This is a genomic window from Bacillus sp. 2CMS4F (assembly GCF_023161785.1).
Taxonomy (GTDB): domain Bacteria; phylum Bacillota; class Bacilli; order Bacillales; family Bacillaceae; genus Bacillus; species Bacillus halotolerans.
Genome location: NZ_JALNTO010000007.1, coordinates 55367 through 113037 on the forward strand (window position 1 = coordinate 55367; position 57671 = coordinate 113037).

Sequence of the window (57671 nt, forward strand, 5' to 3'; positions counted from 1 at the left end):
GACTGCTTTACTTTTAACAGCAGTTCTTCCATCTCATCAAGTTTTTCCTCAAACATTTTGCACGCAGCTTCAATCGGTTCTGGAGACGTCATATCAACGCCCGCTTTTTTCAAGATGTCGATCGGATATTGTGAGCTGCCCGCTTTCAGGAAGTCAATATAACGGTCAACCGCAGGCTTGCCTTCCTTCAAAATTTGGCTGCTTAACGCCTGGGCCGCACTGTACCCTGTCGCATACTGATATACATAGTAGTTGTAATAGAAATGCGGAATCCGTGACCATTCGAGTCCGATTTCTTTATCAATCACCATGTCGTTTCCGAAATACTTTTTATTCAGATCATAATATACATTGGTCAAGAGCTCAGGTGTGAGCGGCTCTCCTTCTTGCGCTTTTATATGGATAAGATGTTCAAATTCTGCAAACATCGTTTGTCTGAAGACAGTTCCTCTAAAGCCCTCAAGCATATGGTTGAGAATATATAAACGCTGTTTTTCGTCCTCTAAATTGTTCAGCAAATATTCACCAAGCAGCGCTTCATTTGTCGTGGAGGCAACTTCCGCGACAAAGATGCTGTAATTGCCGTAAGGATATGGCTGATGTTTTCTCGTATAGTAGCTGTGAACAGAGTGGCCGAACTCATGGACTAGCGTAAAGAGATTATTGACGTTATCATGCCAGTTCATTAAAATATACGGATTTGTGCCGTATGTTCCAGAAGAGTAAGCGCCGTTGCGTTTCCCTTTATTTTCATAAACATCAACCCAGCGGTTTTCAAGCCCCTCTTTTAAGATAGAGCGGTATTCTTCTCCTAAAGGTGCAAGCCCCTTTAGCATATAATCTTTAGCTTGTTCGTACGTAACCTTCATTCCCGCATCCTTCACAAGCGGTGTATACAGATCATAGATATGCACTTCATCCAGCTCAAGCACTTTCTTTCTCAGTGCAATATAACGATGCAGCAGCGGAAGATGCTTGTTAATCGTTTTGACGAGATTGTCGTATACCTCTTCAGGGATACTGTTGTTAGAAAGCGCAGCTTCGCGTGCTGATTTGTACTTTTTCATTCTTGCGTAGAAGTTGTCTTTTTTCACAGTCCCACTCAAGGTAGTCGCCATTGTGTTTTTATATTGGCCGTATGTTTTATATACAGCGTCAAACGCATTTTTGCGGACTTCGCGGTTTTCGCTTTCTAAGAAATTAATAAAATTGCCGTGAGTGATCTGTTTTTCTTTTCCCTCTTCATCTTTAATTGATGGGAATGTAATATCGGCATTATTCAACACGCTGAACGTATTTGATGACGAAGACAGCACCTCAGAAGCTTCAGCCAGCAGCGCTTCTTCCTTCTCGCTAAGCACGTGCGGGCGTTCCTTTGTGATTTCCTCAATCGCGTGTGAGTAAAGCTTCAGCTCTTCTTTTTCAAGAATAAACTGCTGCAGTTTGTCTTCCTCTATGGATAAAATCTCCGGAACAAGATAGGCTGTTGCACTTGCGGCCTGTGTATACAGATTTCCAGCCTTATCATTAAGCCCCTGATAAAAGGAGTTCCCGGTATCTTGGTCTGAGCGCATATGCGCGTATGTGTAAAGTTTGCCCAAACGCTGCATCACCTTATCTTGGTAAGTAAGGGCTTCGTATAAATGATCAGCTGAATCAGCCAGCTTGCCTTTATACTTAGATAAATCCGGTATTAATTCTTTGACAGCTTGAAATTCTTTATTCCAGGCCTCATCACTAGGAAAAATATCCTCTAGTCTCCATGTGTCCTCTACCTTTACCTCGCTTCGGTCAGGCAGTTGATTAGCTTTTTTTTCCTCAGCCATGGTGATCCCCCTCGTTTTCTTTGATTCAAGCCAATTGAAAAAACGGTTGTTTCTCAATAAACTTGTGTTGTGAATATCTTCCGGTTTTTCACTGCCATTTGTCAAATCATATGCAGTTATGAAGAGAACGAATGCCAAAAAAGCAGTAAAAACACGAAAAACCTTTCCTTTTGTGCTTCTCACAACCAGCCCACCACCTTTGTCTTAGGGTGAGCCAAATCATGAAAACTCATTCGATAAAACAGCTTCTGTCTTTTTCAATGAGATCCTGTAATGATTGGCTGCGCTTTGCGGGCTGATTCAGCACATATACTTCTTTCTGAGTCTCCCTCAAAAATCCCTTCTTGCACAAAAACTCAATGTACTGTTTAACCGCCTCAATGAAATCCTGATCCCTGTATACGCCTCTTAGCAGAATGTTCTTTTTATGAATGTGTATTTTGCAGTGCTGCAAAACGGCTGAAAAGCGAATGGGCGCATGTTTATATCCAAGATCCGTAATAAACAGATAAAGATAGCCCTGCCATACAAAAACGGGACTCTTAAAAACAGCTCCTTTCTTTACAGGAACAAACACCTCTGTCGGAAGAAAAGAGAGAGGTGTTTGCCGTTTTTCATAAAACAGAAGCCTGATCCGATTCATATCTTTAGAGAGAAACCGATGAGTTTTGCGGCGAAAACGGAGAATGGCCCCTGTCCAATCTGAGTGCTTAAACGACGAATTTGGTTCAGTGAAAAATAAATCTTCAGCCGCTGCCTGGCGGATTGGAATCGTTTGAACGGAGCAGTAAAAATGGGTTGTGTAAAACGGGATCATGTGGCTGAGCCTCAGGAAAGAATGTGTTTCGGGGCAGTAACATAACAGATCACTGTTCGGACTGGCATTGATAAACTGCCAATGGAAAGCGGACAGCTGGTAAAAGGATGATGATGTCCGTTTTAAGCGGCTGCCCCCAAGAATCCACTGCGGTATCATTCCTGCTTGTTTGAAACCGGCTGTTCTTTTTTGAAAGACATCTGGAGCGAGAGTCGCGCATTGGTATTCAACTGCAAGCGTATCCCCCTTTACTTTTGCCAAGATGTCGGGCCTTTGTTTAATCTCTTTCACGTACGGCTCTAAGAGCGGGGAAGCCTTTTGCGTTTTCAGCCATACATAAAGCTGCCGTTTTCCTTCTAAGTGATAGGCGCTCTCAGGTTCTATGTCTATCGTGCAGGACTTGTTCTGTTTATGGGCAAAATGCGGCGCTTTCTGAGACCCTAGCTTCACATCGAGCTCCTCTGCACACACCGGGCAGAAAAACCTGGTCTGCTTTAATTGTTCTCTCCTCTGCCTGCCTATGAGGTGAAACACTTGGCCGTCTTCTGTCACAGCACTAAACAATTGTCATCTCTCCTTTCCAGATTCATAACTCTTTCTGGAAATAACCGATGAACTCCTGTTCGCTGATGTTTTGCCTATATGTATGTTTTTGATTTTCCAGCTTCAATATGTTGTTTTGAAATAGAAAAAAACCGATTTCCGGCAAGAAATCGGTCTGCTATGATGCAAAGTGTTTTTTTATCGTTTCAAGAGCGTGCTCTGATACAACCAGCTTGCCGTATTCTTCAAGACGGTGTATGCTGATTGAGGATTCAGACGCGTACTCCAACAGGATGCTTAGCTGATTTTCAACCTCTTCATCAGTCAAATTGTAAAAATCCACATATAAATAATATCGGTTCTCAAACGAATATAAAGTCGTTTTACTTCCGTTAACGTTTAATTTAGATAGAGAAATTACATCTTCGAAGTCATCAAACCGCAAGACAAATTGAAGCTTTTGCTCCTTCTCTTCCTGATTGACTTCTTGCTCTTCTTTTTGAAAATCATCCAGCAAGGCGTCAAGATCCTCAGATGCTGGTTCTTGCTTTTTATCCTCAGGAATCGGCAGTTCGAGCTTTTGTCCGTCTTTGGAAAGCTGGGCTTTGGTGACGATAATTTCTAAGCCTTTGTCCAGTGCCTGAACTTGAATCCAAAGAGGACCTTCAACAGCGAATTCCTCTTCCTCATGAACTTCATCCATAACTTCCCAGAATAGTTCTTCACTGCGCTCACGGTTATACCAAATTTCTTCTCTGTCAAAACCGCGATCTTCAATATCTCCATAAGACATATAAAATTTTACTGTATGCTCGTTAATTCTTTCAATTTCCATTTGCCAACCTTCCCTTCTATATAAGATGTTGAAGGGACATCTAAGCTCCCGATTAATAGTACTTTACTACACTTTACCCATTCCGTCCACATCTTAACCTTGAACCAAGGCAAGTGTGAATTCCTTTGTATTTCTATTTTATGATAAATCAGTCACAAAAGAAATAAAAATGCATCTTCGGCCAAAAAATGGCTTGTCTTCCGCACCGCTATCATAAATTGCCTCCCGCTTCATATATTAGTGGTACAAGCGATGGAACGAAAGCGAGGTGCCGATTCATGGAGCATGACTATCTGATATCGCTGCTGCTTATCGTCGGAATTGATCTGATTCTCGGCGGCGATAATGCAGTCGTGATCGCCATGGCCAGCCGAAATTTACCGGACAAGCAAAGACAGCAAGCCATTATTCTCGGAACATTTATCGCCGTTGCGATGAGAATCGGATTAACAAGCGCAGCGGTTTATCTTTTGAATATTCCTTTCCTGCAATGCGCCGGCGGAATTTTCCTTCTATATTTGGGATACCAGCTATTAATTGAAAAAAAAGACGCCCAGCACGTCAAAAGCAGCACCTCTCTGTGGAAAGCCATACGAACAATTGTACTCGCAGACCTGTTTATGTCGCTGGACAATGTTATTGCTGTCGCAGGAGCGTCGCACGGTGAGCTTTCTCTCGTTATGATTGGTCTGTGTGTATCGGTGCCGGTAATTATTTGGGGCAGCAAACTTATCCACATCGCGCTTGAGAAAATACCTTTATTGATTTATGCGGGAAGCGGATTATTGGCTTATACAGGCGGAGAAATGATTGTCCGGGATAAAAAGCTGTCTTTTTTTATGGCTCAGCACGGCGCCGTTGAAGCGCTTCTCCCCATTTTAACCGTCGTCTTTGTCATCCTTGCCAGCATTTATTATCAGCAGGTTGAAAAATAAAAGAAGGCTGATGTCTCAGCCTTCTTTTTAACGTGCGATCTATTAGTTTGCCAAACGCTGTGCTTCTCTTAATTGGAAAGAGCGGACTTTTCTTGGCAGGAAACGTCTGATTTCGTCTTCATTGTATCCGACCTGCAAACGTTTTTCATCGATGATGATCGGACGGCGAAGCAAACCTGGGTGCTCGTTGATCAAGCGGTACAAGTCTTGCAGCGGCATTGATTCAACGTTCACATTCAATTTTTGGAATACTTTTGAACGGGTTGAGATGATCTCATCTGTTCCGTCCTCAGTCATTCTTAAGATTTGTTTTATTTCATCAATTGATAAAGGTTCAGAGAAAATGTTTCTTTCTACATAAGGAATCTCATGCTCCTCGAGCCACGCTCTCGCCTTTCTGCATGAAGTACAGCTTGGTGATGTGTATAATGTAACCATTCATCTTCACTCCTCTAATTAGTAGGATGAACATCTATTTTATTCTTAAATTGAAATTACTCTAAAAAAGGAATCTTTATAGGTATTATACTATAAAAAAGTAAGTGTGAACAGTGTCCTAAGAAAAAAATGTGTCAATCCAGCAAATTTTTATTTTATTCATGTGTTTGCATTCTCAATTAGCTTAACTCATCGAAAATATTTTTTTGCTTTTCTTCATCAATGAGTGTCAGGACTTCATCCGTTTTTTCGTATGATTCCCCGTACCATTTCTCATCTTTATAAGTATGAATGTTTTCATATGTCTGTTTCATGGCTTCAAGAATTTCTTCTTCTGATTCTGTTTTCGGTGACCAGTACAGAATCTCCATCTTGTTGACTTCATTCGTAGCCAATGACCGGCGCCGGTACCCAATTGACTGAGCATGCTTAAAATGCTCTCTTTGATAAAATCTCAGGCGTTTTTCTGTATCAGCATCATCTTCATCCACAGGCTCCACCTCAAGCAATATCGGCTTATTTTTCTTTTTCAGCTTGGCAATCAGTTTGCCGCCAAGCCCCTGCCCTCTTGCGTCTTTTGACACATACAGATAATCAACGAAGATAAAAGATTCAAATTCCGCAAACATTAAAATATGATGCTTGCCTTCGTCTTTATGATAAATATCGCTTCGCTCTTTCAAAAGAGCTTCCATATGCGCTTTTGATTTCAATTCTTCAATTGGAAAGTACTCGCTAAGCTTTTCGTACCAGTTCATTGATTTGCTCCTTATGAGTTCGTTGTCTTCATACTTTTAGATATACCCCATTTCTTCTTGTTTAAACAGCCTTACATCTATAAAGACGTACGAACTTTCCGCATGGTTTCATTTTTTTTCGGCAAGTAAGACGATTCGTCGTTCCACCGGAGATGTTTGATCATGCTAATTCGCGTGTTTTTCCCGTTTGTAATGACTCAGGCCGGGCTGCGCCAACGCAATCAAAAAAGTCATGACGTATAATACAGCCGCCGAAATAAAAGCTGTTTTTGCACCAGCAGTATCAGCCAGCAGTCCCATGATGGAATAAGTAACACCAGACCAAGGAGTCAACAGCGCGTTTTTGGCAGCCATGATCCCGATGCGTTTATGTGCCGGAATGACCTCCTGCAATACGGTTTCTTGACAAATATCTCTGACCTGATAAAAAGGCCCCATTGCCGCGCAAGCCAGAGCGCATAAAAACGGCAAGGGAGAAACCGCAAAGAAAAATGTCAGCACTGACATCACAAGTGAGCTGAATATAATCGCGCACCCCATGTTTCGCTCAAAAAATGCAGAAAAATGGATGGCGATGACACTGCCGATCATAGCACCTATAAAATAAGAAGCGTTAAAGATTCCCCACCACACTTCTGTTTCATGCAGAACAGCCACTGTAAAAGCCAAAAGAATGGCAGATGACCAAACTGAGCCGGCAAGAGCTTCTATCATGTCCATTGCAGTGATGTCTCTTACAATCGGGGTTGTCATCAAATCCTTCCATACACTTCTGGCAGATGCTGCTTCAGCTGTTCTTTTCATTCCTTCATCGTTCACATGAAGCAGGCTGATGAAAGCTCCGGAAAAGACAAACAGGCAAATGGCACTGCCGACAACGAACTCAAAAGATACAGCATATGTAAGAAGACCTCCAAGTCCCCAGCCAGCTGTTAAAAACAATTGATTAGCGAGTGAAATCACGCCGTTTGCTTTCACGTAATGCTCTTTTGAAACAATGACAGGCAGCAGCGCAAACCTTGCCGGCTGAAAAAAGGCGCCCGAAAATGAAAAACAAAAAACAAACAGCAGCGTTAAGATCAAGGAGGAAATTCCGTTTTGGCTGACACTGTATGCGATTAGCATCGCAAAGACCGCTCTCAGCAGACTTGCACCGGCAAGCACCTTTTTAAAACCAAGCTTATGGAGTGCATCTGAAATGCAAAAGCTTGCCGCAACACTTGCAAACGACATGAATGATAAAATAAGACCCGAAAAAAAGACAGAGTCGGTCATTTGATAGACCCTTACCATTCAAACGATTGTCACCAGTACTCCAGCTAAAGATTGCAGAGATTGCGACAGAAGCAGCGCAAAGACATTTTTCTGATGAATAATTTGAATAGTGTCCGCCTCCGTTTTTCCTCTAATTGTAAAAGATATGACTCTTACTTTCTATCAGCCAAATAAAAAAATCCTTCAAAACATTTGTTTTGAAGGATTTTTAACTTATTATGAATAGGCTTTAAATTCTTCTTCCGTGCACATCACAAAATGACCTGGTTTTACTTCACGGAATTCCATCTTTTCTCCATCCTTTAGCCGATGCACGGACGGATCGTATTTCTGGCGGACACGATTTCTCTCATAATCCGGGTCAGGAAGCGGAATGGCAGAAAGCAATGATTTTGTATACGGGTGTAGCGGGTTTTCGTAAAGTTCATCTGCCGGCGCAAGTTCAACCAGCTTTCCGAAATACATCACTCCGATACGGTCGCTGATGTATTTGACCATTGATAAATCATGGGCGATAAACAAGTAGGTGAGCCCTTTTTCCTTTTGGAGTTCTTTCATTAAGTTCACGACCTGTGCCTGAATAGACACATCCAATGCAGAAATCGGTTCATCCGCGATAATAAATTCAGGATCAACGGCAAGAGCTCTCGCAATCCCGATTCTTTGCCGCTGTCCGCCGGAAAATTCATGCGGATAACGGTTGGCATGCTCCTTGTTTAAACCGACTGTTTGCAGGAGCTCATGAACCCGCTGCATACGCTCTTTCTTCGTTTTCGTCAGCTTATGAATGTCGAGGCCTTCTGCAATAATATCTGCGACTGTCATTCTCGGATTCAGCGATGCATATGGGTCCTGGAAAATCATTTGCATTTTGCGGTTGAATTCGAGCAGCTTTTTGCGGGATTTTTTACCGTGAACATTTTCACCGTTAAACAGCACCTCGCCATCAGTTGCTTCGTACAGCCGAATGATACTTCGGCCTGTTGTCGATTTACCGCAGCCAGATTCACCAACCAGACCTAATGTTTCGCCCCTATAGATATCAAACGACAGGTCATCTACGGCTTTAACCGTTCCTCTCGGCGTAACAAAGTGCTGTTTTAAATGTTTGATTTCTAATAGTTTCTCCGTCAATTTATTCACCTTCTCTCACTAAGACAGGTTTTTGATACGTATTCGCCAGCGTCCGCATTTTCGCTTTTACCGTTTCAGGCGGCTCTGCCTTTGGCGCATCAGGATGAAGCAGCCACGATTTCACATAATGAGTATCGGAAACCTTAAACATTGGCGGCTCCTGTTCAAAATCAATTTTCATCGCATATGAGCTCCGAAGCGCAAAGGCATCTCCTTTTGGAGGATTTGTCAAATCAGGCGGCGTGCCCGGGATTGCCGTCAGCTGTTCGTCTCCTGAGCTGTCAAGTGTCGGCATGGATGCCAGCAGCCCCCAAGTATACGGATGTCTCGGATCGTAAAAAATTTCGTCTACCGTTCCGGTTTCTACAATCTGTCCCGCATACATCACGGCAACTCTGTCGGCTACGTTAGCCACAACACCGAGATCGTGAGTGATAAAGATAATGGACGTGTCGATTTTCTTTTGCAATTCTTTCATCAATTCAAGAATCTGCGCTTGGATGGTCACGTCGAGAGCAGTTGTCGGTTCATCGGCAATTAACAGCTTCGGATTCGCCGCAAGTGCCATCGCAATGACAACACGCTGTCTCATCCCGCCTGAAAACTCGTGCGGAAATTGGTTGACCCGTTTTTCCGGCATTGGGATACCTACTAAATCCAGCAGCTCAACAGCACGTTTTTTCGCAGCTTCCTTTGAAATGTTTTCGTGTTTAAAAAGCACTTCCGTAATTTGTTTGCCGACTTTCATTGTCGGATTTAAAGAGGTCATCGGATCTTGGAATATCATTCCGATCTCTTTCCCCCGTACATTTTGCATCTCTTTTTCGGACAGCGGCACTAAATCCTTGCCGTCAAATAAAATCTCACCGCGTTTAAAATAACCCGGGGGCATCGGTATCAGCTTCATGATCGCTTGAGATGTCACACTTTTTCCGGAGCCTGACTCCCCGACGATTGCCAATGTTTCTCCTTTATTCAGATGGAAATTCACTCCGCGGATCGCCTGGACCTCTCCGCCGTATGTTTTAAATGAAATCGCTAAATCTTTTACTTCTAATAGGCGTGTCACCCGTATCACTCCCTTATTTACGTAACTTAGGATCCAATGCGTCTCTTAATCCGTCGCCGACAACGTTAAAACCAAACATCGTAATGCAGATAAAACCGGCAGGGAAAAACAAACGCCACGGATAATAGGTCAATGCAGGCAATCCGTCAGAAGCCATCGTTCCCCAGCTTGCAAGAGGAGCCGGAACACCAAGTCCTAAATAGCTTAAAAAGGCTTCTGTAAAAATCGCGGTTGGAACAGTTAGTGTCATCGTGACTAAAATAGAGCCCATTGCGTTCGGCACGATATGTTTAAACAGCAGACGGGATGTTTTCGCCCCGAGTGTCTGCGACGCAAGCACGTATTCCTGGTTCTTCAGCTGCAGCACTTGTCCGCGAACGATTCTGGCCATGTTAATCCAGCCCGTAATCGTCATAGCAATAATAATTGTTAACAGCCCTTTCGGAAGAACGACCATCAGCAGGATAACCATTAATAATGAAGGAACAGCCCAAAGGATATCTGCGATACGCATCATAATCTCATCTGTTCTGCCTCCGCGGAACCCTGAAATACTGCCCCAAATAACACCGATCAGCAAGTCAAGAACAGCGGCTGCGACACCGATAAAGATTGAAATTCGCGCACCTACCCATGTACGGACGAAAATGTCCCTTCCTAGATCATCAGTCCCGAACCAGTGATCTTTTGAAGGCGGCTTATCCGCATTTAAGAGATTGGTAGTCGAATAATCATATTTTGAGAAAACAGGCGCAAAAATCGCCATGAGAATAATGAGAACAATAATAACAAGCCCGACCATCGCAAGCTTATTGCTGCGGAAGCGTAACATCGCATCTTTCCAGAGGGAAAGGCTCTTTTTACTTATTTTCTCAGCATCGCCGGCATTCGCTGCGGCTGGTTCAAACATGTTTTTTGGAATGTTCTGCATGGCCTAGGCTCCTTTCTTTGCTTTGGAAAGCTTAATTCTTGGATCAATAATGCCGTATAACACGTCTACGATTAATACACATAAAAGCAGGATGACACTGAAGAACACCGTTACACCCATAATGACTGTATAATCACGGTTTGTAATACTGTTTACGAAGTGTGAACCAAGCCCCGGGATTCCAAAAATGGTTTCAATGATAAAGCTTCCAGTTAAAACTTGAGCGGCCATAGGGCCCATATATGTAACGACTGGCAACAGCGCGTTTCGGATGGCGTGCCGCACTGTAACTGCAGGACGCGACAGCCCTTTTGCTTTCGCTGTGCGAATATAATCACTGTTTAACACTTCGATCATGCTTGAACGGGAAAGTCTGGCAATAAACGCCATCGGCATGGAAGCAAGTGCGATGGAAGGCAAAAAGGTGTATGACCAGGACTCCCACCCCGCGACCGGAAACAGCTCAAGCTTCATGGAGAACACATATTGCAGCACAGCCGCCATGATAAAGCTCGGAACTGAAATACCAAAGATCGTTAAAATCGCGACGGTATAATCCTGCCACTTATTATGGTAAAGGGCTGCAATCACCCCAAACAATACACCAAACGCTAAAGCGAGGAGAATAGCTTCTGCTCCAAGAGTGAATGAAACGGGGAAACCTGAACTGATCAGGTCATTGACACTCTGACCTTTATATTTAAATGACGGTCCGAAATCCCACATTGCAACAGATTTCAAATAGCTCGCGTATTGTACAAACAGCGGCTTGTCCAAACCATAATGCGCATTTAAGTTTGCTTCAATTTCAGGCGGAAGCTTTTTCTCACCCGAAAACGGCCCGCCCGGTGCTGCTTGCATTAAGAAGAATGTCACGGTTACAATCACAAATAATGTGATAATCATATAGACTAAACGTCTTCCAATATATTTTAGCAAGGGGGAACACCTCCATGATTTTTACATTTTTACAATCCATCAGTAAGAAAGGTATATGGGAAATAAGTCCCCATATACCTTGAGGTTTTTGTTTTCACAAATAAGACTTATTGAAAGTACGCGTTTCTGAAATAAATTTCTCCGGTTCCAGTAATGATGGTTCCTTTCAGATTTTCGTCTTGCACCCAAGGAATCGTATAAAAATAAACTGGCGCTACTGGCATTTCATCAATGAAAATACCTTCTGCTTTTTTCAGCAGCTCAGCACGTTTAGTTGGATCAGTTTCAGTTTGTGACTGGTTCAAAAGCTTCTTGAATTCCGGATTTTCCCAGCCGGTATCGTTATTACCTCCGTCTTTGTCACGGAACATTTCAAGGAAGTTCATAGGATCATTGAAGTCGGCAAGCCAGCCCATACGGCCGATTTGATAATCTTGGCTGTGAAGCTTATCAATATATACATTCCACTCCGAGTTATCAAGCTCAACATTCAGGCCTAAATTTTTCTTCCACATTTCTTGTACGGCTTGAGCGATTTTCGCATGTGCGTCATCTGTGTTATAAGACAATTTGATTTTCGGCAGATCAGATGCTTTGCTTAAGCCCATTTCCTTCAGGCCTTTTTCAAGGTATTCTTTTGCCGTTTTGACATCGTTGTCTTTGTAGTAGCCTTCTTTGTTATCTTCAAACCCCTTCATTGTCGGCGGCACCGCAGCCATTGCCGGGATTTGTTCACCCTGTGTAATGTTTTTAACAATCGATTGGCGGTCAATCGCATAAGATAATGCTTTACGGATATTGACGTTGTCTAACGGCTTCGCTTCAGTATTGAATTTGTACCAATACACACCCGCCATTGGCTCAACATGTAAAGAACCGTCTTTTTTCAAGCTAGGGAGCGATTCAGTCGGAAGCTGTCCGAGCGGCAAACCGGCCCAATCAAGTTCGCCAGCTTGGAATTTTTTCAGTTCAGTATTGTTGTTGTTGATCATAACCATATTGATTTTCTTCAGTTTGACTTTGTCTTTTTCCCAGTATTGATCATTCTTTTCAAGATCGATAGACCCGCTGTGTTTCCATGCCGTCATCTTAAATGGCCCGTTTGACACATAATCGTCTCCGGCATTTGTGTTCCACTTTTTGTTTTTCTCTGCAATTTTTTTGTTAATCGGCATATAAGTATAAAATGCTGTTAATTCAGTGAAGTATGGAGTCGGGTTGTTTAGTTCAACCTTTAATGTCTTATCGTTTTCTGCTTTCACTGCCACATCATCAAGGCTGCCTTTACCGGTATTTGCCGCCTCAGCACCTTTTATGTAGTAGAGCTGGTAAGCGTATTGTGATTCGTTATTAGGATCAAGCGCCCATTTCCATGCATATTCAAAATCTTGCGCTGTGACAGGGTCACCGTTTGACCACTTTGCATCATCACGAATCGTAAACGTATAGGTTTTTCCATCTTTGCTTGTTTCAATTTTAGAAGCTGCGCCTTCTTCAGGCTCACCCTCTGCATTAATACGTGTCAATCCTTCAAAAGTCTGACGGATAACCCCGCCTGATACCGAGTCATTTGCCAAGCCGGGATGTAAGGAGAACGGCTCAGTTTTAATATTAATGTTAAGAGTCGTCTTCCCTTTGCTGTCTTTTTTCCCATCACCGTTTGAACCGCTGCCGCCAAAGCCGCATGCGCTCAGCACGAGAGTGAAAATGAGCATTAACGTGACAATCGACCAACGTTTTTTCATATCCACAAACCCCCTAATAATCATTTTTTCAGCTCCTTACGGCCAAATCCTCAGAAATATCAGACAAATGAACCTGAGTTTACATAACTTTTATTCTGTTCCGTCTTTTCTGATTATTTTTGTAAAAAAGCTGTAACAATAGAGTGAACAAGTTCATTATAATGAAACAAATTCTTTATTGCAATATTATTTTATCAATTTAAAATTTTTAAACTTCGTTAGTTTTTCTGCCAATAACGCGATATCCTTCTACCGTTTAAAGCATAAATTGATTAAAAACTATTTTAGGAGTTTCCAATCCATATTGCTTTATACATATAATATCTAGCTGTTTAACTGCTGAGAGCGGTTATCATTTGGGCGATTTACAACTGTTCTTTTATTTATATCATTACAATTTTCATGCAAAAAGAACGTTTTTTCAGGATGACAATTGGTTATAATTGATTTATAATGAAGCAATCAAAAGAAAAGCTTGCTATGAAAAAGAGTAGTACACATTTCACCCGTTTGAAGAGAGTCTGCGGTGCTGGGAGCAGATATCGGGCAATGTGGAATGGACTTTGGAGCAGCTGACCGAACCAAAAAGTAGGCTCAGCCGGAGCAGTCTCCGTTACAAACGTCAGAGTGATTCCATTTTAATGGAATAATCAGGGTGGTACCACGGTTCATTCGTCCCTTTTTTATAGGGGAAGAATGAGCCTTTTTTATTATGTTCTAAGAAATGAGGTTGATTTTCCAATGAAACAGACGATTTTTTCAGGCATCCAGCCAAGCGGTTCCGTTACACTCGGCAACTACATCGGTGCAATGAAGCAGTTTGTCGAACTGCAGCATGATTATCACAGCTATTTTTGCATCGTAGACCAGCATGCGATCACAGTGCCTCAGGATCGGCTTCAGCTGAGAAAAAACATCCGCAGTCTGGCTGCGCTTTATCTAGCTGTCGGTCTCGATCCTGAAAAGGCAACACTGTTTATTCAATCAGAGGTTCCCGCACATGCACAGGCCGGATGGATGATGCAGTGCGTCGCTTATATCGGCGAGCTTGAACGAATGACTCAATTTAAGGACAAGTCAAATGGCAAAGAAGCAGTTGTCTCGGGCCTGTTAACGTACCCGCCGCTGATGGCTGCTGACATTCTGCTGTACGGAACAGATCTTGTGCCTGTCGGCGAGGATCAAAAGCAGCATCTTGAGCTGACACGAAACCTTGCAGAGCGATTTAACAAAAAATATAACGACATCTTTACAATTCCGGAAGTGAAGATTCCAAAAGTAGGCGCCCGGATCATGTCTCTGACTGACCCGCTGAAGAAAATGAGTAAATCTGATCCGAACCAGAAATCTTTTATTACATTGCTGGACGAACCAAAGCAGCTTGAAAAGAAAATCAAAAGCGCTGTGACAGATTCTGAAGGTATTGTAAAATTTGATAAAGAAAACAAACCGGGCGTTTCCAACCTTCTTACGATTTATTCAATTCTCGGCAATACGACGATTGAAGAACTTGAAGCGAAATACGAAGGAAAAGGCTATGGCGAGTTCAAAGGTGATTTGGCAGAAGTGGTAGTCGGTGCATTGAAGCCAATTCAAGACCGTTATCATGAACTGATTGAGTCCGAAGAATTAGACCGGATTCTTGATGAAGGCGCTGAGCGGGCGAACCGGACAGCAAACAAAATGCTCAAAAAAATGGAAAATGCCATGGGTCTCGGCCGAAAAAGACGATAACAAAAAAACCGCTCTTGCGATTTGCAAGAGCGGTTTTTTAATTTACCTTTGATTCATTTTCTATTTCCCAAAGCTTCTCGAAAAAAGGCTGTCCTTTTATCAAGTTTTCGCAAAAGGCCAGGTGCTTGTCCGACCAGCCTTCAATGGTTTCGTTATACAGCATGTCCCAAATCTCTTCAAAGCTCATCCGTTTGATTTGTTCATACATATGCGGGTTCCACTCTGTGTACCAGTAGCCAATCTCCGCACGGTTTTTCAGCCCTTTTAATTGATCCAGCGCCATAAACATAAGCTGCTTAATTTGCCGCTCTTTTCTCGTTAATCCTCTGACGTGCTCTGGTGCCAATGATAAGATATGATATTCTTTTGAGGACTCCAGCTTCTTCGGCTCAAATTCATACGTTTCCGGCTCTACATCTTTCACCATTTCATACACGAGCTGCTCCTGGCGCGGAATAAGGCGGCTTTTTCTGACAGGGATCGTGTAGCCGATTGTATCAACAGCCAAAATGCCGATTCCGTCCGTCACAACAAAACAATACTCCAGCTTTGTGCGTTCATGATTTTTGCGAATGTACGATTTTTGATGAACCTCTTCAAGCAAATCTTTTGGAAGCTCTGACAAATCGTTTTCTATGTAATGAAACAATACTGACGGCACCCTTAAGAGAGGCACCTGATCCAAAAGCTCAACCGTATCTTCCTTGCGCCATTCATGAAAGTGGCATACATTGTAGCCATTTTCTTCCCCTTCAAACCAATTGACCCACACATCATGAAGAAATAACATCTCTAACCCCTCACTTTATAAAAACTGTTGTCCACAGTATAGGCAAGGTGCAGAGAAATTATTCCATAGAGATTGAGGAAATCTGGAATAACTGGGTTTCTGTTATAAACATAAAAAGCAGACTTCCTCGTATATTTTCTGACAAAGGAAATCTGCTTACTTTAGGAATTCGTTACATTTTCTAACGAACATGATTTTCATTTTTATTTAATATTTTTAGGATCAAGAGCATCCCGCAAACCGTCTCCGACAAAGTTGAAGCACAGCACGGTAATTAAAATAAATAGCCCGGGAAATAATGGATACCACCATGCTTGAATCATCAACGTAAAGTTTTGCGCATCTTGAAGCATATTCCCCCAACTCGCAATTGGAGGCTGGATTCCAAAGCCCAGATAACTTAATGTTGATTCAGCTAGAATTACACTGCCCACTTTTAAAGTGGCTGAGACAATTATTGGTCCTAGACAATTGGGTAATATATGCGAAAAAATGACTTTGTAATTTTTAGTCCCAATCGTTTTAGCAGCTAATACGAATTCTCTTGATCTCAGTGATAAAAACTCTCCTCTAACCAGCCGCGCTGTTGTTGTCCAACCTGTCAGAGAAAAAATTAAAATTAACTTATCCATACCCGGCTGAAAAATTGTTACCAATGTAATAAGGAGGAAAATATCTGGAATAGATAGGACTACATCTACTATCCTCATCAAAATAGCATCTACTATACCTTTAAAATATCCTGCCACAGCGCCAACTACAGTGCCTATTGTAATTGCACCAATTACTGAAGCAAAACCGACTAATAAGGAAACACGAGCCCCATATAACACCCTTGTGAATATATCACGTCCAAATTTATCTGTTCCCATTAAATTTTTAGTGCTTGGCGGCTTCAGTTTATTTAATAGTGACTGACTTTCTGGCGAATAAGGGGCAATAAAAGGTGCAAAAACTGCCATTACAATAATGACTGTTAAAACAATGCCTCCTATAACAGCCAACTTATTCTTTAAAAATTTTTCGAAAAAAATCTTAGTCATTGTTTCTGGTTTTTGTCTAATATTTTCTTTTAGCTTTACCTCATTAGAGGGAGCCGCAGTATTCGGAATTGTCATATGTGCCTCCCCCTTTTAATATTCGATTCGCGGATCAACTAGTGCATATAAAATATCCGCAATCAAGTTTCCCAGTACAACCAAAACAGCGGAAATAACAGTCATCGCCATAATAACCGGATAATCTCTGGAAAATGCTGAATCAATAAATAACTTCCCTAGTCCCGGCCAAGTAAAAATCTGTTCTACCACGACAGCACCACCAATAAATGACGGGATCATCAATCCAAAAATTGTAATAACAGGAAGAAGACCATTTCTTAAGCCATGTTTGAAAATCACTTTATTTTCTCTAAACCCTTTTGCACGAGCTGTTCTTATATAGTCCTGTTTCAATACATCGAGCATACTTGAACGTGTATAACGAGTGATACCAGCCATATCAGCAGTTGCTAAAACAAAAGCAGGTAAAATTAAATGATGAAGTCTGTCAAAAATGTTAAAATCAGCATTTAAAGTACTAACTCCCCCCGTAGGAAACCAACCGAGATTTACCGAAAGAATCATAATTAGAATTAATCCGAACCAAAAATTAGGTATTGCCAGACCTAAGAATGACGTGACAGTTATACCGTAGTCAAGCTTTGAATAAGGGCGTTTTGCAGAAAGAACACCGAAAGGAATGGAAATTAGAAGAGCAACAAGTGTTGAAAATACCATGAGCACCAGAGTGTTGGGTAAACGTGATAGGATTAAATCGGAAACAGGTGTACCTTTTTTAACAATAGATGTACCAAAATCTCCTTGCAACATGTTTCCAAGCCATTTTAAATATTGAACTGGTTCAGGATCATTAAGTCCGTACTTTTCTATAAATTTCGCTCTGTCCGCTTGACTGATTGTCGGATCCATCATAAGTGACATCGGATCACCTGGTGCCGCTTTCATTATCGCAAAAGATAATATTGTAATGCCCAAAAGAATCGGCAGAGACATTAATGTTCTACGAACAATATATGTAACCATATTCTTGTCCCCTTTTCTAAAATAGGATAAAGAGGAAAGGATGCTGAATCCTCACCTCTCTAGGGATATAATTTTTATTGTTCAAGCCACCATTTCTCAATATGGTATAAGTCATTCTTAGGATGGAATACGTACCCATGCATGTTTGCTGGGATTGCCCTATGATAATTGTAATAAAATAAGAATGAATAAGGCTGATCCTCTGCAATCAATTTATAAATTTCTTCGTATTTTTTCTGATATTCTTTTCTGTCTGTGATTGATTTTGCCTCAACTAAGAGTTTATCAACCTTAGGGTTTTTGTACCAAATGTTGTTCAAGCCATTTTCAGACTGACTTGAATGGAAGATCGTGTATTGGTCAGGGAACGTAGCTAGACTCCATCCGAGCAGTAATGCATCATAATCCCAATTTGGCGGACTCGTCTGTTCAATAAGAGCACTAAATTCTACAATTTGCGGTTTTGCTTCAATTCCTACTTCTTTTAGCTGCTGCTGAACAACAACCGCTAAATCTTCCCGAATTTTATTGCCTTGATTGGTCTTAATGGTAAACGAGAATTTCTTTCCGTCCTTATCAAGGTAACCGTCTCCGTCTGTATCTTTCCATCCCGCTTCTTTCAGTAGCTTTTTAGCTTTTTTAGGATTGTAATCAAATGTAGGCACATCACTTTTCGGGTAATTCCAAGATAGCGGACTTTCAGGAACGTTTGCGACTTCACCATCACCGTTTAACACTTGATCCACCATTGCTTTTCGATCAAGTGCATGCGTAAGAGCTTGGCGGACTTTTTTGTCTTTAAATAAGTCTTTTTTTTCATTCCATCCGATATAGCTATAGTTCAAACCAAGATCTGATTTAACTTGCACATTATCAAATGTCTTGACTGTCTCAAAATCAGTACCCGGGACAACAAAGAAATCAATATCTCCCGCCTTTAACTGGGCAATAGCTGCATTTGAATCTGGGATTGTTTTTACTGTAACTGTATCTAAATATGGTCTTCCGCCGTAATAATCTTCATTGGCTTCAAGTTTTACATAATCCCCTTTTTTCCATTCAGAAAACTTGAATGGACCTGAACCAATCGGATTCTTCCTGTTAAATTCATTTTCGCCTAAATCTGCAACTGGTACTTTCCCTAAAATGTGTTTAGGCAAAATACCGTAACTATCTAGAACAACATTGTAAAAATATGCATCTTTTTTCTTTAATTTAAATTCAACTTCATAATCACCTTTTTTTGTAACAGACTTTAGTGATTCAAAACCAGAGCCGCGTTCACCATTATAATCCTTATTTAAAGGTATGCTGTATGTGAAAACGACATCATCCGCTGTAAGTTCTTTTCCGTCATGGAATTTTACACCTTTTCTGATCTTGACATTATAAGTCAGACCATCCTTGGATTCTGTTACTTTCTCGGCTAGTGCAGGCTTCACATTTAATTTTTCATCTGTTTCTAATAATGTACTATAGATCATCCCTTCAATATCTGAACTGGCGACATCTGTAGAATAGAGTGGATTAAACAAAGTTGGTTCCCCAGTTGAACCAACAACCAAGTCCCCGCCCTGCTGCGGTTTGCCGGTTGATTTTTTCTCGCTGCTGCTTGACTTCGATCCCGAGCAGGCCGATAAAAAGATGGCCATCACCATTAATACACTTAGCATCATCAGTGCGGTTTTACGTCTTTTCATTAGATATTCCCCCTCTTGAAATGTTCGTTCTTCTTAGCTGCTGTTTATGTAGTAGCATACCCCCTCTCAAAGCTGTGCGCGCGACAGTTAGCTATAAAGGTGACAAGCCACAAAATGGCTGGGAGCAGCTTCTTTGAATTCTGGTATTTGTTCCTTGCATATCGGTTTTGCAACAGGACATCTTGTATGGAAAACACAGCCTTTTGGCGGATTGGCCGGGCTGGGCAGTTCTCCTTTCAGGACGATGCGTTCGCGTTTGACAGATCCTTTTTTTCTTGTAACCGGGACAGATGATAAAAGGGCTTGGGTGTATGGGTGCAGCGGGTTGTCATATAACTCATGCTTGTCGGTCAATTCCATCATTTTACCGAGGTACATTACTCCGACCCTGTCGCTGATATGGCGGACGACACTTAAATCGTGAGAGATAAATAGATACGTCAGATTAAATTCTTCCTGCAATTCTTCCATTAAGTTGATGACCTGGGCCTGAATCGATACATCAAGTGCAGAAACCGGTTCGTCTGCAATGATAAGCTCCGGATTCAGCGTGAGGGCTCTCGCAATGCCGATCCGCTGACGCTGTCCGCCGGAAAACTCATGAGGATAGCGGGAGGCAAACGACGGATGAAGGCCTACTCTCGCAAGCAGCTCTTCGACTTTCTCATTTCGTTCTCGCATCGTGTACATATGATGTGTGTTAAAAGGCTCCTTAATAATAGAACGCAGCGTTTTTCTTGGATTCAGCGAAGCAAATGGATCTTGAAAGACCATCTGAATATTTTTGCGGACGTTTTTTCGTAAATTCTCCTCTGACAGATTGGAAATATCCTGTCCCTTAAAGAGAATCTGGCCTTCAGTCGGTTTGTACAGCCTGATCATCGTTCGGCCGGCAGTCGATTTTCCGCAGCCCGACTCTCCAACGATTCCGAGTGTTTCTCCTTTTTTTAAAGAAAACGAAACACCGTCCACCGCTTTCACATCACCAACTTTTCTTTGAAAAAAGCCTGAGCGGATTGGGAAATATTTTTTTACGTCCCGAAGTTCTAAAATTGTTTCCTGATTAGCTGCTGTCATGATTGTTCGGCACCTTCTTCCTCATATAAAAAGCATCTCACTGACCTTCCACTTTTGTGTGTCAAAAGCGAAGGCTGATGGGTCCAGCATTTATCCATCGCTTTTGGGCACCTAGGAGCAAAACGGCACCCCGGCGGCAGATTATCTGGTGTCGGCACGCTGCCTTTAATCGCATTTAATTTATCAATCTCTCCATCTATGACAGGAATAGACATAAGCAGTCCTTCTGTATAAGGATGAAGGGGCTCTAAAAATAACTCATCGACTGAGGCATTTTCTACGACTTGTCCGCAGTACATGACAATGACTCTGTCGGCTGCTTCCGATACGACACCTAAGTCATGTGTAATCAGCAAAATTGAAGTATCAAACTTCTGGCAGAGATCTTTCATTAGCTCCAGCACTTGGGCTTGTATCGTCACGTCTAACGCCGTTGTCGGTTCATCGGCAATAAGCAGTTTTGGATTACAGCTGAGCGCGATGGCAATCATTACCCTCTGTCTCATGCCGCCAGATAGACGGTGCGGGTATTCCTTCATAATTTGCTCCGCTCTTGAAAACCCAACCATCTTCAAGAGTTCGACGGCTCTTTGATACGCTTCTTTTTTCTTCATGTTTTTATGGTAAATCAGCACTTCGGTAATTTGTTCTCCGATCGTTAACACCGGATTAAGGGAGGTCATTGGTTCTTGAAAGATCATGGATACTTCGTTTCCGCGGATTTTGCAATAGTCATTTTCAGTGAATGTGGTGAGGTCCTTGTCTTCGAGTTTAATCGTACCGTCCATGATTTTCCCGCCTGAGCTCTGGACGAGACCCATAATAGACAATGAAGTAATACTTTTGCCGGAGCCCGATTCGCCTACAAGCGCGACGGTTTCGCCTTTTTTGATGTAGAAATCGACTCCGTCCACCGCAGGGATCGGCTCCTTTTTTCTAAAAAAATAAGTCTTTAAATTATTCACTTCTAAAAGTATGCTCATGCTAGCTCCCCTTTCCCCCTCTTGTCGCCAAACGTTTTCAAGAGAAAGTAATCCCTCTATTCAGAAATAATAAACAATATTGAATTATCAAAAATTTTATAGTTGTATATTATTACAATCATTTTGCAAAATCAAGAATTTTTTAGGATAATTGTAATATTATTAATGGAATTCCATTATTTTATTCTTTTAAAGCGTTGCTTTCAAAAAGGTTTCAGGAGAGATGGACAACCCTTCTGTTGTACTGGCTCTGTTCTCTGTTAAATATTTTTTTACAATATTGAATCCGACTGCGTATCCAAGCATTTTCGGCTGATATCCTTTGCCGTATAAAAGCTGATCGAACAATCGATGACCCCGTTTGATGTTCAGATGAGGTGCAATCTTTTTTTCGTAAAAAACCTCAAGCTGCAGAGGGGTATACCAGGTGGTCCATTCAGACGTTTGGCTTTGGCCTAACCTCTCATAAACAGCATATTCTGCCAGCCCCTCCATGATGATTGTATCAAGTAATGTGACGTCTTTTTCCTCTTTTGTCATATGATCTAACCGGCAAACATGATGATATTCATGTGTCATAAGGGCTGAAACCGAGGACAATTCGATATCTGACGAGAGAAAGAGAAACATTTTATCTGGGAAGGCGAGCCCTGATTTTGACCCGAATTCTAAACGGATTCTTCTGTTACGTTCATCAACCGGCAGTGCTACGATTGGCACGTCAGGCCCTTGCCACTTCTTTCTGAGATACTGCTCCTCTTTTTGTATATGCCTGAAAAGTCCTTTTTCTTTCAGAATGGAAGACGTGCTTATTCCCTCTTTTATGTTTTTAAACATTCCGTGATGCTGCAAATGTCCCAAGATGCCTTTCCAGTCTTCTTTCTTTGTTCCTGAAAAGAGCGGGACAATGTAATGCGCCAGATCATCTATTGTAGCGGCTTTTTCAAACCATTTGTATGTTTGTTCCACGCTCATGCTATCGCCTCCTCTTTTTTATCCTATGCGCACGAAAAAAACCGGCTACCCTTTTAGGGCAGCCGGTTTGGCGTCAAAATTACTGATATTTTTTGAAGATTAGCGTTGCATTATGTCCGCCGAATCCCAGTGAGTTGCTGAGAACATAGCTGAGATCCTGTCTGCGTGCTTCATCAGGCACATAATCTAAATCGCATTCTTCGTCAGGCGTTTCAATATTGATTGTTGGCGGGATCATGCCTTCTTTAATGGCAAGGATAGAGAAAATGGCTTCAATACCGCCCGCCGCGCCTAGAAGGTGGCCCGTCATAGATTTTGTAGAGCTTACCGCAAGTTTATAGGCATGCTCGCCAAAAACTGTCTTAATCGCCATTGTTTCATATTTGTCATTGTAATATGTGCTTGTGCCGTGAGCATTGATATAGTCAATCTCTTCAGGCGCAATGCCCGCATCTTTAATGGCTTCTTGCATCGCTCTCGCTCCGCCTTCGCCGTCTTGGGCAGGCGCTGTGATATGATAAGCGTCTCCCGTCGAACCGTAACCGACGATTTCTCCGTAAATTTTGGCGCCGCGTGCAAGTGCATGCTCAAGTTCTTCAAGAACGATAATACCCGCACCTTCACCCATAACGAATCCATCACGGTTTTTATCAAACGGACGGCTCGCTGTTTTCGGATCCGGATTTGTAGAAAGCGCTTTGTTGGCACTGAAGCCCGCGAATGACATTCTAGTCAGCGGCGCTTCTGTTCCGCCTGTGATCATAGCGTCTGCATCGCCGCGCTGAATCACTTTAAATGCGTCACCGATAGAGTTTGTTCCTGTTGCACATGCAGTTACCGTACAAGAGTTAACTCCCTTTGCTCCTAAAGCGATAGAAATTTGCCCTGTCGCCATATCAGGAATCATCATCGGCACAAAAAACGGGCTTACCCGTCTTGGGCCTTTTGTTAAGAAGATTTCAAACTGAGACTCAAGCGTTTCAAGCCCTCCGATTCCGGAACCAACCCAAACACCGACTCTCGGCGCGATTTCATCAGTAATTTCAAGACCTGCGTCTTCAACTGCCATTTTCGCAGCGACAACCGCATATTGAGTGAAACGGTCCATTTTTCTTGCTTCTTTTTTGTCCATGTAATCTTCAACATTAAAGTCTTTTAATTCAGCGGCTACTTTAGCCGGATATTCTTCAGAATCAACACGAGTGATCGGACCGATCCCGGACACACCGTTGATTGCGTTATTCCAACTTGTATCGACGTCGTTGCCAAGCGGAGACAATGCCCCGAGCCCTGTAACAACTACTCTTTTTTTACTCATCTTGTGTGCACCTCACCTTTTTTTATCGGCCCCAGCGGATTGCAATGGCGCCCCAAGTTAATCCTCCGCCGAATCCTACCATGACGATCACATCGCCATCTTTGATTTTACCGGCTTCCAATTCTTCTACTAGAGAAATAGGAATGGATGCGGCAGAAGTGTTTCCATATTTATGAACAGTTTTAGACATCTTTTCGACAGGAAGCTCTAAACGCTCACGTGCAGCTTCCATGATGCGGATGTTCGCCTGATGCGGAATTAAAAAGTCGACGTCCTCTTTTGAGAGCCCGGCTTTTTCAATGACGTTTACGCATGATTCACCCATTTGGCGGACCGCAAATTTGAAAACTTCACGTCCATTCATGATTGTATGTCCTTTTTCATTTAGATACAAGTGCTGACCGCCTGTGCCGTCTGCTCCTAGTTCAAATGAAAGGATTCCTCTGTCATCACTGACTGGCCCGACTACCGCAGCGCCCGCTCCGTCACCAAACAGAACGGCTGTGTTGCGGTCTTCCCAGTCTGTAATGCTTGAGAGCTTTTCTACACCGACAACAAGGACATGCTTATAAGTTCCGGATTCAATAAATTGTTTACCCGTTACAACCCCGTACATAAAGCCTGCACAAGCCGCGCTGATATCCATGGCACATGCTTTCTTTGCGCCGAGCTGTTCTTGAATCATACAAGAAACTGTAGGAAATGACTGATCAGGTGTGACAGTCGCAACGAGAATCATATCGAGATCCTCAGCGGACACTTCAGCTTGTTCCAGCGCTTTTTTCGCTGCTGCAACAGCCATATGTGATGAATATACGTCATCAGCGGCAATTCTTCTTTCTTCTATTCCTGTTCTTGTACGAATCCACTCGTCAGAAGTTTCAACCATTTTTTCTAAATCATGATTTGTTAAAACCTTCTCAGGGATATAACGTCCAACTCCAAGTATTCCAGCTTTCATAAGGGAAGACTCCTTTATATAGTTAATTTAGAAGATCAATCAGGTTATGATCAATTATTAGTATCAGGTACTAATTCTATCTTATTTTTTTTCACATGGCAATATATTCGTCTAAACTATCGGTCCATCTTACTCATAGAGTATGGTATATGGAAAAGGAGGCGTATGCAGGTGGATGTGTTTTCAAAAATGATGTTCGGCGATAACGCCAAACAAAAAACAGAAAAAGAAAAAGTGCAGGAGGAGGGGGTTTCCCCGACAAACGAAGAAGAGACGATTGATTACATGTATATTATGAACCAAATCGGTTCGATTATGAACTCTCTCGATTAAATCAAGCCCGCTCTGAAGGAGCTCGCGCCTATGGTATCCGCTATTAAAAAGAAAATCATGTGAAAAGCCACTTTCGAGAAAGTGGCTTCTTCTTATTCGGTTTCAGATTTCGCGTCGGATTTACCCAGCTCATAGGCTTCCGCCATTACCGTTGTAAATAAATTCATAAACGGCTGAATGGCCTCCATCGACAGATCTATTCCTGATTTTTCAAGCTGCTCTTTCGCTTCAGGCAGATATTTCATTGCTATTTGCAGAAACTCAAGTGATTTTTCGTGCTGCATGTAAAGTCACCCCGTTACTCGTTTTTTGGCAGTTCACCTGTTTTGTTATATGTTTTGACCAGTTTAGCGATTTTTTCCTGAAAGGCTTTGTCCACAAGCGGACTGAAGGTTCCCATTTCGACAACTCGGCTTTTCAGATCGTAATAGTGATCGCCGCCTTTTAAAGTCCCTTTGTCGAATTGCTCAGCTATAATTTCATAGGCCTTGTCCACATTTTGCACCGTGCTGGTTAACACGGTGTTCTCGCCAAGATCGGATTGATCTGTGACATAGCCGATCGCATATAGGCCGTCTTTTTTGATTTGCTGAATGACAGGAACATTATACCCGTCTCCGGCAGGATACACAACATCCGCGCCTTCGTTCTTCATTTTTTGATAAAGGTTCACCGCAGTCGAATCATCATCCCAGTGATCCGTATATTTTGTATTCACTTCTATATTAGGATTTTCATACTTAGCCCCTTTTATAAAGCCGTCAACTTCTGGCTGCCATGAAAAAGAAGCGATGACGCCGACCTGATTGGTTTTTGACATATGGGCAGCGGTCATTCCGCCGAAAAAGCCGATTGCTTCCCCGCTGAGATGAACGCTTGTGACATTGTCCGCTTTTGCTTTTGCATTTGAAATCACAAACTGCATATCCGGATAGTCTTCACTCACCAAGTTAAATACTTCTTCATACTCACTTCCATGGCCAAAGAGGAGATTGACGCCGCGCTTATGAAAATCTTCAATCGCATTTATAATATCTTCATCTGTTTTTACGCCTTCTTTATAGTAGACGTCCACATTGTATTTAGATTGTATATTCAGTAATCCTTTATACCCTTTTGTGCCCCATACGAGGTCATTAATCGTATCAGGAAAGAGCATGCCGACCTTCTCAATTTTTCCTTTAAACGGAGTTTGTCCACATCCGCTTAATAAAAGGAGGACAGAAAAGATCATGACAAGCCTTGTGATCAAGTCATGTTCAACTCCTTTTGACAAGCTATCACATGTATTCAAATGATACGTTTATTGTATCTAGAAAACTCGAAACATGGAAGGTTTTTCTTAATATTTGTCGAAAATTGATGAAAATTGTCTTTTCCACTCGAGAATTTTTGTTTTCGCTTCATCTTTTGAAGTTTTTTTCGTGACTTGCAAATCAAAAATGCAATCTTTGCCGGTATCACGGCCGGGCTCAAGCAAGAATCTCAACAGCTCGTCAGCTACATCTTCTGTATAAAAGCCCTCTTCCTCCTGTTCTTCTTTCCACGGCCCATACATTTTAGGAAGGATCACCGCTTTTTCTGAACCTGTCTTTTTACGTTTCTCCCACTCTTTTCGGTCTTGTTCGTATACCAATACATAAGCGGATTTATATTGGTCCAAAGGCAAAAAGCCGCAGTCATATTGGATACAAATTGTATCATACTTTTGATCCTCAATGTGCTCAAGCTGCCGAAAGTGCTCGTTTCTTCCAAGCCACATGAGTCTTTCTTCTAAGTACATTTGTCTGTTTTCATCATCTGTTTCAGCCAAAACGACATCGACGTATATGCCTTCATCCATCATTCGCTCGCATAAAGAAAGGCCGAAAAATTCATCCGCCCCTACAATCAGCGTTGATTCCATTTCATCTGCCGCCCTTCCGGTTTTTCATTTATCCAAAGCAAAACAGCCTCCGCAAAAGAGAAGGCTATTGTTATTGTATTCTTTATAACTCTTTTTCATGCCTGTGAAAGAATTTGCAGATTGATGCATAGATCCTGCTTGGGTGCTCAAATAAATGAAACGTTATGTCAACCGGACAGCCTTGGTTTTGCTGCTGCTTTTCCTTAAATACTTCCGCATGCAGGCTGTACGGATACGGTGCTCCGGTCATCCGCTGCCATATATGAACCGGTACGCTGCTCGGATAGCTTTCGATTGTTTTATAACGGAGTGAAGCCGCTTCTTTTTCGGAGATTTCGTAGCTTTCCGATACCTCTTTCAAAAATTGCTTATAGAAAAATTTATTTTCTTTTTCTGATTCATAATGTGCCTGAAGATCGAGACAAGGATTCAACATCGCGGCTGATCGGATATGATCCGGGGAAAAACGAAGCAGTTCATCGGCCACGAGAGCGCCCATCCCTTCTGCTAAAATATGAATCTTCGGATTGAGTATTTCCTGCTTCAACACGAAATGTATCAGCTGTTTGGCATAGGTGACCGCTTTTTCCGCGCCCCAGTGCCTTCCGAACAGATTGCTGTTAAAAATGGTATAGCCTTCGTCCCTCAGCATATTTAAAAGCTGATTTCTGCCGTAATGCTGAAGCCAAAAGCTTGAATCATTACCGACAAAGTGGGTTCTGTCCCCGAGGACAAAGATGCCAAAGCCGTTCGGACGATAGGGCAGATGAATCACGTTATGCTCCGTTCCCAATTGAAAATACCTTTCCGTTATTCCCATCGCTTGCCCGCCTCCTTTCACACTTCATCTCACGCTATCTTATGTAAAAAGAAAAGAAACGAATAAGGTAAAGTCCTAGCCTTTCTATGTTTTGGCTATTATACCAATTGACGATATTTATTTTTTATATTTTACCATTAAAAATGTGACGAATCAGACTCTTTTGTCACCTCACTTTCTTCTAAAATTAGATTCCCCCTTGGCTTTATGTATGGTATGATAACTTCTAGAATAGAATGAGAAGGACGAGGTGGAAACGTGCGATTTATTATTGCTTTTATTTGGACGTTCCTTTTATCGCATATGGCATGCTATTTGATTGCCAGCATGAACAGTGTAGCGTATAACTTCACAACATCATCCGTAATTGCTGTCGTTTTATATGTGCTGATCATGGCGCTAGCAGCAATCATGCCTATGAACAACAATGCCAGCCAGCATTAATAAGCCAAAAACCCAAAACATGTATTGTTTTGGGTTTTTTCGTGATCACGGTTTTCTTTTATACGTCCACAGGCGGTTGTGATTAGATGTTTCAGGAAACATATCTCCTGCTGACAGATGGACCTTTTGCGGGTTTTTGACCATACTCCCCGTCTCGCCGATTTCTACGTAGATGCCGTTGTTGGGCGCTTTCTGCCCGGGCCGGAATTGATGCTGCTGTCCCACTGTTTTTCCTCCTTTTCCTTTTTCGTGTAGTATGCGCCTAAGCGGGTGTGAATATGTTTCCATAAAAAAACTGCTGAGACCCGGCTCAGCAGTTTTTTCGGTTATTTCCCTTTGTAAAGGATCGCCTTTAACAGCGCTTTTTGCACATGGAGACGGTTTTCGGCCTGCTGGAATACAGCGGAATTCGGACCGTCAATAATCTCTGCCGTCACTTCTTCTTCACGGTGTGCAGGAAGACAGTGCAAAAATGTATAGTCAGGTTTAGCATGGCTGACAAGCGATGCATTCACCTGGTAAGGCGCGAAGACTGCGAGACGCTCTTGCTCTTCCGCTTCCTGTCCCATGCTTGTGAATACATCTGAATAAATGACGTCCGCATGTTTTACGGCTTCAATCGGATCAGCTGTAAGTGTAATGGAAGCACCGGATTGAAGGGCTGATGCCTTGGCTGCTTCCACCGCTTCGTCTAACACTTCGTATCCCTCAGGTGAAGCAATCGAGATATCACAGCCCATTTTTGCGCAGCCGATCATCAGGGAGTGCGCCACATTATTTCCGTCACCGATATATGCGACTTTCACACCTTTGAGATCGCCTTTGATTTCCTTGATCGTCAATAGGTCCGCCAGCGCTTGGCAAGGATGATATTTATCAGTAAGCCCGTTGATGACCGGAATATCAGCGTGTTCAGCAAGCTCCTCCACCTTTTCATGCTCGAAGGTCCGGATCATGATTGCATCTACATAGCCCGAGAGCACTTTTGCCGTGTCAGCCACAGTTTCACCGCGGCCCAGCTGCAGATCTTTCTGGCTTAAAAAGAGGGCGTTTCCGCCAAGCTGCGCCATGCCGGCCTCAAATGAAACACGTGTCCGCGTGGATGATTTTTCAAAAATCATCGCAAGGGTTTTGCCTTGAAAAATAGGCTGAATCTTGTTTTGTTTCAGTACACTGGCTTCAGCAAGCAACGCGCTGATGTCCTGTTCACTGAGATCTTTTAGCGTTAATAGGTCTTTTCCGAATAGATTGGTTTGCGTTTCTCCCATATTCACTGTGTGCATGATGCCACTTCCTTTTTATAAAGATCTCTGAGGGAAACAGGGTGCGGACTGCCTGATCCGCTTTGCAAAAACGCCCGTACGGTTTCCTCTTCAGTAAAGACGGTAATGCCGTGTGTCATGGCTTCCAAACGCTCTTTGCGTGCTTCTTCAGAGCCGTTCAAATGGATATGGAGCGCTTTTTCATCCTGTTCCATCCAGGAGGCGAATGTGCCTTCATGAACCGTAAAGCCGGCGTTTTCCGCTAATGTCTTCAAGTCTTCCGGTCCGTTTTGCAAATAAATGCTTCCTTTTTGATTCCAAACACGCGTGTAGATTTTTTTCAAGGCGCTGTCGGCGTCGTATGCAACACACATGCCTTCTCCTGTCGATTTCATTTCCGGTCCAAGCTTCACATCTACATCTTGAATCGCATGTGATGAAAAGACCGGGAACTTTACAGCAACACCATGGTGATTTTGAATTGCCGGGTTTACATCTTTTAGAGATGCCCCCGCCAGCAGCCGTGTGGCGAGCGGAATCATCGGGACGCCCATGACTTTGCTGACGACCGGAACTGTACGGCTCGCTCTCGGGTTCACTTCAAGGACGAGAATGGTTTCGTTATCGATCACAAATTGGATGTTCATAATGCCTTTAAACGAAAGCTTTTGGGCAATTTTTTGCGCAGCATCTTTTATTCCCTGCTGCAGCTTGTTTGTGACGGAAGGCCCCGGGAGAATGGCGAAGCTGTCTCCTGAGTGGACGCCCGCCCGCTCAATATGTTCGGTATATGTCGGGATAAAGACTTCTTCACCATCGGAAATCAGATCAATTTCGACTTCTTTTCCTGACACGTACTGATCAATTAAAATGGGGTACGGCATGCTGTCTTCTCCGTCCAGCAGCTGAGAAAGCGCAGCTTCCGATTCAACGATGATCATGCCCATTCCGCCAATGACATAAGAAGGACGGATTAATACCGGATAGCCGATGCCGTCTGCTTTCTCTGCAGCCTCTTCTTTTGTATAAGCAATTTCTCCTTTAGCGTGCTGCAATCCGAGTTCATCAAGAAGCTGATAAAATTGATCGCGATCCTCTAACACGTCGAGCGTTTCAAACGATGTGCCGAGAAGCGTGATTCCGGCTTTTTCGAGCGCTTCAGCAGCATTGATCGCGGTTTGGCCGCCGAACTGCACGATCGCAAAGTCAATCTTTTCCTGTTCCGCCACGTTTAATATGTGCTCCGTTGTCAGCGGTTCAAAATACAGGCGGTCCGCAATTTCATAATCTGTGCTCACGGTTTCCGGGTTGTTGTTAATCATAATCGTTTCGAACCCAAGTTTTTGCAGTGTTAACACCCCATGAACAGCACTGTAATCGAATTCAACGCCCTGGCCGATGCGAATCGGTCCTGAGCCGATAATCAGCGCGCGCTTTTTCTCTTTGCGGCTGATGTCTCCATCGGTTTCTCCGAAATACGTGGAGTAGAAATAGTTGGTTTTCGCATCAAACTCAGCTGCGCAAGTATCAACAATTTTGAAGGAAGGCGTAATCCCCTTCTCCTTGCGAAGAGCGCGCACCTCTACCTCTGTCTTGCCGATAAGCGAGGCAATCGTTGCGTCTGAAAATCCTTTTTCCTTTGCCTTTTTCAATAAATCAAAAGAGAGGTCGCTCCCCGCTTCCATGATCTGATTTTCCAGCTTGATGATATTGTTAAAGGTGTGAAGGAAAAACGGGTCGATTTTTGTTTTTGCATGGATTTCTTCTATTGATAGGCTTCGGCTTAACAGCTCCATCACAACGAAAAATCTTCGATCGTCAGGTGTGATTGCCAGCTCCCAGAGCGCTTCAATTGATAAGCCGCCGAGCTCCGGCAGATGCGTGCCGACGTTTTTCAGCTCAAGGGAGGCTGCCGCCTTTTGGAGCGCCGCTTCTACATTACGTTCAATCGCCATCACTTCTCCGGTGGCTTTCATTTTTGTGCCGAGCTTGCGGTCCGCGTTTTTGAATTTATCAAACGGCCAGCGCGGAAACTTGACGATAACATAGTCCAATGCCGGTTCGAAGCTCGCATAAGTGGAGCCTGTAAGCGGGTTTTTTAATTCGTCAAGCGTGTATCCGACCGCCAATTTCGCAGCCATTTTCGCAATGGGATAACCTGTTGCTTTTGACGCGAGAGCAGATGAACGGCTCACACGCGGATTCACTTCAATGACATAGTATTGCTTGCTGAACGGATCAAGCGCAAACTGAATGTTGCACCCGCCTACGACATCAAGTGCCGAAATGATCGTCAGACTTGCCGTCCGGAGCATTTGATAGTCTTCATCAGTTAATGTTTGTGAAGGCGCCACTACGATCGAATCGCCTGTATGCACACCGACCGGATCAATGTTTTCCATATTACAGACGGTAATGCATGTGTTGTTGCTGTCGCGCATCACTTCATATTCAATTTCTTTAAAGCCGGCAATGCTCTTTTCTACCAGACATTGATTGATCGGGCTAGCCAGGAGCGCTTGCTTGATCATGGCGGTAAATGCTTCTTTCGTAGGCGCGATGCCCCCGCCTTTTCCGCCTAACGTGTAAGCAGGCCGGATAATGACAGGAAAGCCGATGGATTCCGCAAAACGAAGGGCATCTGTTTCGTTATCGACAATTTCGCTCTCTGGAACTGGCTGATTCAGCTCGTTCATTAAAGAACGAAATTTTTCCCGGTCCTCTCCTTTTTGTATTGTATCAACGGATGTACCCAGAAGTTTGACGCCGTGCGCCTTTAAGATACCTGCTTCTTCAAGTTCAACTGCTAGATTCAGTGCAGTCTGCCCGCCTAAATTGGCCAGAAGTCCGTCGGGCTTTTCTTTCTTAATAATGTCTGTCAGGCTTTCTACCGTCAGCGGTTCAAAATATATGTCATCCGCGAAAGCTTCATCGGTCATAATTGTTGCCGGGTTGTTGTTGACGAGAATAACCCGATAGCCTTCTTCCTTGAGCGCGATGCACCCTTGAGTGCCTGAATAATCAAATTCTGCCGCCTGGCCGATGATGATCGGGCCTGAGCCGATTACTAATATGCTTGAAATACTGGTGTCTTTAGGCATGGGCGATTTCTCTCCTTGCTGGTATCACATTCTTTAAATAATCATCAAAAATCCATTCGCTTTCCGCCGGCCCGGGATGGGCTTCCGGGTGAAATTGCACACTCATGACAGGCAGCTTTTTATGGGAAAGCCCTTCAACTGACGTGTCATTGACATGGTGGAATCTGATCGTCAGCTCTTCTTGATTAATGGATTTTTCATCAACCACATAGCTGTGATTTTGGCTGGTCATGAACACCCGCTTCGTTTCACGGTCGATGACCGGATGGTTTGCGCCCCTGTGTCCGAACGGCAGCTTAAACGTATTTCCGCCGAAAGCGAGCGCAATCAGCTGGTGGCCGAGACATATGCCGAGTGTCGGAAAGCGGCTGACAATGTTTTTGATTTGTTCCATATACGGTGTAATGGCTTTCGGATCTCCGGGTCCGTTGGATAACACGACACCGTCCGGCTTTATGCCGTAAACCGATTCCATTTGCTGATACGGTATAACTGTGACCTTGCAGCCTCGTTTCACGAGTGAGGCTGCAATTGATTTTTTAAAGCCAAAGTCAATGAGAGCGATATGTTTATTTCCTTCACCGATTGTGCTGATGTCCTGTGCGGACGCCTGTTCTGCGACGTTCTCAGGCTGCAGTGCAATCTCAGCCGCTTCTTTAGAGGCAGTGACAGACGCCCCCATCGTTCCGTTCGCTCGGATTTTTTTGACGACAGCCCTCGTATCGACATGGGACAAGAGCGGGATATTCCATTTTTTCAGATATTCCTTAAGGCTGTATACTGCTTCATGATGAGAAAAATGATCGCACGCCTCGTAAACAACCGCTGCTTTCACTTGCGGTTTTTTGCTTTCAAAGTCGTTTTCATTAATACCGTAGTTGCCGATCAGCGGGTACGTAAAAACGATAATCTGTCCTTTGTATGACGGGTCTGTCAGCACTTCCTGATAGCCCGTCATTCCTGTGAAAAACACAGCTTCGCCCGTGCAGTTTTCATGTCCGTCCAGTTCTCCGCTGAACACTGTTCCATCTTCTAATACTAAATAACCTTCCATCTAAAAGCCCACCTCTTGATGAATAATTAATTATAAAAATGAATTTTTATGCTTTCATATTGAAAAAAAATTACAAATTGACAGCGGTATGCTGAGCAATCGCTTGTTTCAGCTTACTGACGGCTTCTGTTATTTCATCCTTTGTCACGGTGAGCGGCGGCAGCAGACGAATCACGTTCGGTCCGGCCGGCAGTACGAGCAACCCTAATGTCTGCAATTCAGCAATGATGTCTGCAACCGGCCCATCACACTCAATTCCAAGCATTAATCCTTTGCCGCGGATTTGCCTCACAAAAGGACTCTTCAGTTCAGCCTCCAGCTGTTCTTTCAAAAACGCACCCTTATCAGCAGCCTCTTGCAGAAATTCAGGCTGGAATACAACCTGCAATGTTGCATTGACGGCGGCCATCGCCAGCATATTCCCTCCGAAGGTCGTTCCGTGAGATCCAGGAGTAAACGCTGCTCCCAGCTCTTTCTTGCCGATTACCGCACCGACTGGAAAGCCGTTCCCCAATCCTTTTGCAGCTGTGATGATATCAGGTGAGAGGCCGAAGTGTTCGTATGCGAAGCCTTTTCCTGTCCGTCCGATACCGGTCTGAATTTCATCTACGATCAGAAGCGCCTGCTTTTCCTTGCAAAATGACTGTACGGCTGTTAAAAATTCTGCACTGGCCGGATTGACTCCGCCTTCTCCCTGTACGGTCTCAAGCATTACCGCGGCTATGCCGTCTTCCTCCCCAAGAGCATCAAAAGCGGCAGGATCATTGTACGGGAGGTAGTGAAAGCCTTCCAGCATCGGGCCGAAGCCTGTTTTGATTTTATCCTGTCCGGTAGCTGCCATCCCTGCATAGGTGCGGCCGTGGAATGATTGAAGAAACGTGATGATTTTCGTTTTTCCAGTTGCTTTTCGCGCCAGCTTAATCGCGCCTTCATTCGCTTCCGCTCCGCTGTTGCAGAAAAAAACGAGATCTCCGGCACTGTTTGCTGCTAACTGCTGTGCCGCTTGCTCCTGAAGACTGTTTTCAAACAGATTGGATACGTGCCATACGCTGTCGAGCTGTTTTTTGACCGCTTCTGTGACCGCTTCATGGCAGTGGCCTAGGTTGGAAACCGCAATCCCTTGAATGAAATCGAGGTATGTTTTGCCGTTTTGATCCTCAACGCAAGTTCCCTTCGCTTTCTTTATCTCAATGTTCCACCGTCCGTACGTTTGAAACAAGCTGCTCATGAAACAGCCTCCTTTGCTTTGACGATTTTTGTTCCTTGAAATGTTTGATCTGAGAAAAACGATCCTTTTCCATTTACGATCATCACTTCTGATACTTGATCCGATAATGCTGACAAGGCTGAATTGACCTTTGGTATCATCCCGCCTGTGATCACTTCCTGTTTAATGAGAGTCTGAATTTCCTCAGGGGTCAGGATGTCGAGACGCTGTTTTTCCTTCATAATTCCTTCCACGTCTGTGACGAACATCAGCTTATCAGCTTTCAGCGCCCCGGCGACTGCCGAAGCCGCAAGATCAGCATTGACATTCAGTGTTTTGTAATCGCTCGTCAAGGACAGGGGCGCGATTACCGGGATAATGCCTTCATCCATCAGCGCGTTTACCATAGAGGCATTAACCTTTTTAATTTCTCCGACTTCCCCGTATGTGTCCGGATCAAGATAGTCTGCTTCGAGAAGGCCTCCATCCTTGCCGGACACTCCCGCAGCCCGGAGCCCGTGTTTTGCAAGCTCGGCAACGAAAAATTTATTCACTGAGCCGGACAGTACCATTTCAGCGACTTCCAATACCGGTTTGGTTGTTTTCCGCTGTCCGCCTGCAAATTCTGTTTTGATGTTTAACCGTTTCAGCATATGTGTGATTTCCGGTCCGCCGCCGTGCACGATTGCCAATTTCCATCCTGATTCCATCAATTCTTTCAGGTTTTGAAAAAATTCTTCCGACAGCTCACGGATGACACTTCCCCCGCATTTAAAAACGATTGTTTTCTTCATTGCGCTCCCCTTTATTACGTGCGATAGCTCGCATTAATTTTGATATAATCATAGGTCAGATCACAGCCCCATGCTCTTCCGTTCCCGTCTCCTTCATGCATCTTGATGACAATGGCAATCTCATCTCCTTCGAGATATTCTTTCGCGAGAGATTCAGAGAATGGCTGAGGCTCGTTGTTTTTAAACAGGCATTGGCCCCCGAGATAAACCTCTACTTCTTCAGCCTTCACCTGAGCCGCGCTGTGCCCGATAGCCCCGATAATGCGCCCCCAGTTCGCGTCTGTTCCGTATACAGCGGTTTTTACGAGGTTCGAACCGACAATTTTCTTGGCAATTACGTTTGCATCAAGATTGTTTTTCGCCCCTTTTACTTGGGCTTCGATTAGTTTTGTCGCGCCTTCTCCGTCTCTGGCAATCTCCTTAGCTAAATCTTCGCAAGCCATCAGAAGCGCTTTTTTAAAGAGCGGCCAGTCTTTATGATCTTCCGTAAGGCACTCATTTTCCGCGCAGCCATTTGCCATGACCAATACCATGTCATTGGTAGAGGTTTCTCCGTCAACTGTAATTTGATTAAAAGAGACGTCAGTGATGTCGCGGAGCGCTTTTTGCAGCGTTTTTTCTTCGATTGCCGCGTCTGTTGTCACAAACCCCAGCATCGTTGCCATGTTTGGGTGAATCATTCCGGAGCCTTTAGCCGCTCCGCCGATGGTGACTTTTTGACCGCCGATTGTCAGTTCATAGCACGTTTGCTTGATGACGGTATCTGTCGTTAAAATCGCTTCCTCGAAATCTCCAGATCCCGCAGGCGTTTCTTTCAAAAGCTCGATGCCGGCCTGAATGTTTTCCATATTTAAATGTTCGCCGATGACACCAGTTGAAGAAACGGCGACAAGCTCCGGCTCAATACCCAGCTGTAAAGCGAGGCTCTCCCGCATTTTGTATGCATCCTCTAAGCCCTGTTCCCCTGTACAAGCATTGGCAATGGCACTGTTGACAATGACTGCTTTCAGAGCTGATCCATGCTTTAAGCTGTCCTGTGTGACTTTAATCGGAGCCGCCTGAAAGTGGCTTTGCGTATAAACTGCCGCACTCACTGCCGGTGTCTCGCTGATGATGACGCCAAGGTCTTTTTTCGAGTAGCGCAGCCCGCAATGCACGCCCTTTGCCTGAAATCCTTTTGGCGAGGATACATCGCCTTTTACTTTCACTATTTGATCTTCACTCAACTGAATCATGGTTCGATTCTCTCCTGTTCTATGGATAAATTGGTGTCATGGTAAGACCTGTCTCTTCGTTCCAGCCATTCATGATATTGAAATTTTGTACTGCCTGCCCAGCGGCACCCTTCATCAGATTATCAATTACCGATACGATCGTGACCCTGTTCGTTCTTTCGTCGAGGGTAACGGATACATCGCAGAAATTGCTGCCGAACACTTCCTTCGTTTGCGGGAAATGACCCTTTGGCCTCACTCTCACAAAATATGAATCTTGGTAAAATTCCGAATATAAATCGTGCAGATCTTCTGCAGATAGGTCAGATGTTAATTGCGTATACATTGTAGCCATGATTCCCCTAGTCATCGGAACCAAGTGAGCAGAAAATGTAATAGCCTTCAACCCTGGCTGCCATTCTTTTAACGTCTGTTCAATCTCAGGGGTGTGCTGATGTTCATTTACTTTATAAATTTTAATATTGTCGTTAAGCTCAGAAAAATGGGTTCCCATGGATGCTTTCCTCCCCGCACCGGAAACGCCTGTTTTCGCATCAACGATAACGAACGATTCATCAAGCAGCTTTTGTTGAGCCAAAGGCGCGAGGCCCAGAAGCACAGCCGTCGGGAAACACCCCGGATTGGCGATGAGCTTCGCCTGCTGAATGTTCCTTTGATTCAGCTCCGAAAGACCGTAAACCGCCTCTTGAATTGTTTCTTTTGGTGCCGCTGTCCGTTTATACCACTTTTCATATACAGCAGGCTCTTGGATCCTCAGATCACCTGACAGATCAATAACCGGAATTCCCGCCTCTGCAAGCTGCGGAGTCAGTTCACTTGATACTCCCGGGGGCGCAGCAAGAAACATGACATCGATTTCCTGTTTGATTGTATTCATATCAATGGGCTTGAGCTTTTGCCCAGCCAAGCCGGTAAGATGAGGGTAAGCATTACTATAGACCTTTCCTTCCCCGCTGGATGAATAAAGTATACATTCTTCTGCATGAGGATGATGTGTAAGAATCCTGACAAGTTCGGCGCCTCCATAACCCGTAGCGCCTACAATTCCTATTTTCAAAACGAATTCACCTTCTTGGTCTTTGTGAAATTATTTAACATTATAACATGAATAAAAATTAATTCAATCGTATATTTAATATTTTTATTCATTTATAAATTTTCTGTTCAATAAAAAAACCTGCTCATAAAAAGCAGGCATAAATCGCTTCAAGTTGTTGATCCGGCGCCATTTACAGCTGCATAAAAAAACAGGCTGACCGTGTCAGCCTGTTTTCATCATCATCAATCCGCTCAGAAAATATAGAATAGAGCTTGTATAAAAAATCATTTGCACCGTAAAAAAGTCGGCGAGAAAACCGCCGAGCATAATGGCAGCCGCTGAAAAAACAGCGGTCCAAAAATGATAATTCCCAATCTTTTTTCCGCGTTCCCCGGTGTCTGTAAAGTCGGCGATTAATACTTTTTCTCCGTGTTTTTGCATCGCCCCAAAGAGACCTAACAGCACTTGCACGATGTACACTTGAAGAACGCTGTTTACATGCGGGACATACAAAAGCAGAACCGCCATGCCCCATGAGTTCGCAAGCAGATAATAGCGGCTGTCGATCCTTTCAGAAAGCCGGCCGAGGAGCGGGTAAATGAGCGCTCCGCTCAGTCCGAATAATCCGTAGGAAAACCCGAACTGCGTGTAGCTTGAGCCGATATTCTTCACAAACAGAATATAAAACGGAAAGATTAAACTGCTTGCGAAAAACACGCTGCTTTGTGAAAGTGTCAGCCATTTTAATTTGTTTTTCCCCATTATTTATACCTCTGATAAAAGTAATTCATAAACCGCTCATCCGGATCATACGTCTTTTTTTTCTGAAAAAACGCTTCGCTTTTCGGATACGCCTGTCTCATTTGCGCTTTTGTCTGATATGTCATATACGGCAGATAATAGCTTCCTCCGTGTTTGAGCGCAACGTCTGTCATGCGCCTGATGATTCTCGCAGCGTCAGCCTGGTCTTCTTTTGAAAAGCCCTCGTTGATTAAAAGCACGAGCGAAAACATATCATCCTTCGCATAAGACAGGTCGGCCTTTTCGTTTTTTTGCACATACCGGATCGTGATATTAAGCAGATTCAGGTCTTCGTGTGACAGCGTTTGTCTCAGGTCATCAATATAGGAAGCGTACTCCTTCACCGGCACAAAGTATTCCTGCAGCACGTCTGTATTTTCATTGTTTTCGTATTCGAGAAATTTTGATTCTGACCGCATGACGTTATTCCGTGAGATCTTTGTTCCATTTTGGCTTAGAAAATAGGATTGCTGGGTGTTCCACAGCCAGTTTCTGCCCCACCCGTACCGTCTTGACAGGCCGAGCGCGAATTTCGTCACCTGTGTATGCTCATCCTTTTTGAGATCGCTGTAAGATGTCAGCTGATCCTGCTCGTCTGATAATACGTAATTTGTGACATACATGTCTTTCAGAAATCCTTTTTCTGCTGTTGAGATGCGAGCGAGGTGCATGCGGACACCGGGATTGCCTTTGACATGCTTTGTAAAATAGTCAGCGTATGTACTGTAGTTCATTTTTTCCGTCTGCATGACGTACAGCTCGTCATCCGTTAATTCAAGCTCAGCATCGAGAATCACGCCAAAAAGACCGTACCCGCCGATGACTGCTGAAAATAAGTCATCTTTTGGAGTGACGGTGACAATTGTGCCGTCGGCTTTTAAAAGACGGAATGATTTGACTGTATCAATCAGCGACCCATAGCGGATATCACGCCCGTGGGCATTGGCGCTGAGAGATCCTCCGATTGTAAAAATATTTTGTGACTGCATGACTTTTACCGCAAGCCCGTATGGATTTACGTATTTCTGTATGTCATTCCACGTCGCCCCGCTTTGGACCCTGATGGTTTTTTTCTCTTTATCGAAAGCGAGGATTTTGTTGTAGCCTGTCATGTCGAGAACGATGCCGTCCTCGTAATATGTATGGCCGCCCATCGAATGCTGGGTTCCGGCTATTGAGATTTTTATGTTTTTTCGATTGGCCTCTTTGACTGTGTCAATGAGGTTATTTTCTTCCTGCCCTTTCACCGTCTGCTTAATTTTCACCGGCATCAAGCGGCTGACATCGGTCATCTCGCTGGAGCCGCTTTTTTGCTCTGAGTGAACAGAGTACGCAAACAGGGCCGCATACGCACCGGTGCACAGCGCGAATGCAAGCAATTTCTTTTTCATGGCGCTCTCCCTGCTGTTTTTTATGGCCATTATACCATGTTTGCGTCCTCTTTTTTCCAGATTATCGTCTTGCCCGTTTTTCAGCGCGGCGGTCAGCCACGATAAAACAAGCGTGAATGGCGCCCGGCAGCCAAAAGATGCATGTCAATATGAGATTGAGAAGTGCCTGAAATGGCTTTCCCGTAAACAAAACAGCAAGCGGCGGGCATAGAACGGCAAGCAGGTACATCATTTTGCTTCACTCCTTTTCAGCTGTAAAAAGGACAGCCTCACAGTAAGGCTGTCCTCTTTTGTTTTATTGTATGCCAAGCGCGATTTTTGCATATCTTGACATTTTGTCCCGAGTCCACGGCGGATTCCACACAATGTGAACTTCCGTCTCTTTCACTTCCGGAATGTCCGCAAGCGCTTTTTTCACTTCATCAACAATAATCGGCGCTAAAGGGCATCCCATTGACGTCAGTGTCATTGTGACGTGCGTTAAGCCGTCTTCATCCATATCAACATCGTATACTAACCCGAGGTTTACGATATCAACGCCAAGCTCAGGGTCGACAACCTGTTCCAGGGCGCCCATAATGTTTTCTTTTAATGCTTCTTCCACATTCCCTCACTCCTTTTTTCTACAGTATAACGTAAATCCGGCCTGTGTTTACACCTTTGTGCTTTATAAATGCGTTTCAAACCATTCAACGGTTTTTAACACAGCGGCCCGCGGCACTTTGTGATCGGCTCGTTCATCCGCAATAAACTGGAGATGTTCCGGCTGCTCGCTGTAATAAGATTTAATCGTGTCATAAAATTTCCGGGTCGGCGCGTAAGGCACGACTTGATCTTTAACGCCATGCCAAAATAAAAGCGGGCGCTGGCGAAGTTTCTCCGGCTGAAGGCTGAGATCCAGCACTTTAAGGCGCTCCATGAGCTCCCGCACCCTTTCCTCCGGCACATCGATATCGATGCCCTGAGATTTGATGTGGTCGATCTGCTGCTGAAACAGCTCGACATAATTCGGGCTTCCCATCAGGCTGACGCCGGCTTGTACCCAGTCATAAACCGTTAAGGCGCCAAGCGTTGTAATGCCGCCCATTGATGTACCCGCAAGCCCGATACGGCCGCCGTCTATCAGGCCTTCCTTCTCAAAATGGTTCTTGAGTACTTCAAGCTCTTCAATCTCGTTTAGCACGATGTCCCAAAAATGGCCGGCCAGCTTTTCAACAGCCATTTGCTCTCCCCGTTCACCATGGTGCAGCGCCTCCGGCAGAACGGCTCTAAAGCCCTTCTCCGCAAGCAGATAAGCAATATGAAGGTTGTGTTCCTTTGCGCTTGTAAAGCCATGTATAAAGAAAACAAGAGGAACGGCACGGTGCCTGTTCTCTTCTTTTACAATATGTAAAAACGGAATGCCGGAAACGGTTTGATTTTCAATTTGAATCACAATGTCCCCTCCTTAGGATAACCATAATCATAAGTGTAACATGTAGACAATAAAGATGGTAAAAAGCTACACTGTAATTAAGGCAACTCACGTAAAATCTAAGGTTAAAGGAGCTTTTCATGGAGACAAAACCCTATGTAATCGCATTAGATTTAGATGGAACATTATTAAAGGACGATAAAACAATATCAGAAAACACCCTTCAAACGATACAGCGCCTAAAAAATGACGGACATTACGTCTGCATCTCCACCGGCCGGCCGTACCGTTCAAGTTCCATGTACTATGAGCAGATGAATCTGACAACGCCGATCGTCAATTTCAATGGAGCGTTTGTCCACCATCCGCAAGATGACAGCTGGGGACGGTATCATACCTCACTGCCGCTTCAAGTTGTCAAACAGCTTGTGGATATCAGCGAGACCTACAATGTACATAATATACTTGCTGAAGTCATCGATGATGTGTACTTCCATTATCATGATGAGCATCTGATTGATGCCTTTAACATGAACACAACAAATGTCACCGTAGGCGATTTGCGTGAAAATCTCGGTGAGGATGTCACATCTGTGCTCATCCATGCGAAAGAGGAAGATGTGCCAGAGATACGCGCTTATCTAACAGATGTGCACGCCGAGGTGATTGATCACAGAAGATGGGCAGCCCCGTGGCATGTGATTGAGATTATTAAAAGCGGCATGAACAAAGCGATTGGCTTGCAGAAAATCAGCGATTACTACGGCGTGCCGCGAGAACGGGTCATCGCTTTTGGCGATGAAGATAACGACCTGGAAATGCTTGAATTTGCAGGATGCGGCGTCGCCATGGGAAATGGAATTGATGCAGTCAAGCAGATCGCTGACAAAACGACGGGTTCCAACGAAGAAGATGGGGTCGCCCAATTTTTGAAAGAATATTTCTCAATATAAAGAGCGGAGTGTTTTAATTTTTCCCACTTATAAACCTTTACCCGCCCCAGCATACTATGGGAGACGACTCATCTCGTCAAAGTATGGAAGGGGGCAGTCTCACAATGGGTAAACGAAGCAAATCCAGAAGGTTTATTCAGCAGGGTAAAGACTCCATCGGGCTACACGCCGCAAGATTTCCATATCGGGCTACATTAGAAGAAGCTCACCAGCATGCCGCGGCACGAGATTCGGCCGAAAGACAGGTTGAATATTAAATGAGAAACGAACTGTTTCAGCAGGCGAAATCATTTGTTCAACAGGCTGTCATGGTGACAAACGGCTTTGAAGAAGGCGATCAGGAGCAAGCGATTCTGAGGGCCAAAAATGCTGTGTCTTCTGCGTATGCCAATTCGACAGATGCGGAGCGTCAACAGCTTCATCAATTTCAAGATCAACTGGATAAATTGCAATAAAAAAGGGCTATGGCGATTCGCCATAGCCTATTATTTGACCTCAAACTGCTGAACAGCCTGGACCTGCTTAAGATTCTCCGCTCTGCCCTTAAATGTCACCTTCACCTCGTATGTTCCCGGCTCCGGTACTTCCTTCCATTCATCAGTGAAATCATAGGTTTCTCCCGGTTCAAGCGTCAGGTTTTGAAAAGCCTGTGTAAACATTTTGTCTTTCGAATAACGGTATCTTTCTTTGTGATCTGAATCGTACACGACAAGTTCAAATTTTTGCCCCGTGCTGAATTGAAACTCCACCCTGCGTTCGCTTTGGTTCTTCAGTGACATGTTAAATTTGATTTGTTCAGGCTCCTGAATTGCGTCAACAGATAAAACAACCTCTTGATTCTCCATTCCGCCTGATACCTCCTTATCGGGTTCTGTCTGCTCATTTTTCCCGCAGCCTATTAATAGCACCACAGGCAAGAGCATCACAAGCAGCCGTTTCACGACTTCCACCTGCTTTCGTCAGTCTTTTCTAAAGAAACCAAAAATCCCGGTCGTTTGGACAATGTTTGTAAATGCTTTCGGGTCCACTTCTTTTACGATTTTTTCTAAATCGTACAATTCATACCTCGTGATGACGATAATCATCATTTCTTTCTGCTCGTTTGTAAAAGCTCCTTTGGCTGGGACAGTCGTTATGCCCCGCACCATTTTTCCATAAATGGCTTCTTTGATTTCGTCCGCTTTTTTCGTCACAATCATTGCTGTCAGCTTCATGTGCCGGGTATGAATCGCGTCGATCACCCTCGTTGTCACATACAAAGTAACAAGGGTATATAAAGCTTTCTCCCAACCTTGCAATAATCCTGCCGTCAGAATGATAATCCCGTTCAGAATAAAGAAATACGTGCCGACGGGTTTATCCTTCCACTTGGCCAGCACCATAGCGACGATATCAAGGCCGCCTGTCGAAGCGCCGTACTTTAATGTTAAACCGATTCCGACCGCGGAAATCACGCCGCCGAATACCGCATTCAGCAGGATGTCATGAGACAGTCTCATTTCCGGCAGGATTCCCATAAACAATGTGGTCAGTGCGACACTCAAAATGCTGTACACCGTAAACGATCTGCCGACCTTCAGCCATCCTAAAATACCGACCGGAATATTTAAGAGGAACAAGAGCGTTCCCGTCGATATGTAAAAAGGGGCATATTGGTCAACGACGCTTGATAAAAGCTGGGCGACACCCGTGAATCCGCTGGCATATACATCTGCCGGAATCAGAAATAAGTTCAGCCCGGCCGCATTAAGTAAGGCCCCGATGATGACGATGAGTAATTTTTTTGTTTGATCTAGTACCATGGCATGTTCCTCCGCTCATTCTTCTTTATTATGTTTTCCCTTAAAACAAATATTTGAACACGATTTTGACAAATTAATATGATATAGTTGGCTTAAATCACATGATGACGAGCGATAAACGGAAAGAAGGGAAGCAAAATGACAGTTCATCTCATCGCTGACAGCGCCGCTGATCTGCCTCGTTCTTATTTTGAGGAAAACGGCATTGGCTTTATCCCGCTTAGGGTTTCTCTCGGCGACAAAGAATATGAAGATGCAGTCACGATTCATTCGGAACAAATATTTGAAGCGATGCAAAATGGGGAAGCGCCAAAGACGTCCCAAGCCTCACCGCAAACAATTAAAAATGTATTTTTGCAATATGCCGAAACAGGAGAGCCCGCACTTTACATCGCTTTTTCCTCAGGACTCTCCGGCACCTATCAGACAGCCGTCATGATCGCCAATGAAGTGAAGGAAGAATTCCCCGATTTTGATTTGCGGGTGATTGATTCCAAATGCGCTTCATTAGGGTGCGGTCTGGCCGTCCGGCATGCACGCGAACTCTGTATCAACGGAAATACAATACAAGAAATTGAAACGTCTGTAAAGAGCTTTTGCGCACAGCTTGAGCACATTTTTACAGTCGATGATTTAACGTACCTCGCCCGGGGCGGCCGAATTTCAAAAACGTCCGCTTTTGTCGGCGGTCTGCTCAATATTAAACCGCTTCTTCATATGGAGGACGGCAAGCTTGTGCCTCTTGAAAAAATCCGCGGACAGAAAAAGCTGTTCAAACGGATTATTGAATTAATGAAAGAGCGAGGAGACAATTGGAGCGAACAAACCGTCGGAATCAGCTATGCCGCTAACGAAGGAACAGCCAATGAAATGAAACACTTGATCGAAGACGCGTTCAAGCCGAAAGACATCATCATGCACTCCATCGGCTCTGCTGTCGGATCCCATTCCGGGCCGGGCACACTGGCCATATTTTTTCTCGGTAGATCATAAAAAAACAGCCAGGCTAAAAAAGCCCTGGCTGTTTTTTCATTTTTATTGAATTCCGACTGCGTCATATGCCTTTTCGACAGAAGCTGATTGCTTCGAGTCTTCACCGTATAAATCATTGGCAGCTTCGATTGCCGCTTGCTTCATCATGCTGAAGTCTGAAGAAGGCGTTACATAATATGTCAAAGCCCGGTAATAAATTTGCTCACAAGCTTCACGCCCGATCCCCTCAACCCGCACATCATGGTGCACGCCGCCTTCTGCGAGAAGATATGCCGCTTTATTGTGGATCGACGAATTGATATGCACCCCGCCGTAATCCTCTGTGCCCGTATACCGGTTTGAATAATGATCCGGATTCCCCTGCTTGGAAGGGTCGTCTAATGAACGTAAAGCATCCCCGCGTACATCCGGCGTATATACATCCTCGCCGATTTCCCAGTCATCCCGGTCTGTCATCGCCGCCATAATATCAGAAATGGATTCGTTTAACGCGCCGGGTTCTCCCTGATATAAAAGGCCTGCGGAATACTGGGTGACCGCGTGTGTCATTTCATGCGCCACAATGTCGAGCGATCCGGACAGCGGCTTAAACTTAGCGCCGTCACCATCCCCGTACACCATCTGCACACCGTTCCACGCCGCATTGTTCCACTGTGTTCCCACATGTACGGTAGACGTAATTCTCGCGCCGTTTTGATCAAAAGAATGGCGGCCAAACGTGCCGCTGTAATAGTCGTAAACGGTTTGTGCATTTGCATGGGCATCTACAGCCGCCGGGTCATGAAATACGGACGTGCCGCTGACCACTTCACTGCCTGTATACCCGATCAATTGAGACAAAAGGGTAAACAAGGTTTCGTTCAGGTTCTTTGCGTCAAAAGTATTTATCCCTTTTCCCCTTGTTTCGTCAGCCAAATAATAACGCCCATTCTGTTCAGTTACTTCAAAGCTTTTTTCTTCTCCTGATACGCCGATCCCCGTACCGGCTGCTTCATGAATGGCATTAAAAGAATCGATGACCTTTCCGCTTTTGGCATTGATGAAATAATGCCAATATCCAGGCTCAGGTTCAGACGTCGAAAGTCTCACAAGGTAGGCAAGATCATATGCGCCTTCGTGCGGATAAATATATAATTCGGCTTTCGGTTCTCCGTCAACATACTCGATTTTTCCAATGGAGGCCTCAAGCGCACGGCGCGCTGTATGTATGGCTTTTTTCTTAGATACAGACGGTGTGACAGATATGTCATTTATTTGCGGGTGCACCTTCCCGAAGAAACTTTTCACTTGTTTGTTTTCCTTCATCGCGACCGCCTGTCCAAAGCCGTAAACAGGAATCCCTTTATACACTTCCTCTAATTTAAAAAATATTTGTTTTGTCTTTGAATCCTTTATTGTTTTGGAAATGCGAAAATGGCTGTTCGCGTTTCCTTTGAGCTTAAAATAGGTTTGTTGCTTGTCCAGATATGAAAATAGCGCTTCTTTCTGCGTTAGGTTTTGAGCTGGCTGCCATGATGGCTGTGATTTTTCGATGATGTATGAAGGGGTTTGATACGTATGGTCGTATTTGATGCTTTGATCTGCTGAGGCATTTGATGCAAAAACACATTGAGCCGCCGTGCATAAGCCGGCCATAAACAGAGATGTTTTGAACAGTGTACGCAAAACACCACATCCTTCCTGTTTTTTCGTTCATCCTAACAAAAAAACCGAAACTTGTATGTGGTGCTTCGTTCCTATTTTCAGGAAAAAGAAAGAAGGACAGAGGTTTCGCTCCGTCCTTCAGCTCCTATTCTACCAGTTTTTTATTCACGTAAATAATAACCCCTGCGCCATATGCCAAAATAAGCGGCGGAATCAGCTGCTCCTGGCCTTGAAATGAGATAAAGCTGTTCAGCAGAATGAACAAACCGGAATTCAAGAAAAAGTAGCCTGCTATTCTGGCCAGCCGATCCTTATCCCGGATACGTGCCTCATTAAACCCCGCCAGCATCCACGTCTGTTTTTTGATCCCGACAAAATAGGCTACCACAAAGAATAAAAGCGAAATGACAATTAATAGATAATTGATGCTGATCTCCATATTACAGCCTCCTACAACATTACTTGACGTTTAAATAAAGAAAAAAAGCGGCACAGCTAACCACAATCAGCAGAAGGACGACGAACGCATTGATGAACGGCTGCACAAGAAGCAGAACAGCCAAAAACAGCAGATAACCCGCACCGACCCTAGAAATCGTAACAATCTCATGTTGAGAGCGCATTTTGTTCTTTCTTACGCCCGCAAACATCATTAACTTCTTACGCTTCCACACATAGCCTGCGAGCACCGCCAAATAAAGAGCCAATGGCACATATCTGTATGAGGGCGGCAGCAGCGGCAGGAGTATGATTACAGCAATGAGAAAAACTGAAAGTCCGCTTTTTCCTAACACAGAACCCCTCCGTTTCTGTTCCTTCCCTTCACCCATCATCGCTTCGGCAAGCTCTTTCGGATGAGAAAACTCATTTTCGACAGCTTCCCGCAGATCCTCTACACTATGGCCGGCATTCATTCTGTCTTGTACAAAAGCGGTTAAATGGCCCTTCAATTCGGCTATCGTGTTTTCTCTCTCTACTTCAGGCATATTCGCCAGCTCAGCGTTTAGTTCCTCCGTATAGCGGTCAATGATGTGCTGTGCATTCATAGCAAATCCCCCGATAAAGACAATAAAGCTTGATGGGTTTCCAGGTACTTCTCCAGCCGTTCTTTTAACATCTCTTCTCCTTTTTGCGTCATTTTGTAGTACTTCCTTTTCGGGCCGTCCAAAGAATCTTGCCAAAAAAATTCGACCCAGTCCTTCTCCGTCATCCGTTTCAAAATCGGATAAATCGCACCCTCTGAAATAGCCAGTGCCGGGGTTGTTTTTAAGGACGATGTCAGCTCATAACCATACATCGGTTTTGAGCGCAGCAGGGATAAAATGGCCAGCTCGAAAATCCCTTTGCGAAATTGAACAATCCAGCGGTCGTTAATTTGATTCGTTTTCATGGTTTAAATATATCGAAAAAATCACTATATATCAATGACATATAGCTATGAAAAATGTCCTATTTTTCCCATTAACAAAAATGGAATTTCTCATACTTTTTAACCTTTTTATTACAAAAATGTTTTTATATTATGAAAAGTAAGAAAAATGAATTTCTTCAGTTTAAAAAGGAGCAGTCGAATGCAGAAATCGATATCATTTTTTATCATTTTTTCAGTCCTCTGGGGGTCTTTATTTCTGTTTTCCATCATTGGCAGCTTAGGGACAACCCCGATTCCGCTGACAAAGGACTCCAAATTTCTCATGTCCAGCGTCATTCCTCAAGGCTGGGGCTTTTTCAGCAAAAACCCCCGCGATACCGCCATCGGCTTATATGAAGATGGAGATGCCAGCGCCAAGGTCAGATGGCCTAATATGAGGGCTGATAATCTATTCGGCCTGTACCGTTATGGGCGATCGCAGGGCGTAGAAATGGGCGTGATCTACAGCCAAGTCGGAAAGGAACAGTGGACAGAATGTAAAGAAACGGACCTGAGTGCCTGCAAAAGCAAAGCCAAAACCGTTCAGCTGCAAACACCGGCGCCCCGCCCGCTGCTTTGCGGCAGCTATTATTTGACGAAAGAGGACATCGTTCCATGGAGCTATTCTAAATACACCGCTTCATCTTATCAGGTCAAAAGCATAGTCAAGGTTGTGATCTCATGCTCGAAAACATAAAACAGACCATCACCGGATGGGACAAAAAAAACCCGTGGACAAATGTATACGGACTCGCGCGAAGCATTATTGCTTTATCCAGCCTGCTGACGCTGCTTGTTAATCATCCGAGCCTCATTATGAAGCCAGCCAGCGGAATCAACAGTTACCCTGCTTGTAAAATGAATCTCAGTCTCTTTTGCCTCGGCGAAAATAACTATATGATGTTAAATCTGTTCAGGTGGGTCTGTATTGCCATTCTGGTGCTTGTTGTGATCGGGTGGCGCCCCAGAATCACCGGGATTCTCCATTGGTATGTCAGTTACAGCCTGCAGTCGTCGTTAATTGTCATCGACGGAGGCGAGCAGGCAGCCGCGGTTATCACATTTTTGCTGATTCCTATCACGCTGACTGACCCGAGAAAATGGCATTGGAGCAGAAGGCCTGATGATCCAGAGGGCCAAAGAACAATTGGAAAAATCACAGCTTTTATTTCTTATTTTGTCATCAGACTCCAAGTAGCGGTGCTTTACTTCCACTCTACTGTCGCTAAGCTGTCTCAGCAGGAATGGGTGGACGGAACGGCCGTCTATTATTTCGCCCATGAAAAAACCATCGGCTTCAACGGCTTTTTCCAGGCTTTAACGAAGCCGTTTGTATCAAGTCCGTTTGTGGTGATTCCGACATGGGGGACGCTTCTCGTTCAGATTGTCATCTTTGCGGCACTGTTCGCGCCGAAGAAGCATTGGAGATTGATTTTAATCATCGCTGTTTTTATGCATGAGATATTCGCGGTTATGCTGGGTTTAATCAGCTTTTCACTCATCATGGCCGGCATTTTGATATTGTATCTCACTCCAATTGATTCCACGTTTCAATTTACATATATACGCAGACTGAAGTGGAATAAAAAAGAAAAGAAGGGAGAGGTTTCAGTTTGAAGAAGGCGTTTCTTGTATTTTTGTCGGTTGTATTGGTGACAACAGTGTTTTTGGTGAAGCAGCAGGAAAGTGTAGCACAGGCGAAGCAGCTTGAGTATTCAGGTGAAGAGATTTTTAAAGGGTTTGTGTTTGCTCAGGGTGAAGTGGGCAAAAAGCTTCCAGAGGTATTTAATAAAGCCATGACTGACAAGCTCAACACAAAACAGGCAAAGGCTTTTGCCAATCAGGTTGTTGCTGATATCAAAAAAGAGGATGCTGACTTTTTTGACAATCTGAAGAAAGCTGTTTACAGCAAAGATGCAATGAAGGTGGATGAACTGCTGAAAAAAGCAGGTCAAATCGTTGAAGAAAAAGTAGAAGTTGCAAAGGACATCGCCGCGTCCAAGGATGATACGTCCAGAGTTCAAGCCGAGCTCGTCAACACGGTCGATACCGCTAACTATTTCTATTATGTTTCTTATGTTGCCGCAGCCGGTGCGCTGATTCTTGTCATTCTTGCCATTGATATTACGCCGATCGCGATTTCAGACAATGTGGATCGCGAAATGGCAATCAGAACGCTGGTTGATGAATTAAATTAGAATTAAAAAAGGCTCGCTCCGCAGTTCTGCTGCAGGCGAGCCTTTTTCATGCACTATTTTTTCTCGTATGTCCAGCCGTCTTCCTGATACACTTTTCCGTTTTTCATTAAGTGGCCAAGCGCCCGTTTAAAGGCAGCCTTGCTCATGTTAAAACGTTCTTTGATATCATCAGGCTGGCTTTTGTCGCTGTACGGCATGGCGCCGTTTCTCGTTCTTAAATACGTTAGAATATACTCGGCATCAACAGACAGCGCATCCTGCTTTCTCGGAAGAAGCGACATATTCACTGAGCCGTCTTCCTTCACTTGAATCACTCGTCCTGTCACTCTTGAGCCGAGTCTTGGCTCTTCTTTTCTTTCTGATGAATGAATAAAACCGCGGATTCCGTCATCCGTAATGATGAACGATCCTGAAGCGATCAGCCTGTACACCGTTCCGGTCAGCTCTTTATTCATCAGGTCGTCTGAAGCGTCCGTAAACAGCTCGCTGATGATATCCTCTGGTGCGGGTTTGGCAAACATGCGCCCCCGATTCGTCACCTTCAGCATACAGTAGAGCTTATCCCCTTTTTGCGGCCAAACATCTTCATACGGCGGCAGATGCTCTGTTGCGACAAGCGCGTCTTTTGAGAGGCCGACATTGACAAATACGCCCATATCCTCTACCGTGTCCACTACCTCTACCCAACCGTATTCATCCGCGCTGATGACCGGAATTTTCATCGTTGCTGCGAGCCGTTCCTGCTGGTCAACGTATATAAAGACCTCTACCTCATCTCTGTCTTCTATATCCTCTGTCACTTCACTGTTATGTAAGAGAATCGTATCTTCTCCATCGGTTAAAAAGTAACCGAAGTCAGTTTCGTGATCTATACTCAAGGTTAACTGCTGCCCTGGTCTCATGCTATCGTCCTTCCTCTTCCCGCTGATTTCACTGCGGATCTTGTTAACATTTTTTCCAATCATCACAAATTGATTCTTTGTTCTGTTGGAAGTTTCTCTTTATTCTACTATAATCAACACATAAGTTAAATGTTATGGAGGTTTTCATATGGCAAAAGAAAGTTCATTTGATATTGTATCCAAGGTGGAACTCCCTGAAGTGCAAAACGCGATTCAAATCGCACTGAAGGAAATCAGCACACGCTATGACTTCAAAGGGAGCAAAAGTGACATTTCATTAGATAAAGAAGAGCTTGTTCTTGTTTCCGATGACGAATTCAAATTAAGCCAGCTCAAGGATGTGCTTGTCAGCAAATTGATCAAGCGCAGCGTGCCGACAAAAAACATTGATTACGCCAAAATTGAGAACGCGTCCGGCGGCACCGTACGCCAGCGCGCAAAGCTTGTTCAAGGGATTGACAAAGACAACGCCAAAAAAATCAATACCATCATCAAAAACTCCGGACTGAAAGTAAAATCTCAAGTGCAGGATGATCAAGTGCGTGTCACCGGAAAAAACAAGGATGATCTTCAGCAGGTCATCGCAGCAGTTCGAGGTGCTGATCTCCCTATTGACGTTCAATTTATAAATTTCAGATAAATTTTCTGATTCCTATTGATTATTGTCTTTATTTTCGGTAAATTTGGAGAAAGGGAAAATGCCAGGCATCTTTTGGCAGCCCCTGAACATGTAAAATTTCATATCCGTTCTTATCAAGAGAAGCAGAGGGACTGGCCCGACGAAGCTTCAGCAACCGGTGTAATGGCGCAATTGCCATGACCAAGGTGCTAAATCCAGCAAGCTCGAACAGCTTGGAAGATAAGAAGAGACAATATCACTGACAAAGTCTTCTTCTTAAGAGGACTTTTTTTATTTCTCTTTTTTCCTTGCTGAATGTGAATAAAGGAGGCAGACAATGGGACTTTTAGAAGATTTGAAGAAACAGGTGTTAATCGGTGACGGTGCAATGGGCACGCTGCTTTACTCCTTCGGAATAGACAGGTGCTTTGAGGAGCTTAATCTTTCAAAACCTGAGGAAATTCAGCGTATACATAAAGCCTATGTCGAAGCGGGAGCAAACATCATTCAAACCAACACGTACGGAGCGAACTATATTAAATTATCGAGACACGGCCTTGAAGATGACATCAAAAAAATGAATCAGGAGGCTGTAAAAATCGCGCGGGCTTCCGCCGGCGATGCGTATGTGCTCGGGACGATGGGCGGCATCCGCACGTTTAACAAAAATGCGTACAGCCTTGACGAAATCAAACGAAGCTTTCGCGAACAGCTGTATTTACTGCTGCATGAAGAGCCGGACGGTTTGCTGTTAGAAACGTATTATGATTTGGAAGAAGCCCGTGCAGTGCTGAAAATTGCCCGAAAAGAAACCGATCTTCCGATTATGCTGAATGTATCCATGCATGAGCAGGGCGTACTTCAGGATGGAACGCCGCTTTCTGATGCGCTGCGCTCGGTTGCGGATCTCGGTGCCGATATCGTCGGCATTAACTGCCGGCTCGGCCCTTACCACATGATTGAAGCGCTCAGTGAAGTGCCGATTTTTGATGACGTGTTTTTATCTGTCTATCCGAACAGCAGCCTCCCCTCTCTCGAAGAAGGCCGGCTCGTATATGAAACTGACGACACGTATTTTCAAAACAGCGCGGCTGAGTTCCGCAAGCAAGGCGCGCGGATTATCGGCGGCTGCTGCGGCACCACGCCAAACCACATCCGGGCTATGGCAGAGGCTGTGGGCGGACTCGCCCCCGTTACGGAAAAGCATGTAAAGGTTCGGGCAAAGGAATTGGTGACTGTTCAGCACGAACGGACAGAGCCGGGATTAAATGAAATTGCTGCGGAAAAGCGCTCAATTATTGTTGAGCTGGACCCGCCGAAGAAATTGAGCTTTGACAAATTTCTGTCCGCCGCTGCTGAATTAAAAGAAGCGGGAATCGATGCCCTGACGCTCGCCGATAACTCACTGGCAACCCCGCGGATCAGCAATGTTGCCTGCGGCGCCCTTGTCAAGCAGCAGCTCGATATGCGGTCTCTTGTCCATATTACATGCCGGGACCGAAACATTATCGGCCTCCAGTCACATTTAATGGGACTCGACACATTAGGGCTGCATGATGTGCTGGCGATTACCGGCGATCCTTCTAAAATCGGTGATTTCCCGGGTGCAACGTCTGTCTATGATTTAACATCCTTTGATTTAATCAGGCTGATTAAACAGTTCAATGAAGGGCTGTCTCTGTCCGGAAAACCGCTCGGAAAGAAAACCAATTTCTCAGTGGCCGCTGCTTTTAATCCAAACGTCCGCCATCTCGATAAAGCCGTAAAACGGCTGGAGAAAAAAATAGACTGCGGCGCCGATTATTTTATCTCACAGCCCGTCTATTCAGAGCAGCAGCTTGTCGATATCCATAATGAAACAAAGCATTTGAAGACTCCGATTTATATCGGCGTTATGCCGCTGACAAGCAGCCGGAACGCTGAGTTTATCCATAACGAAATTCCGGGCATCAAGCTGTCCGATTCCATCCGCGAAAAAATGGCGCGCGCCGGCGAAGATAAAGAGAAACAAAAGGCGGAAGGCCTTGCGATTGCACGCTCCCTGCTGGATACTGCCTGCGAACTGTTTAACGGCATCTATTTAATCACGCCTTTTCTCAGATCCGACCTGACCTCGGAACTTACTTCTTACATTAAGCAAAAAGATGAACAGCGTCAGAATATTTATTTGCATTAACATCGCTTTCTAAGACTGTCCGAACCAATTGGGCAGTCTTTTTCAAACCCGATTCGTGTTACGATATAGAAAATAAATCACATAAGAGGAGGAACATCATGCTTGAAGTGAAAACCATTCCCGCAGAGGATACATATGAAATCCGGCACCGCATTTTGCGTCCCCATCAATCAATTGAACAATGCAAATATGAACAGGATCAAGCAGAAGGCTCTTTCCATCTCGGCGCTTTTTTTGAAGGAACGCTGATCAGCATCGCTTCCTTTTCTCCCGAGAATCAGCCACTATTGACTGATTCACCCGCATATCGGCTTAGAGGCATGGCAACGCTCGAAGAATACCGTGATCAAAAAGCCGGAAGCACACTGATCACATACGCGGAGCAGAAGCTGGCCGATATGGGCGTGCAGGCGGTCTGGTGCAACGCAAGATACCATGTGAAAGGCTATTATGAAAAGCTTGGCTGGAAAGAACTTGGCGAGCCGTTTGAGATTTCCGGCATTGGCACCCATATTGTGATGTACAAAAAAACAGGAACAAGCAGGTGATGACATGCATTCAGCGATTGAGCTGATTCAGCTTACTGAAAAACATGTGCCCGGCCTATTGCGTCTGTCCCGGCAAGCCGGGTGGCCGGATTACAGCGAGCGAGAGCTGCAGTTGCTTGTAAAACATGGACGCTTCTTCGGGTATCAAAACAGCCAAGAAGACATCATCTCCTGCATCGGTTTGTTTTTGTATGGCCGACTTGCTTCTATCGGACTCGTTATCGTCGACAACGAGTACAAACGGCGAGGCCTGGGGCGGCGGATGGTGAACGCATGTATCAGCCAAGTCGATGAAAACACCGCCATCATGCTTTGCGCCACGAAGGAAGGTTTGCCGCTTTATGAAAAAGCTGGTTTTCAAACAGCGGGTTCAATCCGCAAATACAGCTGTCAAAGCTTCAAGCCGCTTACAAAGCAGCACGGCATTGAACTGACATCTTTTACAGAAAAGGATTTTCCGGAATTAATCGCGGCTGATCAAGCCGCCTTTGGCGGAGACAGAGCAGCACTTCTGCATCATTTGATCTCCCAATCAGCAGAATGTGTAATTGCCAGAAATAATGAAGGCACATTCATTGGCTATGGCTTATCTGCACAAACACCGGCCAATCTGAAATTAGGCCCGCTTATCGCACCGTCACCGGGTCTCGCTGCTGTATTGGTCAACAGGCTGGCCGCAGGAAAACAAGGACCCATCCGAATCGACGTGCCTGGGGAAAGCCCGTTGCTGCATGACAGCCTGGAAGCAATGGGCTTTCACTTAGACGATGAGCCCCCGCTTATGATGTACCAAAAAAAGACGCTGCCTGCACGAAACAGACAATTATTCGCTGTCATCTCACAAGCGCTCGGTTAACCCTTTTTTACCCGAACAGGAAGATTCTGTTCGGTTTTTTTAATGCCTTCAGGGACACTCTAAGCAGAAGAAAAGGAGTGTGCTTTGAGATGGAAACATCAAAACAAAATAACGGAATGACGATTGTAGCTATCGGTTCAATCCCTTTAATATTAACCCTTGGAAACTCTATGCTTATTCCCATACTGCCAAAAATGAAATCTGAACTTCATTTATCCCAATTTCAAGTCAGTCTCGTGATCACGGTGTTTTCCCTGATTGCGGCGTTTGCGATTCCGATTGTCGGCTATCTCGCAGACCGGTTTTCACGGAAAATCATCATTATTCCCTGCTTATTTTTGTATGGAGCAGGCGGATTGCTGGCCGGGTTTGCGGCAGGTTTTTTTGACAATGCTTATCCGTGGGTCATGGCTGGCCGGGCTCTTCAGGGTATCGGAGCAGCCGGAACGGGACCGATTGCGATGGCGCTGTCAGCGGACCTATTTAAAGGCGCACAGGAAAGCAGAGTGCTCGGCCTTGTTGAAGCGTCAAACGGAATGGGGAAAGTTCTATCGCCGATTATTGGCTCACTTATCGCCCTGATCGTTTGGTATGGCGCATTTTTTGCCTTTCCTGTGTTTTGTATCATTTCAATCGTGCTGACTTGGATTTTTATTAAAGAAAAGGAAAAAGAAAAAGAACCGCCTCCTATCGGAAAATATGCAAAAGGGCTGTTAAGTGTATTTAAGCATGAAGGCAGATGGCTGTTTACCGCTTATTTAGCCGGGGCTACCTGTTTGTTTACCTTATTCGGCATTTTGTTTTACCTATCAGACGTACTGGAAAAAACATACGATACAGACGGCGTCAAAAAAGGGCTGATTTTGGCGATTCCCCTTTTGGTCATGTGTGTGACATCCTATACGACGGGCAGCAAAATCGGACAAAAGCAATCGTTAATGAAAAAACTGATCGTCATCGGTTTAGCGTTTATGACTGTGTCTTACGCGGCACTGTCATTCATTGAAAATCTCGTCCTGTTTATCAGCGTTCTCGTGCTGAGCAGTATCGGTTCAGGCCTTGTCCTTCCTTGTATAAACAGCTTTATCACAGGCGCTGTCGGCAAAGAACGACGGGGTTTTGTGACATCGCTGTACGGATCAGTGCGTTTTCTGGGGGTGGCGATCGGGCCTCCTATTTTCGGGCGCTTGATGCAGTGGTCAAGACCCGGCATGTTCTTAAGCATTGCGGGTTTGACACTGGTTGTCGGCATTCTTGTGCTTACGCTGATTCATGTCAAACAAAATAAAGACGAGACAAATGAAAAAGAAGAGCCTGCAATGAACGGCAATCGGCTTCAGCCGGCTGAGGAAAGGTAGCGTCCGGTTTGAAAATCGAACGGATCGAGACCTTTCCGCTCTTTCACCGATTAGAGAAACCTTACGGAGATGCAAACGGATTTAAACAATACCGGACATGCTATCTGATTAGAATTATCACAGAAAGCGGCATTGACGGCTGGGGAGAGTGCGCGGATTGGCTCCCGGCCCTGCATGTCGGTTTCACAAAACGAATCATTCCCTATCTCTTAGGTAAACAGGCAGGCAGCCGCCTGCCTTTAGTGCACACAATCAAAAAATGGCATCAGCGGGCGGCATCGGCTGTAAGTATGGCACTGACGGAGATTGCGGCAAAAGCGGCAGGTTGTTCCGTATGCGACATGTGGGGCGGACGGTACAGAGAAGAACTCCCTGTATATGCCTCTTTCCAATCATATTCAGACCATCCGCAATGGATCAGCAGCTCGCTTACGAATGTTGAAGTTCAATTGAAACAGGGCTTCAATCAAATCAAAGTCAAAATCGGCGGGACAACCTTTGAGGAAGATGTGCGGCATATCACTGCCCTGCAAAACACGGCCG

The 57671-nt window shown here is 44.4% G+C and carries 59 protein-coding genes, 3 pseudogenes, 1 riboswitch and 1 other annotated feature (2 of these 64 running past the window's edge); of the genes and pseudogenes, 17 read left to right on the forward strand and 45 right to left on the reverse strand.

Going from position 1 to position 57671, the window contains the following annotated elements; translation table 11 throughout:
- From pepF to MTN95_RS11965, 4 genes are all read right to left on the reverse strand, one after another.
- Positions 1-1826: the 5' portion of an oligoendopeptidase F gene (pepF, locus tag MTN95_RS11950; RefSeq protein ID WP_248338274.1), read on the reverse strand. It extends 4 nt beyond the left edge of the window; 1826 of the gene's 1830 nt are visible here — the first part of the coding sequence; it begins with the start codon at positions 1824-1826; the stop codon falls past the left edge of the window.
- Positions 1827-2055: 229 nt separating this feature from the next.
- Positions 2056-3207, reverse strand: a complete 1152-nt coding sequence (locus MTN95_RS11955; protein ID WP_227598261.1) for a competence protein CoiA family protein — start codon at positions 3205-3207, stop codon at positions 2056-2058.
- 157 nt (positions 3208-3364) lie between these two features.
- Complete coding sequence (gene mecA, locus MTN95_RS11960; protein WP_024120921.1) at positions 3365-4021, reverse strand: adaptor protein MecA; 657 nt, start codon at positions 4019-4021, stop codon at positions 3365-3367.
- Entirely contained in the window at positions 3988-4113 is a 126-nt protein-coding gene (locus tag MTN95_RS11965) for a hypothetical protein (protein ID WP_120698858.1), read from the reverse strand. Before MTN95_RS11965 ends, mecA begins: the two co-directional genes overlap by 34 nt.
- 186 nt (positions 4114-4299) lie before the next feature.
- Between MTN95_RS11965 and MTN95_RS11970 the strand changes: the two genes are divergently transcribed.
- On the forward strand, positions 4300-4956 hold the full coding sequence (locus tag MTN95_RS11970; protein ID WP_044156385.1) for a TerC family protein: 657 nt from the start codon (positions 4300-4302) through the stop codon (positions 4954-4956).
- 42 nt (positions 4957-4998) lie between these two features.
- Here MTN95_RS11970 and spx read toward each other — a convergent pair whose 3' ends face one another.
- The 8 genes from spx to oppA all read right to left on the reverse strand — a co-directional run bounded on the left by spx (position 4999) and on the right by oppA (position 13245).
- Positions 4999-5394 (reverse strand): transcriptional regulator Spx, encoded by a 396-nt coding sequence (gene spx / locus MTN95_RS11975; RefSeq protein ID WP_024120919.1) that lies wholly within the window; start codon positions 5392-5394, stop codon positions 4999-5001.
- A 179-nt stretch (positions 5395-5573) separates the two neighbouring features.
- The gene (locus tag MTN95_RS11980) at positions 5574-6152 is read right to left on the reverse strand and encodes a GNAT family N-acetyltransferase (RefSeq protein ID WP_010333747.1); all 579 of its coding nucleotides are present in this window, start codon (positions 6150-6152) and stop codon (positions 5574-5576) included.
- Between the two features lie 165 nt (positions 6153-6317).
- The gene (locus tag MTN95_RS11985) at positions 6318-7445 is read right to left on the reverse strand and encodes an MFS transporter (protein WP_248338276.1); all 1128 of its coding nucleotides are present in this window, start codon (positions 7443-7445) and stop codon (positions 6318-6320) included.
- A gap of 198 nt (positions 7446-7643) precedes the next feature.
- A complete protein-coding gene (gene oppF / locus MTN95_RS11990) occupies positions 7644-8561 on the reverse strand; it encodes an oligopeptide ABC transporter ATP-binding protein OppF (protein WP_024120917.1) in 918 nt (305 codons plus the stop codon).
- 1 nt (position 8562) lies between these two features.
- Positions 8563-9639: an oligopeptide ABC transporter ATP-binding protein OppD gene (gene oppD / locus MTN95_RS11995; RefSeq protein ID WP_105953725.1), complete on the reverse strand. Its 1077-nt coding sequence runs from the start codon at positions 9637-9639 to the stop codon at positions 8563-8565.
- A gap of 4 nt (positions 9640-9643) precedes the next feature.
- The gene (gene oppC / locus MTN95_RS12000) at positions 9644-10561 is read right to left on the reverse strand and encodes an oligopeptide ABC transporter permease OppC (RefSeq protein ID WP_024120915.1); all 918 of its coding nucleotides are present in this window, start codon (positions 10559-10561) and stop codon (positions 9644-9646) included.
- A gap of 3 nt (positions 10562-10564) precedes the next feature.
- Positions 10565-11500, reverse strand: a complete 936-nt coding sequence (gene oppB, locus MTN95_RS12005) for an oligopeptide ABC transporter permease OppB (RefSeq protein WP_024120914.1) — start codon at positions 11498-11500, stop codon at positions 10565-10567.
- A 107-nt stretch (positions 11501-11607) separates the two neighbouring features.
- Positions 11608-13245, reverse strand: a complete 1638-nt coding sequence (gene oppA, locus MTN95_RS12010) for an oligopeptide ABC transporter substrate-binding protein OppA (protein WP_105953726.1) — start codon at positions 13243-13245, stop codon at positions 11608-11610.
- A 471-nt stretch (positions 13246-13716) separates the two neighbouring features.
- Positions 13717-13928, forward strand: a binding site (T-box leader).
- 58 nt (positions 13929-13986) lie between these two features.
- On the opposite strand from oppA, the gene trpS reads away from it, so the two are divergent.
- Positions 13987-14979 carry a tryptophan--tRNA ligase gene (gene trpS, locus MTN95_RS12015; protein ID WP_044156771.1) on the forward strand — a complete coding sequence of 331 codons (993 nt, stop codon included), beginning with the start codon at positions 13987-13989 and terminating at the stop codon, positions 14977-14979.
- A 37-nt stretch (positions 14980-15016) separates the two neighbouring features.
- On the opposite strand, the gene MTN95_RS12020 is transcribed toward trpS, so the two are convergent.
- The 9 genes from MTN95_RS12020 to fabH all read right to left on the reverse strand — a co-directional run bounded on the left by MTN95_RS12020 (position 15017) and on the right by fabH (position 24867).
- Positions 15017-15769, reverse strand: a complete 753-nt coding sequence (locus MTN95_RS12020) for a YjbA family protein (protein ID WP_024120912.1) — start codon at positions 15767-15769, stop codon at positions 15017-15019.
- 203 nt (positions 15770-15972) lie between these two features.
- Complete coding sequence (gene opp4C / locus MTN95_RS12025) at positions 15973-16887, reverse strand: oligopeptide ABC transporter permease (RefSeq protein ID WP_105990590.1); 915 nt, start codon at positions 16885-16887, stop codon at positions 15973-15975.
- 15 nt (positions 16888-16902) lie between these two features.
- Positions 16903-17853: an ABC transporter permease gene (locus MTN95_RS12030; protein WP_105990589.1), complete on the reverse strand. Its 951-nt coding sequence runs from the start codon at positions 17851-17853 to the stop codon at positions 16903-16905.
- Between the two features lie 74 nt (positions 17854-17927).
- A complete protein-coding gene (locus MTN95_RS12035) occupies positions 17928-19553 on the reverse strand; it encodes a peptide-binding protein (RefSeq protein WP_105990588.1) in 1626 nt (541 codons plus the stop codon).
- 87 nt (positions 19554-19640) lie between these two features.
- Positions 19641-20630 carry an oligopeptide ABC transporter ATP-binding protein AppF gene (gene appF / locus MTN95_RS12040; protein WP_044156397.1) on the reverse strand — a complete coding sequence of 330 codons (990 nt, stop codon included), beginning with the start codon at positions 20628-20630 and terminating at the stop codon, positions 19641-19643.
- The gene (gene appD / locus MTN95_RS12045; protein ID WP_248338279.1) at positions 20627-21613 is read right to left on the reverse strand and encodes an ABC transporter ATP-binding protein; all 987 of its coding nucleotides are present in this window, start codon (positions 21611-21613) and stop codon (positions 20627-20629) included. Before appD ends, appF begins: the two co-directional genes overlap by 4 nt.
- Positions 21614-21802: 189 nt before the next feature.
- Complete coding sequence (locus tag MTN95_RS12050; RefSeq protein ID WP_248338283.1) at positions 21803-22588, reverse strand: DUF2268 domain-containing putative Zn-dependent protease; 786 nt, start codon at positions 22586-22588, stop codon at positions 21803-21805.
- A 79-nt stretch (positions 22589-22667) separates the two neighbouring features.
- On the reverse strand, positions 22668-23906 hold the full coding sequence (fabF, locus tag MTN95_RS12055) for a beta-ketoacyl-ACP synthase II (RefSeq protein ID WP_024120905.1): 1239 nt from the start codon (positions 23904-23906) through the stop codon (positions 22668-22670).
- Positions 23907-23928: 22 nt separating this feature from the next.
- Entirely contained in the window at positions 23929-24867 is a 939-nt protein-coding gene (fabH, locus tag MTN95_RS12060; protein WP_010333732.1) for a beta-ketoacyl-ACP synthase III, read from the reverse strand.
- Between the two features lie 165 nt (positions 24868-25032).
- On the opposite strand from fabH, the pseudogene yjzB reads away from it, so the two are divergent.
- Positions 25033-25263 (forward strand): annotated as a pseudogene (gene yjzB / locus MTN95_RS12065) (spore coat protein YjzB).
- Positions 25264-25292: 29 nt separating this feature from the next.
- Here yjzB and comZ read toward each other — a convergent pair.
- The 4 genes from comZ to MTN95_RS12085 form a co-directional block, all read right to left on the reverse strand.
- Positions 25293-25484, reverse strand: a complete 192-nt coding sequence (gene comZ, locus MTN95_RS12070; RefSeq protein WP_105990587.1) for a ComG operon transcriptional repressor ComZ — start codon at positions 25482-25484, stop codon at positions 25293-25295.
- A gap of 14 nt (positions 25485-25498) precedes the next feature.
- Positions 25499-26452, reverse strand: coding sequence for a BMP family ABC transporter substrate-binding protein (locus MTN95_RS12075; protein WP_248338285.1), 954 nt, complete (start codon positions 26450-26452; stop codon positions 25499-25501).
- Positions 26453-26542: 90 nt separating this feature from the next.
- Positions 26543-27106 (reverse strand): hypothetical protein, encoded by a 564-nt coding sequence (locus tag MTN95_RS12080; RefSeq protein ID WP_105953733.1) that lies wholly within the window; start codon positions 27104-27106, stop codon positions 26543-26545.
- A gap of 82 nt (positions 27107-27188) precedes the next feature.
- Positions 27189-27926 carry a hypothetical protein gene (locus tag MTN95_RS12085; protein WP_024120901.1) on the reverse strand — a complete coding sequence of 246 codons (738 nt, stop codon included), beginning with the start codon at positions 27924-27926 and terminating at the stop codon, positions 27189-27191.
- Between the two features lie 258 nt (positions 27927-28184).
- Here MTN95_RS12085 and MTN95_RS12090 point away from each other — a divergent pair, with 258 nt between their 5' ends.
- Positions 28185-28370: a YjzD family protein gene (locus tag MTN95_RS12090; protein WP_010333727.1), complete on the forward strand. Its 186-nt coding sequence runs from the start codon at positions 28185-28187 to the stop codon at positions 28368-28370.
- A gap of 45 nt (positions 28371-28415) precedes the next feature.
- Here MTN95_RS12090 and MTN95_RS12095 read toward each other — a convergent pair whose 3' ends face one another.
- The 13 genes and pseudogenes from MTN95_RS12095 to MTN95_RS12155 form a co-directional block, all read right to left on the reverse strand.
- Complete coding sequence (locus tag MTN95_RS12095; RefSeq protein ID WP_003239319.1) at positions 28416-28595, reverse strand: YjzC family protein; 180 nt, start codon at positions 28593-28595, stop codon at positions 28416-28418.
- 85 nt (positions 28596-28680) lie between these two features.
- Positions 28681-29653, reverse strand: a pseudogene (gene argF / locus MTN95_RS12100) (ornithine carbamoyltransferase).
- On the reverse strand, positions 29641-32733 hold the full coding sequence (locus tag MTN95_RS12105) for a carbamoyl-phosphate synthase (glutamine-hydrolyzing) large subunit (protein WP_248338289.1): 3093 nt from the start codon (positions 32731-32733) through the stop codon (positions 29641-29643). The pseudogene argF and the gene MTN95_RS12105 overlap by 13 nt, the downstream one beginning before the upstream one ends.
- A complete protein-coding gene (locus tag MTN95_RS12110; RefSeq protein WP_248338291.1) occupies positions 32726-33787 on the reverse strand; it encodes a carbamoyl phosphate synthase small subunit in 1062 nt (353 codons plus the stop codon). Before MTN95_RS12110 ends, MTN95_RS12105 begins: the two co-directional genes overlap by 8 nt.
- 70 nt (positions 33788-33857) lie before the next feature.
- Positions 33858-35015, reverse strand: coding sequence for an acetylornithine transaminase (locus MTN95_RS12115; RefSeq protein ID WP_227598267.1), 1158 nt, complete (start codon positions 35013-35015; stop codon positions 33858-33860).
- Positions 35012-35788, reverse strand: coding sequence for an acetylglutamate kinase (argB, locus tag MTN95_RS12120; RefSeq protein ID WP_044156412.1), 777 nt, complete (start codon positions 35786-35788; stop codon positions 35012-35014). Before argB ends, MTN95_RS12115 begins: the two co-directional genes overlap by 4 nt.
- A 14-nt stretch (positions 35789-35802) precedes the next feature.
- A complete protein-coding gene (gene argJ / locus MTN95_RS12125; RefSeq protein WP_106022360.1) occupies positions 35803-37023 on the reverse strand; it encodes a bifunctional ornithine acetyltransferase/N-acetylglutamate synthase in 1221 nt (406 codons plus the stop codon).
- A 19-nt stretch (positions 37024-37042) separates the two neighbouring features.
- Positions 37043-38080 (reverse strand): N-acetyl-gamma-glutamyl-phosphate reductase, encoded by a 1038-nt coding sequence (argC, locus tag MTN95_RS12130; RefSeq protein WP_248338293.1) that lies wholly within the window; start codon positions 38078-38080, stop codon positions 37043-37045.
- Between the two features lie 204 nt (positions 38081-38284).
- Entirely contained in the window at positions 38285-38824 is a 540-nt protein-coding gene (locus tag MTN95_RS12135) for an MFS transporter (RefSeq protein ID WP_044156416.1), read from the reverse strand.
- Positions 38824-40254 (reverse strand): FAD-binding oxidoreductase, encoded by a 1431-nt coding sequence (locus MTN95_RS12140; protein WP_248338295.1) that lies wholly within the window; start codon positions 40252-40254, stop codon positions 38824-38826. The genes MTN95_RS12135 and MTN95_RS12140 overlap by 1 nt, the downstream gene beginning before the upstream one ends.
- A gap of 61 nt (positions 40255-40315) precedes the next feature.
- Positions 40316-40486, reverse strand: a complete 171-nt coding sequence (locus MTN95_RS12145) for a YqaE/Pmp3 family membrane protein (RefSeq protein ID WP_003224527.1) — start codon at positions 40484-40486, stop codon at positions 40316-40318.
- 63 nt (positions 40487-40549) lie between these two features.
- A complete protein-coding gene (locus tag MTN95_RS12150; protein WP_003224525.1) occupies positions 40550-40858 on the reverse strand; it encodes a metal-sulfur cluster assembly factor in 309 nt (102 codons plus the stop codon).
- Between the two features lie 63 nt (positions 40859-40921).
- Positions 40922-41689: a prolyl oligopeptidase family serine peptidase gene (locus MTN95_RS12155; protein WP_248338297.1), complete on the reverse strand. Its 768-nt coding sequence runs from the start codon at positions 41687-41689 to the stop codon at positions 40922-40924.
- A 119-nt stretch (positions 41690-41808) separates the two neighbouring features.
- Between MTN95_RS12155 and MTN95_RS12160 the strand changes: the two genes are divergently transcribed.
- From MTN95_RS12160 to MTN95_RS12170, 3 genes are all read left to right on the forward strand, one after another.
- Positions 41809-42621: a Cof-type HAD-IIB family hydrolase gene (locus MTN95_RS12160; RefSeq protein ID WP_248338299.1), complete on the forward strand. Its 813-nt coding sequence runs from the start codon at positions 41809-41811 to the stop codon at positions 42619-42621.
- Between the two features lie 104 nt (positions 42622-42725).
- Positions 42726-42878 carry a hypothetical protein gene (locus tag MTN95_RS12165; protein WP_181185655.1) on the forward strand — a complete coding sequence of 51 codons (153 nt, stop codon included), beginning with the start codon at positions 42726-42728 and terminating at the stop codon, positions 42876-42878.
- Positions 42879-43076: a DUF3813 domain-containing protein gene (locus MTN95_RS12170; protein ID WP_003224518.1), complete on the forward strand. Its 198-nt coding sequence runs from the start codon at positions 42879-42881 to the stop codon at positions 43074-43076. It begins immediately after the preceding gene.
- A gap of 30 nt (positions 43077-43106) precedes the next feature.
- Here the strand turns inward: MTN95_RS12170 and MTN95_RS12175 are convergent, their stop codons facing one another.
- Both MTN95_RS12175 and MTN95_RS12180 read right to left on the reverse strand, forming a co-directional pair.
- Positions 43107-43562: a BsuPI-related putative proteinase inhibitor gene (locus MTN95_RS12175; RefSeq protein WP_312842977.1), complete on the reverse strand. Its 456-nt coding sequence runs from the start codon at positions 43560-43562 to the stop codon at positions 43107-43109.
- Positions 43563-43580: 18 nt separating this feature from the next.
- Complete coding sequence (locus MTN95_RS12180; RefSeq protein ID WP_024120888.1) at positions 43581-44423, reverse strand: YitT family protein; 843 nt, start codon at positions 44421-44423, stop codon at positions 43581-43583.
- 138 nt (positions 44424-44561) lie between these two features.
- Here MTN95_RS12180 and MTN95_RS12185 point away from each other — a divergent pair, with 138 nt between their 5' ends.
- On the forward strand, positions 44562-45416 hold the full coding sequence (locus MTN95_RS12185) for a DegV family protein (RefSeq protein WP_227598273.1): 855 nt from the start codon (positions 44562-44564) through the stop codon (positions 45414-45416).
- 42 nt (positions 45417-45458) lie between these two features.
- Here MTN95_RS12185 and MTN95_RS12190 read toward each other — a convergent pair whose 3' ends face one another.
- The 4 genes from MTN95_RS12190 to MTN95_RS12205 form a co-directional block, all read right to left on the reverse strand.
- Positions 45459-47081, reverse strand: coding sequence for a M4 family metallopeptidase (locus tag MTN95_RS12190; RefSeq protein WP_248338301.1), 1623 nt, complete (start codon positions 47079-47081; stop codon positions 45459-45461).
- A gap of 124 nt (positions 47082-47205) precedes the next feature.
- Positions 47206-47499: a DUF3784 domain-containing protein gene (locus tag MTN95_RS12195; protein WP_024120885.1), complete on the reverse strand. Its 294-nt coding sequence runs from the start codon at positions 47497-47499 to the stop codon at positions 47206-47208.
- A 19-nt stretch (positions 47500-47518) separates the two neighbouring features.
- Positions 47519-48106, reverse strand: a complete 588-nt coding sequence (locus MTN95_RS12200) for an HAAS signaling domain-containing protein (protein WP_105990577.1) — start codon at positions 48104-48106, stop codon at positions 47519-47521.
- On the reverse strand, positions 48103-48450 hold the full coding sequence (locus tag MTN95_RS12205; protein ID WP_010333707.1) for a PadR family transcriptional regulator: 348 nt from the start codon (positions 48448-48450) through the stop codon (positions 48103-48105). Before MTN95_RS12205 ends, MTN95_RS12200 begins: the two co-directional genes overlap by 4 nt.
- Positions 48451-48631: 181 nt before the next feature.
- Here MTN95_RS12205 and MTN95_RS12210 point away from each other — a divergent pair, with 181 nt between their 5' ends.
- Genes MTN95_RS12210 through MTN95_RS12220 form a run of 3 tightly spaced genes read left to right on the forward strand, consistent with a single transcriptional unit; the run spans position 48632 to position 50669 of the window.
- A complete protein-coding gene (locus MTN95_RS12210) occupies positions 48632-49168 on the forward strand; it encodes an SdpA family antimicrobial peptide system protein (RefSeq protein ID WP_024120883.1) in 537 nt (178 codons plus the stop codon).
- Complete coding sequence (locus MTN95_RS12215) at positions 49153-50088, forward strand: sporulation-delaying protein SdpB family protein (protein ID WP_248338303.1); 936 nt, start codon at positions 49153-49155, stop codon at positions 50086-50088. Before MTN95_RS12210 ends, MTN95_RS12215 begins: the two co-directional genes overlap by 16 nt.
- A complete protein-coding gene (locus MTN95_RS12220) occupies positions 50085-50669 on the forward strand; it encodes a sporulation delaying protein family toxin (RefSeq protein ID WP_248338305.1) in 585 nt (194 codons plus the stop codon). Before MTN95_RS12215 ends, MTN95_RS12220 begins: the two co-directional genes overlap by 4 nt.
- A gap of 53 nt (positions 50670-50722) precedes the next feature.
- Here the strand turns inward: MTN95_RS12220 and MTN95_RS12225 are convergent.
- Positions 50723-51621 (reverse strand): annotated as a pseudogene (locus tag MTN95_RS12225) (CvfB family protein).
- 98 nt (positions 51622-51719) lie between these two features.
- On the opposite strand from MTN95_RS12225, the gene MTN95_RS12230 reads away from it, so the two are divergent.
- From MTN95_RS12230 to MTN95_RS12255, 6 genes are all read left to right on the forward strand, one after another.
- Entirely contained in the window at positions 51720-52211 is a 492-nt protein-coding gene (locus MTN95_RS12230; RefSeq protein ID WP_044156433.1) for a YajQ family cyclic di-GMP-binding protein, read from the forward strand.
- 107 nt (positions 52212-52318) lie between these two features.
- A riboswitch (SAM riboswitch) is annotated at positions 52319-52437 on the forward strand.
- A 90-nt stretch (positions 52438-52527) separates the two neighbouring features.
- On the forward strand, positions 52528-54366 hold the full coding sequence (locus tag MTN95_RS12235; RefSeq protein ID WP_105953748.1) for a bifunctional homocysteine S-methyltransferase/methylenetetrahydrofolate reductase: 1839 nt from the start codon (positions 52528-52530) through the stop codon (positions 54364-54366).
- 98 nt (positions 54367-54464) lie between these two features.
- Positions 54465-54914 carry a GNAT family N-acetyltransferase gene (locus tag MTN95_RS12240; protein WP_248338309.1) on the forward strand — a complete coding sequence of 150 codons (450 nt, stop codon included), beginning with the start codon at positions 54465-54467 and terminating at the stop codon, positions 54912-54914.
- A gap of 4 nt (positions 54915-54918) precedes the next feature.
- Positions 54919-55770, forward strand: coding sequence for a GNAT family N-acetyltransferase (locus MTN95_RS12245; protein WP_248338312.1), 852 nt, complete (start codon positions 54919-54921; stop codon positions 55768-55770).
- Between the two features lie 89 nt (positions 55771-55859).
- Positions 55860-57128 (forward strand): MFS transporter, encoded by a 1269-nt coding sequence (locus MTN95_RS12250; RefSeq protein WP_044156438.1) that lies wholly within the window; start codon positions 55860-55862, stop codon positions 57126-57128.
- Between the two features lie 8 nt (positions 57129-57136).
- Positions 57137-57671 carry the start of a mandelate racemase/muconate lactonizing enzyme family protein gene (locus MTN95_RS12255; protein WP_248338314.1) on the forward strand. The gene runs 581 nt beyond the window's last position, so 535 of the gene's 1116 nt are visible here — the first part of the coding sequence; its start codon is at positions 57137-57139; its stop codon lies off the right edge, out of view.

Coding starts and splice junctions, on each gene's coding strand:
- MTN95_RS12030 (WP_105990589.1), bottom strand. CDS start 17,853: ATGGTTACATATATTGTTCGTAGAACATTAATGTCTCTGCCGATTCTT.
- MTN95_RS12145 (WP_003224527.1), bottom strand. CDS start 40,486: ATGATGTACCTGCTTGCCGTTCTATGCCCGCCGCTTGCTGTTTTGTTT.
- MTN95_RS12110 (WP_248338291.1), bottom strand. CDS start 33,787: ATGGAAGGTTATTTAGTATTAGAAGATGGAACAGTGTTCAGCGGAGAA.
- comZ (WP_105990587.1), bottom strand. CDS start 25,484: ATGCAGCACGAAAAATCACTTGAGTTTCTGCAAATAGCAATGAAATAT.
- argJ (WP_106022360.1), bottom strand. CDS start 37,023: ATGATTCAGTTGAGTGAAGATCAAATAGTGAAAGTAAAAGGCGATGTA.
- MTN95_RS12245 (WP_248338312.1), top strand. CDS start 54,919: ATGCATTCAGCGATTGAGCTGATTCAGCTTACTGAAAAACATGTGCCC.
- appF (WP_044156397.1), bottom strand. CDS start 20,630: ATGACAGCAGCTAATCAGGAAACAATTTTAGAACTTCGGGACGTAAAA.
- opp4C (WP_105990590.1), bottom strand. CDS start 16,887: ATGACAATTCCGAATACTGCGGCTCCCTCTAATGAGGTAAAGCTAAAA.
- oppA (WP_105953726.1), bottom strand. CDS start 13,245: ATGAAAAAACGTTGGTCGATTGTCACGTTAATGCTCATTTTCACTCTC.
- MTN95_RS12195 (WP_024120885.1), bottom strand. CDS start 47,499: ATGGAGATCAGCATCAATTATCTATTAATTGTCATTTCGCTTTTATTC.
- MTN95_RS11970 (WP_044156385.1), top strand. CDS start 4,300: ATGGAGCATGACTATCTGATATCGCTGCTGCTTATCGTCGGAATTGAT.
- MTN95_RS11965 (WP_120698858.1), bottom strand. CDS start 4,113: ATGTGGACGGAATGGGTAAAGTGTAGTAAAGTACTATTAATCGGGAGC.
- fabF (WP_024120905.1), bottom strand. CDS start 23,906: ATGAGTAAAAAAAGAGTAGTTGTTACAGGGCTCGGGGCATTGTCTCCG.
- MTN95_RS12165 (WP_181185655.1), top strand. CDS start 42,726: ATGGGTAAACGAAGCAAATCCAGAAGGTTTATTCAGCAGGGTAAAGAC.
- appD (WP_248338279.1), bottom strand. CDS start 21,613: ATGAGCATACTTTTAGAAGTGAATAATTTAAAGACTTATTTTTTTAGA.
- MTN95_RS12170 (WP_003224518.1), top strand. CDS start 42,879: ATGAGAAACGAACTGTTTCAGCAGGCGAAATCATTTGTTCAACAGGCT.
- MTN95_RS12080 (WP_105953733.1), bottom strand. CDS start 27,106: ATGGAATCAACGCTGATTGTAGGGGCGGATGAATTTTTCGGCCTTTCT.
- oppC (WP_024120915.1), bottom strand. CDS start 10,561: ATGCAGAACATTCCAAAAAACATGTTTGAACCAGCCGCAGCGAATGCC.
- MTN95_RS12140 (WP_248338295.1), bottom strand. CDS start 40,254: ATGAAAAAGAAATTGCTTGCATTCGCGCTGTGCACCGGTGCGTATGCG.
- mecA (WP_024120921.1), bottom strand. CDS start 4,021: ATGGAAATTGAAAGAATTAACGAGCATACAGTAAAATTTTATATGTCT.
- MTN95_RS12235 (WP_105953748.1), top strand. CDS start 52,528: ATGGGACTTTTAGAAGATTTGAAGAAACAGGTGTTAATCGGTGACGGT.
- fabH (WP_010333732.1), bottom strand. CDS start 24,867: ATGAAAGCTGGAATACTTGGAGTTGGACGTTATATCCCTGAGAAGGTT.
- MTN95_RS12050 (WP_248338283.1), bottom strand. CDS start 22,588: ATGAGCGTGGAACAAACATACAAATGGTTTGAAAAAGCCGCTACAATA.
- MTN95_RS12085 (WP_024120901.1), bottom strand. CDS start 27,926: ATGGGAATAACGGAAAGGTATTTTCAATTGGGAACGGAGCATAACGTG.
- spx (WP_024120919.1), bottom strand. CDS start 5,394: ATGGTTACATTATACACATCACCAAGCTGTACTTCATGCAGAAAGGCG.
- MTN95_RS11980 (WP_010333747.1), bottom strand. CDS start 6,152: ATGAACTGGTACGAAAAGCTTAGCGAGTACTTTCCAATTGAAGAATTG.
- MTN95_RS12020 (WP_024120912.1), bottom strand. CDS start 15,769: ATGTTATTTCTTCATGATGTGTGGGTCAATTGGTTTGAAGGGGAAGAA.
- MTN95_RS12105 (WP_248338289.1), bottom strand. CDS start 32,733: ATGCCTAAAGACACCAGTATTTCAAGCATATTAGTAATCGGCTCAGGC.
- MTN95_RS12180 (WP_024120888.1), bottom strand. CDS start 44,423: ATGGTACTAGATCAAACAAAAAAATTACTCATCGTCATCATCGGGGCC.
- MTN95_RS12185 (WP_227598273.1), top strand. CDS start 44,562: ATGACAGTTCATCTCATCGCTGACAGCGCCGCTGATCTGCCTCGTTCT.
- MTN95_RS12240 (WP_248338309.1), top strand. CDS start 54,465: ATGCTTGAAGTGAAAACCATTCCCGCAGAGGATACATATGAAATCCGG.
- MTN95_RS12200 (WP_105990577.1), bottom strand. CDS start 48,106: ATGAATGCACAGCACATCATTGACCGCTATACGGAGGAACTAAACGCT.
- MTN95_RS12250 (WP_044156438.1), top strand. CDS start 55,860: ATGGAAACATCAAAACAAAATAACGGAATGACGATTGTAGCTATCGGT.
- MTN95_RS11985 (WP_248338276.1), bottom strand. CDS start 7,445: ATGGTAAGGGTCTATCAAATGACCGACTCTGTCTTTTTTTCGGGTCTT.
- MTN95_RS12135 (WP_044156416.1), bottom strand. CDS start 38,824: ATGGGGAAAAACAAATTAAAATGGCTGACACTTTCACAAAGCAGCGTG.
- MTN95_RS12160 (WP_248338299.1), top strand. CDS start 41,809: ATGGAGACAAAACCCTATGTAATCGCATTAGATTTAGATGGAACATTA.
- MTN95_RS12035 (WP_105990588.1), bottom strand. CDS start 19,553: ATGAAAAGACGTAAAACCGCACTGATGATGCTAAGTGTATTAATGGTG.
- MTN95_RS12205 (WP_010333707.1), bottom strand. CDS start 48,450: ATGAAAACGAATCAAATTAACGACCGCTGGATTGTTCAATTTCGCAAA.
- trpS (WP_044156771.1), top strand. CDS start 13,987: ATGAAACAGACGATTTTTTCAGGCATCCAGCCAAGCGGTTCCGTTACA.
- MTN95_RS12215 (WP_248338303.1), top strand. CDS start 49,153: ATGCTCGAAAACATAAAACAGACCATCACCGGATGGGACAAAAAAAAC.
- argB (WP_044156412.1), bottom strand. CDS start 35,788: ATGAAGAAAACAATCGTTTTTAAATGCGGGGGAAGTGTCATCCGTGAG.
- MTN95_RS12115 (WP_227598267.1), bottom strand. CDS start 35,015: ATGAGCAGCTTGTTTCAAACGTACGGACGGTGGAACATTGAGATAAAG.
- MTN95_RS12230 (WP_044156433.1), top strand. CDS start 51,720: ATGGCAAAAGAAAGTTCATTTGATATTGTATCCAAGGTGGAACTCCCT.
- MTN95_RS12210 (WP_024120883.1), top strand. CDS start 48,632: ATGCAGAAATCGATATCATTTTTTATCATTTTTTCAGTCCTCTGGGGG.